Raw genomic sequence first — 55,578 nt, forward strand, 5'->3', positions numbered from 1 at the left:
TGGTGTAGGGCTCCAGACTCTGCGCGCCGCCCTCGCGCCCGATGCCGCTTTCCTTGACGCCGCCGAAGGGTGTGTCGGCGCCGCACATGCCGAAGTGATTGATCGACAGCACGCCGCACTCCAGTTCGCGCGTGAAGCGCTCCGCCTCTTCCAGCGAATTGGTGAAGGCATAGCCGGCGAGTCCTACGGACAGATTGTTGGCGAGCGCTATACCTTCGTCCAGGTCGGCGACCTGCACGCACAGCGCCATCGGGCCGAATGGTTCGGTGGACATCGCCTTGGCGTGCGCCGGCACGTCGGCGAGTACGGTCAGCGCATAGAAGAAACCGCGTTCGCCGATACGCCGGCCACCGGCCGCGACGCGCGCGCCGCAGGCCTTGGCGTCCTGCACCAGCTCGTCGATCGCCGCGAGACGCTTGCCGTTGAGCAGCGGCCCCATCTGCACACCCGGCTCGAAGCCGTCGCCCACGCGTACTTCGCTGGCGGCCTGGGCGAATGCGTCGACGAAGGCGGCGTAGGACTTCCGGTGAACGATGAAGCGCGTCGGCGAGGCGCAGAACTGGCCCGCCAGGCGCATCTTGGCGCTGCCCGCGAGCCTGCCCAGCGCCGCGGCGTCGACATCGGCGCCGATCAGCACCGGCGCATGGCCGCCCAGTTCCATCAGCACCGGCTTCATGGCCGCAGCAGCGAGCTGGGTCAGGTGCTTGCCGACCGCCACCGATCCGGTGAAGGTCACCATGCGGATGACCGGCGAGGCGATCAGCGTCGAGGAAATCAGGGACGGATTGCCGAAAACGAGATTGAGCACGCCAGGCGGCAGGCCGGCATCGATGAAGCATTGCACGAAGGCGCACGCGGTGCCCGGGGTTTCCTCGGCGGCTTTGATGATCACCGAACAGCCCGCGGCGAGCGCGCCGCTGATCTTGCGCGCAGGGGAGCCGACCGGAACGTTCCACGGGGTGAAGGCGGCCACCGGGCCGACCGGCAGCCGCAGGATCATCTGCTGCATCTGTGGCCCGGCCGGAACGATGCTGCCGTAGAGGCGCTGCGCCTCCGCCGCATCCCATTCGAGAAAGGCGGTGGCGCGCGCCACTTCGTTGCGGGCGTCGGCGATCGGCTTGCCTTGTTCTAGCGTGAGGATCTGTGCGATCGACTCTGCACGCTCGCGCACCAGCGCGCAAGTGCGCAGCAGCAACTGCGCCCGTTGCAGCGGCGGTGTGTCGCGCCAGACGCGGAAGCCACGCTCAGCGGCGGAGAGCGCACGCGAAAGATCCTCTGGCGTCGCGCCCGGTACGCTGCCGAGGCGAGCCTCGTTGCTCGGATTGACGACCTCGGTATAGGCAGGGCGGTCGTAGAGCCATTCGCCGTCGATATGCAGTCCGATACGCGGATAGGTTGAGTCCATCGTGGTTTCTTTCGTAGTTATGTTCGAATCGCCGACTTCGGGTGTAGTCGCCGTGTGCGCTAGCTCTCGCGTCTGTCAAGCGACCGCGCTACTCGGCGTTATCCTGTGTCGGCAGGTACTAGTATCGCTACCACCCGCAAGCATTGCGAGGATCTAGTGCGATTGATTGTCCGGTTTGTTACGGTTTAGTGAGACGACTAGCATCGCGCTCTCACAAATCGAGAATCAATTCCGCAGTTTTTGCCCGCGAACAACAAATCATCATCGTCGCTCCGCATTCGCGCTCGCTGTCGCTAAGTACCAGATCATGGTGATCAGGGAGCCCGCCAAGCACGTTTGTTTCACAAGCTCGGCAGATACCGGCCATGCATGAATAAGACACCTCTACGCCTGCATTGAGCACCGCATCCAGAATCGTGGTTGTCGGCCCAACCTTCACCGTCTTGTTGGATTTCGATAAAACGACAATGAATTCCTCTTCGCTGCCCTGCTCCGCCTGCGCCGACGCTGGCGCGGCAAAATATTCCCGATGCACCGTATCAGGATTGCGCCCTTCGCAGGCTGCTTCGAAAGCACGCAACATCGGGATCGGTCCGCAGCAATACAGGTCTGCATCACGCGGACTGGAATCGACAATTTGCTGAAGGTTGAGCATTCTGTCTCGCTGTCCGCCATCGAAATTGAGATGGATCGTGCCGCCTGCGTCAGAGGCGAGTGACGAAAGCTGCTCTACGTACGCCGCCCGCTCTGGAGCCTGCGCAGAATAGTAAATCGTCCAGGGCGCGCCGATCTGCGACAGGCGCTGCGCCATGCTCCATAACGGCGTGATGCCAATGCCGCCGGCAATGAAGATGGAATGCGATGCAGATTCCTTCAGGGCGAAGCTGTTGCGCGGCTCTGAAATGGTGAGGACATCGCCGACCCGCAGTACCTCATGCAGATATCTCGATCCGCCCCGGCTATTGGCATCGCGGCTCACTGAAATGACGTAGCGATGCTTCTCACCCTGCGCATTGACTAATGAGTAGCTGCGTATCATGCCGCCCGGAAGATGCAGATCAATGTGGGATCCGGCAATCGCCACGGGCCACTCTGCATCATCGATCGGTCTCAGGTCAATGCCGAGAATATCCTCTGCCAGAAACTCAATCGCATGTATCCTTGCTTTAATTGTTCGCATCGTCATCTCCAAATTTCATTTTTTATCCGATCACGTTGGGTATCGGCCTGACATGGGTTTCGCACCTCACTCAAATCATCAGGAATCGACATTGATTACGTGAATTAATCTGACTCAGGAGATTTAGTTTGATAACGCAGAGCGATACCAGTCTGCCCTCACCTCGTACGCGCAATTGTCCCGCCATGACCGATGCACGGCGAGCGCCGGCATGCATCCTTTGTCGCGATGATGTCAATTCACACCAGCAGAATTTCCGCGGAACGTCTCACTGGCACATATCGTATTGGGAGACGGCGGGAGGGCAAGGCGGACAAGATTGCGCATGACGCGTTGAACAACGTCCATCAGCGGCGTGGGTGAGATCACAGATCGGCGATACAAAATGAACAGCCGCGAAGCAATCGAGCGCCACAGTCCCGGCATGGCCACACGCTCATGGCGAACGTGTAGACCAGGCCTCGGCAACAAGCCGAGGCCTCATCTCTTATTTCGGAAGCAGCTTTACTTAACCATGTCGCCTTTGACGAACAGCTGGGACGAACGCTCCAGCCGCCGCCAAGCTTTCGTCGGCGTGCCCGCACGCATCGCATCAAGCTCGCGCCAGAGGATCCGGCGCAACGTTGCGATGCCCAAATCCGAGGAGCCTAGCTTCTCATTCACGCGATCTGCGATAGCACCCTGACCGACCAAAACCACATAGTCCTGTGCCGCGGTCAAGCGGATCAACGGATCAACCGGGTACTCGCCAGCGAATAATTCATCATGGTAGTCGGCAGCATTGTAGTCGCCGACATCCTTGAAGTAGGCCATGATGCGCTGGTTCGACTCAGGAGTCGACAGAGGCACCGCGTAGAGCGAGGTTCTCATCACATGTGTATCGTCTATCGGCACCATCCAATTGGAGACCTCGATCCAAGGGTCTTCAGGGCTAATCCCCGGCATCGTTACATGGTTCTCGGACGGGAAGGTCCAGTCGCTCACGCGTACTTGCGCGCTTGCACGGCGGGTCGCCGTCTGGCATATGCCAGCCTCGGTTTCCTGATAAGCCAGATCAGGAACCTCGGTGGTAATGGCATTGCCGAATTCACCGACCCGCCCCATCACATGCGCGAAACTCACATGAGCAGCATCGAGTGAATTCTCGACATTTTGCAGCCAGCTGCAAGGCCATATCTGCTTGCGTTGAAACAGCATGACATCCTGGCGCTCGAACGCTGCATTACGCGGCAGATCAAATTCGGGCGGCTCGCCTTCGCCCATGTACGCGAATATGAGTCCGCTGTACTCATGGACAGGATAAGCGGCAATGCGGATGTTCGTTTCGCGGCAATTCTTTTCCGCCGGACGCTCAACACATTTTCCTTCACCGTCGAATTTCCAACCGTGATACATGCAGCGGATTTCTTCACCCTCGATCCAACCCGTATGCAGCATGGTCAGCCGGTGAGCGCAGCGCCCGGCAACCAGATGAGCATTCCCACTCTCGCTGCGGTAAAGCGTCAGATCTTCGCTCAGCAGGCGCACTTTTTTCGCTTTCCCTGGCGCCACATCTGCAGAAATCGCGATAGGATGCCAGAACCTCCGCAAGAGTTCTCCCATCGGCGTGCCTGCGGACGTTTCCGACAGCTGCATCATTTTTTCGGCCAATTGGCCGTGCATTTTGATTGGTACTGTATTCATGGTTAAGCCACCTTTACACGTAAAATATCAAGTCCGCTTACTTCGACCGACAAGTCGTCGCCACTAATCAAGAAACGATTGCGGGCGATGCCGACACCGGCCGGCGTGCCGGTGGCAATAATGTCGCCCGGTAGCAATGCCATGTATGAGGACAGGGTCGCAATGATTTCCTCTGTCGAAAAAATCATCTCCTTCATACTGCAGTCCTGAACCACCTTTCCGTTCAGCCGCGTCGTGATGGTCAAGCTTCGCTTACGCACCGCGTCTACGACTTGTGCCCCGCAGGTGATTGCTGGCCCCAGCGCCGAGGCTTCGTCCAAGCCCTTTGCGGCAGTCCAGTCTGGCCACCATGACTGACCGGCAGGAACCCTCGTGAGATCTCGAGCGGAACCGTCATTGAGCGCGCAAATGCCAACGACATAGTCCAATGCATCTGCCACCGATACCGATTTGCAGCGCTTACCTATCACCACCCCAATTTCGCCCTCGTAATCAAAGCGAGATGTCAACGTCCGATCCGGATTCAACACACCCTCGTGCCCAACAAAATTTGTCGGCGCCTTGTAAAACGCCAAGGGTCTCTCCGGCGGCTTTGCGCTTGCTTCAGCGCCATGAGCGTGGTAGTTGACAGCAACCGCAAAAATTCTGGCATGCGGATCAACGGGCGGCAGCATGACTGCATCTGACAGCGCGATCCGTCTTGCATTGTGACTCGCAGGTGCGGCCGCTTCCAGGGCCTGATTCAGCTCGTCTCGCTCGCAAACCACCTTGATAAAATCGCCCTCAATTTGGCCGATCAGAATTTGATCGCCTACTTGGTATCGACCAAGCCTGAAACTCTCTTCTTGCATTTCGAGCCTTTTTACTTTGGTTTTGATGCTTTCATTGTGAATGTTCCACATCTACAAGGCGAGTACGTGATCCGGTACTTTGTCCGGTTTGTTGCATTCGACAAAGGGAACGGAGAACGCAAGTAACGGTTTGCGGCTACCGGTCTTCCCCGCTCCTAAATGGCAAGTAGAATCAAGACACAACGAAGGTGGAAGTTGCCGCCAAAAAAATGATGCGGCGGGCGATTCTCATGAACGCTTCGTGGATGAAAGTGAGGCGTTCGAATCGTGAGCGCAAGCGCCTGAAGGGCGCTGTTGCGTTGGGGGAAGTCGGGTAAGGGGACGAGATGAGAAAGACGAAATCTCTCTATCGTGGCTACCGATTTCCGGCAAGAAGCATCGCTGCGCAGTGCGTTGGTACTATCGGCTTAACCTTGGCCTGCGCGATATCGAGGGTGCGGCACGGCGCACATCCACTATTCAGAATGCTCTGCCATCTTTTCAAGCTTACCGATGTCACTGATTACAATTCGTCCATATAGAACTTGAACTGCGCCCTCTGATTCCATCTCCCGTAAAACTCTATTGACAACCTGGCGACGCGTGCCAAGCATCGTTGCAATTTCCTCTTGGGATAGGTTGATCGAAGACACGCGACCGCCACGAGCGCTTCTCGTATAAATAGAGTTGAGAAGAGTTGCCACCCTTGCACGGGTCGATAGGACTGCAGCCCCTTCATATCTATTCAGCGCACCGCGATGTCGAATGACCATGGCGCTCATTAAAGAGTACGCAAGATTTCCGTCATGACTAAGCATTTCACGCAGCAGCTCGCCTGGGATACGGACAAGTACGGTGTTCTCCCTGCATTCCGCCGTATAGATATGGGGCGACCGGGTAATCACCGGTCCGATACCGTGGAACTCCCCCGCGAGGTGGATTCCAGCTGTAAAGTTGCGCCCGGATGGCATTTTCCTGATCAAATGCATCGAGCCTGTCGCAAGAAGATATAGGTAGGTCGGCAGTTCACCTGTCCGATGGATAACGGTGTTTTCTTCGACCGTGATTGCGTCGGCCGCCTGGACCAGCCGCAAGATAGCCGCGTCTGGCCAGTTGGCAAAGAGCTCAGATTGCGAAATCGTCAGCCGGACCAGTGTGTTTTCCATATCAGCAGAACCAGTTAGGCCCCTTAGTTACGATTGCCCTGGTGAATCGGACACCCGACCGAGCGGTGCGAGCATCACGTAGCGACCGGCAGGCTGCCATTTCGAGCCACGACAGAACTGCTATGCCGGATGCACTTAAGGACGTGCTCGATGAGAGTATGTAAGCGCAGTGTAGCATAGCGGCGACTTCATTTTGGCGTCCCCGGGAACCGCAATCTGCGTGGCATTGTGGCCGACGGCGGAGAAGACGCCAACCGCCAGCACGGTCTCGCCAGAAATATCTCCCAGTCAGTGAACTGCTTGAAACGCGGTAAGTATCGAATGGCGCTGCAATTGTCTTGCAGCGCCAAGGTGACTAGAACCGATGGCGTATCCCGAACGTCAGGCCTGCCTGATTGCCACCAGGATTGACGGTCCCGTCTAGCGCCATTGCAGCCTTTGCCTGATTTCGCATCAACGCCAGCTCCGAATAAATATCGGTTCGCTTGGAAAGTGCATAGCTGCCAAGGAGCGTGTACATTCCAGTTCTGTTTGAAGCACCGGCAGGATCGTAGGAATATGCTGCAGCGAGCAACGTCACCGCGGCAGTGGGGTTGTATGACATTGCAACCCAGTAGAGATTCGTCCTCGTGGAGGTTGGTGACATATGCATGTTTCGTCTCTGAAATGCAGCGTATATCTTTACTGGCTTAAAATCGGCGGCTATCCCCAGTGCCATTCGCTCCACCGTATTCTGCTGGGTGGCTACTGAAGTGCCATTTTGGCGATCATACAGCACGCCAGCCAACACATTTCCAAACTGATAGTTGACGTTTGCAGACATTTCCTTTCCCACCTGGAATGCGCCCGGGACTTCGCCTCCGTTGACGATAGTGCTGTCAAAGCCAAAGCTATATTGGGTACTGAGAGTCAAATCTCCAAACTTCCCGCCGTATCTGATCGCATTATCGGCGCGACTAGCGAAGGCGGCATCCAGCGCAAGCGCCGAATAGCGTGCGGGAATCATGGGGTCGTAGATCGCGCCAAAATCAAATATCGGTGTCGTCTCTCGCCCCAGTTGCACCTCGCCAAATTTTCCTGCCAGACCAACGTAAGCTTGACGTCCGAAAAGGCGTCCACCATTGGCAAGAACACCGGTGTCGGCCGAAAAGCCATTTTCAAGTCCGAAGACCGCTGCCAATCCATCCCCTAAGTCTTCTCGACCGCGAAATCCGATGCGCGAAGCAGCTGCGTTTCCCGAGTCTACTTTAGCCAGGCTTCCGGTCGCGGTGCCCGTACTGCTTACTCGCGCCTTATTTACATATTCGATCCCGACGTCGACAATCCCGTAAATTTGAACGTTTGTTTGCGCGTGCAGGGCGGTGGACGCCATCACTGAGCCCAACAGTATTGTTGCGTTAAGCGCCTTCATTTTGTCTCCTGTGTAAGTTGTAATTATTTTTATTTCTTTTTTTTTTGCGATACTGCATTACTAATTGCCGCCTTCGTTGAGCGTTTTTTGCCACCGAAATATCTGGCAAGGACTTATGGCGTCAAACGATTTCGGCGGGCAAATTAATAATATCCGTCGCAAGAATCGAGTTTAAAAAAATCGGCGGCACACTGTCTCTTTTGTTGCAGTTCGAGTCGCCGTCAGCACATTTCCCCATGTAGACTGGCCGCTCCAGCCTGAGCAGTTGGTGCCAGGAGGAGTACACGAAAGGTAGAACATGGAGCAGACAATTAAGAGCGGCGCGGTGGTGGTGACCGGTGCGGCGCAAGGAATAGGCTACGCAATTGCCGAGCGTTTCGCGGCTCTGGGCCGGCGCGTGGTGATTGCCGACTTGCGTGGTTCCGAGGCCGCGGCGAAGAAGCTCGGCCACGATGCGCTGGGCTTCGACGCGGACGTGAGCAACGCCGGGCAGGTCGATGCATTGATGGCGTTCGCGGCCGAACGCACCGGCGGAGTATCGGTGCTGGTCAACAACGCTGGCATCTACACCTCGCTCGCCAAAACAGCGTTCGACGAAATCGACCCTGACGAATGGAAGCGTGTGTTCAACGTCAACGTCGAAGGCGTGTGGTACTGCTGCCGCGCGGCGGCACGCTACATGAAGCCGGCCGGCGACGGCAACATCATCAATATCGCCTCCGCAGCCGCATCCAAGGGCACTGCGGGCCTCCTGCACTACGTGGCCAGCAAGGCCGCGGTTGTCGCGATGACGCGCACACTGGCGCGCGAGCTCGGACCGTACGGCGTACGCGTAAACACGGTGTCGCCGGGCTTTACGCAGAGCGACGGCATCCTGGCTGGCGGCGCGGCACGTGGCCAGCAGAGCGAAGACATAAAGCGCCAACGCGTCGTGCAGCGCGACATTGCTCCTGACGACATCGCTGGCGCGGTGCTGTTCCTGGCTGGCCCCGATGCAGGCATGTTCGCCGGTCAGAACCTGATCGTCGACGGTGGCCTCACCATGAACTGAACGTAAGCGAAAAAGTAATGTGCGAGAATTTCCTGTCGTGAATTTCTTGCCTGGGTAGCGCTCCTCGGCCTCACGCCCTTCGCGGTATATTCGCAGACACCTGCCCAAGTCGTCCGATATGCCTCATCGTCGGCGCATGGGGTCCTCACGCGGCGGTTCACAGGCGACAATTTTTGCGTTGGCGCGAAAGGAAAGCGCAACGTTCGAAGTGCCTTGCTGTCCCACGCTCATTACCGTTGAGGCGGAACACGCGGGCGGCACTGTCACTTGGTCATTCCCGGCGCTGGGACGCTTTCGCTATGGCTGCATCCAGACGTATCGAAACGGTTAATTTTCGACTTTATTTGTCGAAGGAACGCCGAGTCCCAAAGCTTCCGCTAATGTGTTTTCGACTTTGGATAATGTGCAACTGGATTTGCATAGTCTGGAACCTGCATGGATGCTATGACCATGTTTTCGACTTTAATAGGTCGGAATAGTCATCATAAAATGATCAGGTATAGCCATCGTAAACGGAAGAGGTTTACCAAATGTTGAGCATGCTCAGAGGCGGTCCTGGCCCCTATGCGAAATTTGCTTTCTATCCGTTGATTGGCTCAAACAGAGACTTAGGGCCATGGAGTGAGAAAAAGCAGCAGGACGTTGAACAAAAAATTCGATTCCAAAATTGGGGAGGCGAAAATATGCTTTTCCGCGACAAAGAAAAGAGCTATTTTCCGCCGCCTGAAGTTTGGTAAGCGATCAATGACGGACGTGATTTTTGTCGGTCCGAAATCCGCACTATAGAAATATCCTTTGACATTACTGAACTGCAGGAATGCAGATGCTGCAAGACCGTGTTGCTTCGTAATTGTCAGCCGTTTTGACAAGCCGAAAGCAAACAACTGGCATCAGCCAGTTGTGCAGGTGAGCGTGGTCGGATGTGCATTTTGCGGTCAGATGCATAGAAAAATTATGGGAATAATCCTCAAAGATACATATGTCGGCAAGCGCTAAAAGGGAGATGCAGAAGACGGAAACGAGACGAAGGCCTGGCTGCAATCAAGCGGCAACTGGCCGTTTTTCTGCAACTCGGTTACCGTCACGTTATTCGCCGCGGAAGATGCGACCGTGAAGTTGACCGGACCGGGCCCCATGGTGAACTGAGTGTTCGACGGCGGTGTCGGACCACCGTTGTGCGGGGTATTCGATATCTTCGGTGCAGAATCGAATATGACGTTATCCAAAGTAATCTTCAACGGATTGACCGTGCCGTTGAGAGCATAACCGTTGAAGGTGAGCGTGCCGCCGCCATATTTTGCGCTGCCCAAATAATGAAAACCGCTGACCGTAATGTCGTGAAAATTCGGCGCCGACGTGTGATTTCCAGGGCTGTAGTAAGGATCGAATATCATCGGCTCTTTGACGTTACGCATGCAGATCTGCTGATAGCTGATGTTTTTCACCTCGCCGCCGCGGCCGTCGTCCGACTTGATCCGTATCCCCACTCCGTTTGGAGAATCCTGGCCATCGAACGACAGATCTCGCATCGCGATGCCATCGACACCTGAATTCGTCTCGCTGCCGATCGACATGCCATGGCCATAATAGAAATGACTGTGAACAATCCGATGCGAGAGCGCCGCCGCCGATCCGCTCGCCTTGATCGCAATATTGTCATCGCCACCGCTGAAATAAGAATAGGCAATCAACACATTATTCGATTGGCCGGGGTCGAGCCCGTCCGTATTTTTTGTGGTTTCCGGCGTAAAACAAGTGCTTGGCGAAGTAGCTGGCGTGGTCGGATCCGGACTGCTTCCTGCCGGGCAGGCATAACCCGGCTTGGAGTAAGCCAGGGTCGGCGTCAAAATTTTTACCCCCCAAGCTGTAAAGCCGCTTACGGTATTAGGCACTACGTGGAATGCCGGCGCATTCTGAACGGTAATACGATACAGCGTGAAGTTGCTGCCGCCGAAAAGTTGAATCAGGCGAGGATTATTCTGGTTCTTACCCGTCGATTTATTCAGCATGGCAACGTCCCACCAAGTCATTATTCCAGCGTTGGCGCCAGACGTTAATACACTGCCGCCGCGGCCGTCGATGATACCGTCGCCTACCACTCCGCTATTTTGTGTCTTGCTGGCGGTGATCAGGGCATTGCAGGATTTGCCGTCACCGGCAGCGGTGCCGCAATTGCCGGCGCCCGTGTCGAAGTCCGCCGGACTGCGCGACGCGAACAAAGTCACTCCCTGATCAATCCAGAGAGTAACGCCGCTGGACAACGTTATCGGACCTGAAAGAAATGCATTCTGACCACTGCTGCTAGTAGTCAACTTGACCGCTTGTCCTGCAGGACAATTAGAGATCGCGGTTTGAATTCGCGCGGTATCCGGATTTGAATTGGCCAGGCTGGCGTCAATCGAAGCAGGCAACAATCCAGCCGTCTGTTGGAGATTCGCCGTCAAAGTAGCACATACGGTTCCTGGTAGCTGCGGCTCGGCGGGAAGCGTCGCGTCCACATTGGTTGAGGTGATACCTGTACCGGTTGAGCCTGTGCCAGTTGAGCCTGTGCCGGTTGAGCCTGTGCCGGTTGAGCCTGTGCCGGTTGAGCCTGTGCCGGTTGAGCCTGTGCCAGTTGAGCCCGTGCCAGTTGAGCCCGTGCCAGTTGAGCCTGTGCCGGTTGAGACCGTGCCGGTTGAGCCCGTGCCAGTCGAGTTGCTGACTATATTTCCTGTGCTATTAGTACCGCTGATGCCGGAACCTGTTCCGGCATCACTTGCGCCGCCACCGCACGCACTGACGCACGCGCTGAATATCAGGCAGACAAAGATAGTTATAAAAGATTGTTTTTTCAAAAAAGGCGTCATGTTTTCCAAAAGATAAAGGTGTCCACAAGAACAATTTTTCCCATCTTATAAAGAGGAAAAATTATTTCTTCAGCAAGAATTTTGAGCAGTAATGACGTGCAGAGACGATCCTGGCCAGATACGCGTGCAGTCATCTTCGGGCGACACTACAGGCACGATCCATGCCACATCGAAGGTAGAACGTACAGGCGAACCAATCCAGAAGAACACGCCGAAAAAAAATCCGCAGTGGGGTCACCTGGCTATGGACAAAATTTGGCCGGAAAGCAAAGAAACTGACAAAGTTTGGTAGCGCTATCAGAAATTGAGGGCGGCAACCGACTATTCGCTATTGGCACAATATTTGCGAAACGATCTGTGGATTGAATACCGTGCCGAAAATTTGTTTCTACGCCTTCAAGGTCGACACTGAATGTCGGGTTAATCATGCCTGTTCAGCGGCCCGAACCTGGCAGCAAACTGCATGCGAAACATCGGCAGCTCGCACATCGCGGCCAGACGACATTCAATTTCCCAGGTGATTTCCAAAAATATATCGTTGAAAGACAAGAGCTTGAATAATCCGATGATCGATGCCAACCATACATTGTCGCAAGCACTTGTCGATGCAAGCGATGCATCCGGTGACGAACCGCACGCCAACGGCATGTCGCGTCGTAATTTCATTTCCAGCCTTGGCGTCTTGTTGCTGGCGGGCTGTGGCGACGGCGGCAATATACTCGCAACCGGCGGCGGCTCGTCCGCCACGACCATCATGCCGGGGCCAGCAACAACGGCCGTAACGGCGGCGCCTGGTGTCCCTGCCACTTCTAACCAGACGCCGGCTACACCGACACCACCAGAAACGACGCCTGCTCCTGTCAGCAATGCATTTATTCATCCAGGCCTGCTGCACACGCAGGCCGATTTTGACCGGATGAGCCAAAAGGTGAATGCGAAAGCGGCGCCGTGGATCAGCGGCTGGAACGTCCTGATCACTAACGGCCACGCCAGCTTGAGCTACAGGCCTCGTCCGCAAGCGGTGATTTATCGCGGCAACGATCACGTACATGCGCAGAACTACCCTATTCTCTATAACGACATCGCCGCCGCCTATGCCTGTGCACTGCGATGGAAAATTTCGGGTGATACCGCCTATGCCGATAAGGCCGTGACTATCTTGAACGCCTGGTCGTCGACGCTGACAGGAATAGGCGGCGATACGAATGGCGATCTGGTCGCCGGCCTCCAGGGCTATCAGTTCGCCAATGCGGCCGAAATCATGCGCTCTTATAGCGCTTGGTCTGCTGCCGATCTTGCCAGTTTCCAGAATATGATGCGGACAGTCTTTTACCCGATCAATCATGATTTCCTGATCCGTCACAACAATACCGAAGTTACCCACTACTGGGCCAACTGGGATTTGTGCAATATGGCCTCGATCATGGCTATCGGCGTGTTATGCGATGACCGTGCCATGTTTAACGAAGCAGTCGATTACTTCAAGCACGGGGCCGGCAACGGCGCCGTTTCGCAAGCCGTCTACTACATGCATCCAGGCTATCTGGGACAGTGGCAGGAAACCGGCCGCGACCAGGGGCACAACACACTCGGCATTGCATTGATGGGACCGATTTGCGAAATGGCATGGAATCAGGGAGTAGATCTGTATGGCTATGACAATAACCGCTTTCTTGCCGGCGCCGAATACGTCGCCAAAGCCAATCTGATTGAATCAGGCAATACGTTTTATACAGTACCCTATGTCACTTACAACAATATCGACGGAGTCAATCAAACCGCCTTGTCGGCGGTTGGACAAGGCAACGTGCGGCCCGCGTGGGCTTTGGTTTATAACCATTACGTCAACCGCAGAGGATTGGCCGCGCCGTATTCCAAGAAATTCGCGGCGCTGATCCAGCCGGAAGGCGGCGGCGGCAATTATGGGCCGAACAGCGGCGGTTACGATCAATTGGGCTATGGCACGCTGACCTGCACCCGCGACCCGATTGCAAGCGGCGCGGCGCCCAGCGGCCTGACCGCAATCGCGAGTCTGGGGCAAGTGATCCTGTCGTGGTGGGGCAGCGCGTATGCAAGCAGTTACGACGTCAAGCGCGGCACGACTGCCGGCGGCCCCTATACAACCGTCGCGGCTGGCGTCACCGATCTGCTGACCTATACCGACAGTGGCCTGGCTGCCGGCATCTATTACTATGTCGTCACTGCAGTAACGCCATCCGGGGTCACTTCAGCATCGAACGAGGCGACGGCGATTACGGCTGTGCAATTGCAGACCTATCTGGCGTTCGATGACGGCAGCGGCGCTACGGCCGCCGATTCCAGCGGCAAGGGTCACGCCGGAACGCTGACCAACGGAGCGACTTGGGGAGCCGGCAAAAAAGGCAGTGCAGTGTCACTTAACGGCAGCAACAGTTACGTCAGCCTGCCGGCCGACATTGTGGCCGATATCTCAGATATCACGATCGCAGCCTGGGTCTATTGGAATGCATCGCAAAAATGGGCGCGGGTGTTTGATTTCGGCACCGGCACCGGCCACTACATGATGTTAACGACGCGCAATGGCAGCGGATTTCCACGCTTTGCCATGACGCTCAATGGCGGTAGCGGCGAGCAAGGGATCGACAGCAATACCGCAATGCCGATCGGGCAATGGGCGCATGTTGCCATCACCCTGTCGGGCAATGTCGGAACCTTGTACGTGAACGGCAACGCTGTTGGCACCAATACCGCGATGGTGCTCGCACCGTTCCACCTGGGCAGCACCAGCCAGAACTGGATCGGGCGCTCCCAGTTTGCCAATGACCCGTATTTCGATGGCCTGGTGGACGAATTCCGCATTTATCGCGGCGCCCTGAGTGCGGCGGAGATCGCCGCATTGATGTGAAGTTCCGACTGTCGACATGCAGCGCGCCAGCACATGTCGGCACGTCAACCATTTACCGGCAATCTGCCCGTGGAAAGTATCTGCGGCAATGCCACGATAATTGTCAGGCGATATGTTTCAGATATCAATAATTAAACAGATCGCGACACCTTTATTAGCGTTTCTATTGTTTTCGCATGCAACGGCAGTCTTTTGTGATGACCGGTTTTATGTCATTTGGCGAGATATTGGATTGCCTGATGCGGTACGCCTGGTCAGCCAATATTCGGGGAAGAAGATTCGCCTGGCTCAAGAAGTACAGGGAACAATTAGTCTTGCTTCAACCGATCCGCTTTCATCTGATGAAGTTTTCACGCTTTTCCAAAAATCGCTGCAGGAACGCGGTCTGCTTCTGGTGCACGGCGACGGCAATGCATATCAGGTTAGCGCCGCCAGATCAGAGACCGCAAAACGTCGATATGTCGGGGCGATATTTGCTTTCGAACAGCGCGCGCAGGCGATCGTTTCGCGACTCCGCGCCGCAGATGGCGAGGCGGAAGTGCTTGCGTCCGACGATCCGGCGGAGCAAGGTTTTTCTGTTGTACTGCTCTACCGTGACAGCACGGAAGGCTATCAGGCAATGATTTCCGCCGTAGAGCGGGCAGGATTGAATAATCTGATTGCCACGCCGACGCTGCCTGCTGCATTTCCTGTTCAGGAAAAATAATCTTTCGTCGACATCTTTACGCTTTTAGCTGGCATGCTGCCTAACATTTGCAGTTCGGTCGAGCCTATTTGCTCAAAAGACGTTGGCTTCAAGCTCCGATCAGTTCCTTTGGCGGACAATGTCGCGCATGCGTCTGTGCGCGTCCAAAAAAAGCGCATTCATCATGCGGGCCTCGACAGCATTCTTTACGCAAGGCCGCGCGGTTTCCGGCAGGCCTGCGTCGAACGGCGGAGCTGGCGCGTACTCGAGAAGCAGTTGAACGGCCTGTGCTGGCCATCATCAAGCATCGTGCAGCCTTCGATAATTTGATTGTCCCCATGCGCCGGGTATCAATAGACATGCTGCCGCCAGCTTTGATGACTTGGACGCCGTGGCTGCTTGCATCGCCTTCGCGGCAAATCGGACGTTCCATCGCGTATTTTCTCTTGTGCTTGTCGGGACGGTGAGTAGAGATAGAAAACTCAGTGTCATTTCGAATAATTCATCAAAATTAAGATTAATTTGCGAAATATATTCTATTTAAAACCCAATAAGCAATTCACTTTGCAATAACAATTCAGGAATTTCGACATAAAATACCAATCACATTTCGACATATCAACGAGCAAAAACATGCCATCGCCCCTATGGGACATCAGTCCTCTACTCTCGCCCCAGCTGCCGGTCTGGCCGGGAGATGCGGCGTTTAGCGCAGAACCGACCCGGCAAACCGCTGACGGCTGCCCGGCATGGATGCGAGTCCGCTGCGCGCGATCTTAAGACCTTTATCAAACTGAACCCCGGAGTTAGCAATGACCACCCGCAATAACTGCCTGGCGCTCGATGCGGGCGATCCGCTCGCCGCGCTGCGGACACAATTCGACTTGCCCGAAGGGGTGATCTACCTTGACGGCAACTCGCTCGGGGCGCGGCCGAAAGCGGCGCTGCAACGAGCGCAAGAGGTGATCGCGCAAGAATGGGGCAGCGACCTGATCCGTAGCTGGAACAAAGCCGGCTGGTTCGACTTGCCGACCCGCCTGGGCAACAAGCTGGCCCCGCTGATCGGCGCCAAAGACGATGAAGTCGTGATTACCGACTCGACTTCGATCAACCTGTTCAAGGTGCTGGCGGCGGCACTGCAGATCCAGGCCGGCAGGCCGGACGCCGCCGGACGCAAAGTGATCATCACCGAACGCGATAATTTCCCGACCGACATTTACATGGCCGAAGGCTTGACCAAATGGCTCGATCGCGGCTACCGGCTGCATCTGCTTGACTCGCCCGAAGAACTGGCAACGGCGCTGAATGCCGACACCGCCGTGCTAATGCTGACCCACGTCAATTACCGCAGCGGCCATCTGCACGACATGCAGGCCGTCACCGCCCAGGCCCACGCCCGGGGCGCACTGGTGATCTGGGATCTGGCGCACTCCGCAGGTGCGGTGCCGGTCGACCTGCATCGGGGCAACGCCGACTTCGCGGTCGGCTGCACCTATAAATACCTGAACGGCGGCCCCGGTTCGCCGGCTTTTGCCTGGGTCGCGCCGCGCCACCACGCCGACTTCCGCCAACCGTTATCGGGCTGGTGGGGTCATGACACCCCGTTTGCCATGCTGCCGAGCTACCGGCCGGGCGCCGGCATCCGTCGCGCGCTGTGCGGCACGCAACCGATCGTGTCGCTGGCAATGGTCGAGTCCGGTCTGGACGTATTCGCGCAAACCAGCATGCTGGCGCTGCGCACCAAGTCGCTGGCGTTGACCGACCTGTTCATCGCTCTGGTCGAAGCACGCTGCAGCAACCATCCGCTCAGCCTGGCGACGCCGCGCCAGCACCATGAGCGCGGCAGCCATGTCAGCTTTGCGCACCCGCACGGTTACGCCGTGATGCAAGCGTTGATCGAGCGCGGCGTGATCGGCGACTACCGCGAACCGCTGATCATGCGCTTCGGCTTCACGCCGCTATACACACGATTCGTCGACGTCTGGGATGCCGTGGAATGCCTGAAACAGATTCTCGACGATAAAGCCTACGACCTGGACGCCAAGCGCGACGCCGTTACCTAATAAATACGGAGAACACAATCATGGAATGCCCTTACAACCCAACCACGCCGCCGACGCCGCAAACGCCATCCACCGAATGGCACGATGCCAAGATGGACTTTAGCGAATCGATGAGCTACGGCGATTACCTGGCTCTCGGCCAGGTGCTGTCGGCGCAACACCCGCGCTCGCCGAATCACAACGAGATGCTGTTCATCATTCAGCATCAAACCAGCGAACTGTGGATGAAGCTGATGCTGCACGAGTTGCACGCAGTGCGCGAACATTTGCGCAGCGGCGATCTGCCGCCGGCATTCAAGATGCTGTCGCGGGTAGCGCGGATCATGGATCAACTGGTGCATGCCTGGGACGTGCTGGCGACCATGACGCCGCCGGAATACACGGCGATCCGCCCTTATCTGGGCAGTTCGTCGGGCTTCCAGTCATATCAATACCGGGAAATAGAATTCCTGCTTGGCAACAAGAATGCAGCCCTGCTGGAAGTCCACAGCAGCGCCGCCGAAGCCCATGCGCGACTGAGTGCGGCGCTCTCGACGCCATCCATCTACGACGAGGCGATCACGTTGTTGGCACGCGCCGGCATGCCGATCGATGCCGACCGCCTGGCGGCAGACTGGACCCTTCCGACCACGGCGAATGCGTCGGTGCAAAGCGGCTGGCTGGCCGTATATCAAGCGCCCGAGACTCATTGGGCGCTGTATGAGCTGGCGGAAAAACTGGTCGACCTGGAAACTGCATTCCGCTTCTGGCGCTTCCGCCATGTCACCACCGTGGAGCGCATTATCGGCTTCAAAACCGGCACCGGCGGTACTGCGGGCGTCAGCTATCTGAGGAAAATGCTGGATGTGGTGCTGTTTCCGGAACTGTTTGCGTTGCGCACGACGCTTTAATCCGATGACTGGATTTCATTAATAAGATATTTGACAAAGACATTCACAGCGGCCGGCAAAGCACGTCCGGCCATGGTTTGCACTTGCAAACTGCGTTGCCGGAACTCAGGTTCTGCCATGGCAATCAACACCAGTCCGTCCGCACGCGCCCGGCTGTGCACCGCGAGATAGCCGCATAAAGCGACGGCGTCGGGCGACATTTGCGTAAAACGGTATACCGCCCCCAGCGATTGGCTAGTAAAAGCCGGCGCAAAGCTCAGTCCGCGAAAACTGCAGGCGATATCGAACAATTGCCGCTTAGTCATACAGTCCTGATCAATTAACCCGGATTTATCTCCGCACGGTCATCAGCACGTAACAATGCACGGCTACGATGTAAACGTTTACATCAGAAGTTATTGCATTGTGCGTCCATCCATCAAACAGGTTGCCCTGGAAGCCGGCGTATCCATCGCCACGGTGTCACGTCTGCTGAACAAGCCGGACTCGGTCAGCATCGATACCGCCAGCAAGGTGAACCAGGCAATTGAGATGCTCGGTTTTCGGCCGAATTTCACCGGACGCAATTTACGCGCCGGACGTTCGCATACGGTTGGCGTGGTGGTGCCGACGCTGTCCAACACGGTGTTCGCGCAATGCCTGCAAGGGGCGGAAATGGCAGCGCGGCAGCTGGATTATTCGGTCATGTTTACTGCCACCGAATATCGTCAGCAGGATGAATCGGCGGCGGTGGAATTGCTGCTGGCGCACCGTGTCGACGGCGTCATTCTCACCGTCAATGACGCCGACGCCAGCAGCACCCTCGATGTGCTGGACCGCGAACGGATTCCTTACGTATTGGTGTACAACCAGCCGCAACTGAGCGCGCGGCCATCGGTGTCTGTCGATAACCGGGCCGCCGCACGCGACGCCGTAACGCACTTGATCAAGCTCGGCCATACGCGCATTCAGATGCTGGCCGGGCAATTTCATGCTTCTGATCGTGCTCTGCAACGCTATCATGGCTATCGGCAGGCGATGCACGAACACGGACTGCAGGCGCTAACGCCAATCGAGGTGCCTCGCCATACCTACACCGAACTTTGCTACGGATACCTGCAAACCTTCCGCGATCCCTTGCAGCGACCAAGCGCGCTGTTTTGTTCCAACGATTTGCTGGCGCTCAGCGCCATGCGCGATCTGCGTGCACTTGGCTTGCGCGTGCCGGACGATGTGTCGGTGATGGGCTTCGACGGCATCCCGCTGGGTGAGCTGATGGATCCGATGCTGAGCAGCGTCGCCCAGCCATCCGAGCAAATCGGCGAGCTGGCGCTGCGTACGCTGGTGCGCGCGATTGAGGGGCCGCAAGACGGCCAGGCGCCCGCAGCCACGCAGATATTGCCTCACACCGTCCGTTTAGGCGGCTCGGTCAGACCCTTTAAATCCCGCAGTTAAATTCAAGAAAGGAACAAGCATGCGCTTAGCACGTGTTTTCCATGCGATGATCGCCGCTGCCGCCCTGGCCGCTTCGGTCCACGCCTCGGCACAGAATGCGATTTGCTACAACTGTCCGCCCGAATGGGCCGACTGGGCAACGCAAATCAAAACCATCAAGGACAAGACCGGCATCACCGTACCGCCGGATAACAAGAACAGCGGACAATCGCTATCACAGATCATTGCCGAAAAAGCCAGCCCGGTGGCCGACTTTACCTATGTCGGGGTGACCTTTGGCATCGAAGCGAAGAAAAGCGATGTGATCACGCCCTACAAACCGGCCGGCTGGAATGATATCCCGAACGACCTGAAAGACCCCGACGGCTATTGGTTCACGATTCATTCCGGCACCATGGGGCTGATGGTGAATGTCGATGCGCTCAAGGGCAAGCCGGTACCGCGTTCCTGGCAGGATCTGCTGAAGCCGGAGTACAAGGGGCTGATCGGCTATCTCGATCCGGCCAGCGCGTTTGTCGGGTATGTCGGTGCGGTGGCGATCAACCAGGCGCTGGGCGGAACGCTGGATAATTTCACGCCAGGCATCAACTACTTCAAGGCGCTGCAAAAAAATCAGCCGCTGGTGCCAAAGCAGACTTCGTATGCACGTCTGCTATCGGGCGAGATTCCTATCCTGTTCGGCTATGACTTCGATGCCTATCGCGCCAGATACAAAGACAAGGCCAACGTCGCTTTCGTGATTCCCAGCGAAGGAACTGTCACGGTGCCGTACGTTGTCAGCCTGGTGAAAAATGGTCCGAATCCGGCCAATGCCAAGAAGGTGCTGGATTTCCTGCTGTCCAACGAAGGGCAGGCGATCTGGGCCAATGCCTATCTGCGGCCGGTGCGTGCCTCCGCCATTTCCAAGGAAGCGCAAGCGCATTTTTTGCCGGCGACGGAATATGCCCGCGCCAAGTCAGTCGACTACGGCAAGATGGCCGAAGTCCAGCGCAAGTTCAGCGAGCGCTATCAGGCTGAAGTGCGGTGAACATGCATTTATCGAAACGGCGAGCACAACCGGGGCGCGCGATTTATCTATTGTTTGCTGCGCCCGGCTTGACGCTGTTCCTCGCGTTCTGGCTGCTGCCCATGCTGCGGCTGGTCGAGGTGGGGGCAAGCGGGCCTGGCGGCGCAGCCGCCTATCTCGCGGTACTGACCAATCGTCACTATTTCATGAGCCTGGTGTCGACGCTGCTGTTGTCGGCGGCGGTCACCCTGGCGACATTGTCGATTGCCGCGCTGGTCGGGCTGTTCCTGCAGCGCAATCGCTTTCCTGGCAAGGCGATCCTCCTGTCCATGCTGACTTTCCCTCTAGCGTTTCCCGGCGTGGTGGTTGGCTTCATGGTGATCATGCTGGCGGGCAGGCAAGGCTTGATCGGCGTGCTCAGCAACTGGCTGTTCGGCGATTCCTGGGTGTTCGCCTATTCGCTAGGAGGTTTGTTCCTTGGCTATCTCTATTTTTCGATTCCGCGCGTGATTCTGACCGTGATGGCGGCGGCGGAAAAGCTTGATCCTGCCCTGGAAGAAGCCGCACGCTCGTTGGGCGCCAATCCGCTGCGGATTTTCGTCGATGTGGTGTTGCCGGCCTTGTCGCCTGCACTGGTTTCGTCAGGCGCGATCTGTTTCGCCACCAGCGTCGGCGCGTTCGGCACCGCATTCACGCTGGCGACCAATATTGATGTATTGCCGATGGCGATCTATAACGAATTCACCAGCTATGCCAATTTCTCGATGGCGGCGGCGCTGTCGATTGTGCTGGGGGTGGTGACCTGGCTGGTATTGGCCGTAGCGCGCTCATGGTCCGGCAATGCGGCAGGAGCGGCGGCATGAAGCGCTCTCTCCGCTTTTACATTCAACTCGCCTTCACCTTACTGGTGTGCGCGTTCCTGATCGTGCCGATCGCGCTGTCGATGCTGGCGGGTGTCACCGATAATTTTTTCATCGGTTTGTCCAGTGGATTCACGCTGCGTTGGGTGGCGCAAGTCTGGGATACGTATCAGCTGACCATCTGGCGTTCGATTGCGATTGCACTGACCTGCCTGGCCGTCACCACGGTGGCCGGCGTGCCCTTGGCCTATATGCTGGCGCGTTACGAAGGCGGCAACAGCCGCCTGGCGCGGGCGATCGAGGAGTTGCTGATGATGCCCGTAGCGGTGCCGGGACTGGCCACAGCGCTGGCCCTGATCATGGCCTACGGCCAGTATCGCGGATTTCGCGGCAGCGCCCTGTTCATCCTGGTCGGTCATGTGCTGTTTACGCTGCCGTTCATGGTGCGGCCGGTGCTGGCGGTGATGCAGTCGTCGCAGCTGTCGGTGCTGGAGGAAGCTGCCGCCAGCCTCGGCGCCGGACTGGGCCAGCGCTTTTTCGGCGTGGTGATTCCCAACGTATTCTCCGGCATCCTGGCCGGCGCGCTGATGGTGGTGACCCTGTCGATAGGCGAATTCAACATCACCTGGATGCTGCATACGCCGCTGACGATGACCTTGCCGGTCGGCCTGGCCGACAGCTATGCGTCAATGCGCCTGGAAGTCGGCTCCGCCTATACGCTGATTTTTTTCCTGATGATCATTCCGCTGCTGATCGCCATGCAATGGCTGACGCACACCACACAATCAAGAGTCCGTTTATGAAGAATGCCGTTTCCATTCAACTGCTCCAATGCAGCAAGACCTTCGCCAACGGTGCGCAGGCGCTGCAACCGCTGGATCTGGAAATCCAGCCGGGGGAAACCGTCGTGCTGCTGGGGCCTTCGGGTTGCGGCAAGACCACGACCTTGCGCCTGATCGCCGGACTGGAATTCCCCGATGCCGGCGGCCGTGTCCTGTTTGGCGGCGAAGACGTGACGACCTTGCCGATAGAGCGGCGCGGCGTCGGCATGGTGTTTCAGAACTACGCTTTATTTCCGAATATGACGGTCGGCGAAAACATCGCCTACGGCTTGAAAATCCGCAAAATCCCCGCTGCGGAACGCCTCGCGAAAATCGAGGCGCTGCTGGAGATGGTGCATCTGCAGGGACTGGGACAGCGCCGCATTGATCAGCTATCCGGCGGCCAGAAGCAGCGAGTGGCGCTGGCCCGGGCACTGGCGGTCGAACCACGGGTATTGCTGCTGGACGAACCGTTGACTGCATTGGACGCCAAGTTGCGTGAAACCCTGCGCGCGGATCTGAACCAGCTGCTGCGCAAGCTCGGCATCACCGCGATCTATGTGACGCACGATCAGAGCGAAGCCATGGCGCTGGGGGACAGGGTAGTGGTGATGGAACGCGGCAAGATCGCGCAAATCGGCAGCCCGCGGGACATCTACTACCGTCCCGCCAGCCATTTCGTGGCCGAATTCATTGGCACGATGAACCGGGTTACAGGCAGCACGCAAGATGGCCAACTGCGATTTTCCGGAGGCGTTCTGCCATTTAATCCATCCTCATCCGAGCATGCGGCGACGCTGATGTTTCGGCCGGAAGACGTCGAAGTCGTCACCGATGGCGCGCACGCCGCGAACATGCATGGCGCGGTGTTGTCGACTTTCTTCCTGGGCGACCGCACGCGCCTGGTAATCGACATCGGCACTGAACAGCCGGTCATAGTCGATACGGGAAGACGCGCATCCTGGCAGGCAGGCGAGCGCATCGCATTGCACGTCCCGCAACATGCGCTGCTGCATTTTGGAGACGGAGTGCCGGCATGATTCTTTGTCAGATCTCCGATTTGCATATCAAGGCGCATGGCAAGAAGTCGTATCGTATCGTCGATACAGCGGACAGCCTGCGCCGTTGCGTGGATCAGATCAACCAGCTAAGGCAGCGGCCCGACGCAGTGGTGGTGACCGGCGACCTGGTCGATTTCGGCTTGCCGGAAGAGTACGCATTCCTGCGCCGGCTGCTGCAGCCGTTGGCCATGCCTTTTTACCTGTTGCCGGGCAATCACGATGAGCGCAGGGCATTGCGTGCGGCGTTTCCCGATCACGCCTATCTGCAGCAGGGCGGTGAGCGCATCGAATACGTGATCGACGATCATCCGCTGCGCATCGTTGCGCTGGATAGCGTGATCCCACAAGCCAGCAGCGGCGCCCTGGCTGCGGCCAGCCTGCTATGGCTGGACCAGATATTGCAGATGCAGCCGGAGCGGCCGACCGTGATCGTGATGCACCATCCGCCGTTCAATACCGGCATCGGCCATATGGACCGGATCGGCCTGGCCGACGCGCCGGCATTGGCGGCCGTGGTGCGCCGCCATCCGCAAGTGGAGCGCATTCTGTGCGGGCACCTGCATCGCCCCATCCAGGCGCGTTTCGGCGGCACCATTGCATCGACCTGTCCCGGCGTCGCGCATCAGGTGGTGTTGGATCTCAGTCCGCAGGCGGCGTCGCAATTCGTGATGGAGCCGCCGGCGTTCCAGTTGCATCTGTGGGACGCGCAGTCCGGACTGATCAGCCATACCGCGTATATCGGCGAGTTTGACGGGCCATATCCGTTCTATAACGGCGACGACCTGATCGACTGAGGCAGCTCGTTCATTCATATCGGCGAGCAAGATTATTGCCGGTTCTTGAGGACTCTCTTGTCCCGACCAAAGTCGGGCAAGATTCACACTTGCTGGATCATGCGGCATTGCCAAGCGGCAACCGTGAGCCGGCACCGTATCGGACGCCGGCCCCTCCTCCGCTCACTACGCACCCTTCTTTCACGCAATATCCCGCCCTACGTCCTTGGCTTAAAAAATTGCCAATTTGATATACAAATCCTTCCAAAGAGAGCCAAAACAGGCCGCAAAATATCTCGTTGACATCAATAAGAAAGAAAAATACCATTCATTGTCTTGATATTGTGTAGTTTTACTACTTTTATAACTTTACTACATTCTATCAAGCGCGTATCACCGCCACCCCCGTATTGCTCACAGTTTCTTGTGATTTTTTTTGCATAAAAGTGATATTCAAAACCGCCTTGTCTCGAATAGCGGCCTGAGTTAATTGGTTGCCGGAGGTCATGGGGCGGATCCTTTTTTAACTAGAAGAGCAGTATTGCAGGAGACAAACATGAATCGACGTATTACATTGACCGTTATCGCTACCTCTCTGATGGCGGCGTTCCTGACCGCGCCGCAGGCATTTGCCGGCGGCGCCGCACCGGGCGGGCCGGGTCTTGGATCCAGCTGGGCGCCCGCGCAGAAATCATTACTCGGCACCTCGGCCAGCAATACATCCCGGGTCTACTTTACCGGGTACCGCAGCATCATCACGGAGGTCTTCTACCCGACCCTGGATAACCCGAACAACGTCGATCTGCAGTTTCTGGTCGGCGACACGGCAAAAACGTTTGTCGACGAAGAAAAAGTGCAAGCTGCTTATACAGCGACACAAGCGGACAAGCGGTCAATGACCTGGACCACAAGCACAGCCAACAGCGGCCATAACTGGCAGCTTAGCAAGACCATTTTTGTCGACCCGACGCGCAATACCTTGATTCAGCGCACTACATTCACTGCGCTCAACGGCAAGAACGTCGGCAACTTCAATCTCTACCTCCTCCACAATCCCTCCATGAATGACGCGGGCTCGGGCGATACCGCAAAAACCCTTGTGTCGGGTGGACGCACCTTGCTGGTTGCCTCAAAATCGACGCGTGCTTCTGCAATCGGCGTATCCCTTCCCTGGCAGAATGTCGGCGGTACAACCATGGCCTCGGTCGGCTTTGTCGGAGTCAACGACGGCTGGACCGACTTGCTTGGCGGTACGGCCGATAGGAGCATGGATTACACCTATAACACTGCAACGAATGGCAATGTGGCGCAGATGGGTTGGATCAACTTTGGCGGCAGCACGGCAACCAGCATCTCTTTCGACGTTGCCGTCGGTTTCGGCGCTACCGAAACAGAGGCGATGAACACCGCCAACGCAACGCTGGCGGACAACATCTCCACGCTGGGAACGACTTACGATAACGAATGGCATGCTTATAACAACACCCTAAGCACGCAGGGCGGCACTGCAGACGATCAATACTATCTTGCCGCGATGTCGCTCAAGTCTATACAGGACAAATCGAATGGCGCGATGATTGCCGGCATGGGCACGCCATGGGGGGAAACCGCGAACGACACCATCAATACAGGTGGTTATCATCTGGTCTGGGCCCGCGATCTTTTCAAGTTCGCGAACTCGCTCATTACGGCGGGCGACGTGACGTCGGCATCGTCCGCTGTCGGCTTCCTGTTCAACGTGCAGCAACAGGCGAGCGGACGTTTTCCTCAGAATTCGCAAATTAATGGCACGCCATACTGGAACGGGACTCAGATGGATGAGCAGGCAATGCCCATCCTGCTTGCTTATCGTCTTGGCCCGACTGTCTACAATCCGATTTGGCCGAAGATCAAGCTGGCAGCCGATTATATCGTCGCCAACGGTCCCTGGACGCAACAGGAACGATGGGAAGAAACCTCAGGCTATTCGCCATCGACCATCGCCGCGGAAATTGCCGGCCTCGTGGCTGCGGCCAAGATAGCCATCGCGAATAACGACGCCACCAGCGCAGCGACATACATGCGCACCGCCGACTATTGGCAACAGAATGTCGCGGGGTGGACCTTTACCAATACGGGCCCGCTCGGCAACGGCAAGTACTACATGAGGATCAATCCGGCAGGTAAGAGCGGCACCGGCACCGGCCCCCAGGTCTACAATCCGACCAGCGGCCCGGATGCTGCATCGATATATACGATAGGAAACGGCGGCGGTTCGCACGATCAACGCAAGATAATCGACGGCGGCTTTCTCGAACTGGTGCGCATGGGGGTCAAGAGTCCGAACGATAGCAGCATCGTCTCGACCATACCGGTGTATGACGGCGCCATCAAGCAGACCGTGACCGGGAAAGGCGATGCATGGTTCCGCTATAACTTTGACGGCTATGGCGAACAAAACGATGGCACCAATTACAATGGCTCGTCTGGAAGAGGACGGCTGTGGCCGATCTTTACCGCTGAACGCGGGATGTACGAGATTGCCAAGAGCGGCCTGGGCAGCAGCGGCAGTTCTTTTTTGAGCGCGGTCAAGGCATTTTCCACGCCTGAAGGATTTGTCTCGGAACAGGTCTGGAACAACACGGCGTCAGTCACGCCCGGCATCGACGGCGGTTGGCAAGCTACGACGCCCGCCCCTAATGTGGCGGGAAGCCCGACCAAATCGATTGCTCCTCTGAGCTGGGCCATGGGCGAGTACATCAACCTGCTGGCATCGATCAATGCCCAGCATGTCATCGATATTCCGCAACCTGTCTGCTCACGCTACAACAACTGCGCAATCGCTCCCTCAGCCGGTCAGGTACAGGCGGCGGTGAACGTGACGGCCAATACAGCCCCTGGGCAATGGATGTACGTGACCGGCAGCGTGCCCGAACTGGGATCATGGAACACCGATCTGGGCACGCCCGTGGACCCGGCCAGCTACCCGGCCTGGACCAACAAGGTCAACTTGCCCGCAAGTTCTGGAATCTCCTACAAGTACTATCGTAAGAACAGCGATGGTTCGGTCACCTGGGAGAACTTGCCGAATAACGGTAACCGTGCGCTGAATACGCCGGCCTCTGGAACCGTTACCTTGTCTGACACGGTGAGCTGGTAATGCTGCAGGCGACCCGCCGTAAAAGTCGCGCTGCACCGCGGCAGGGTCGCCTCCAGCTCACTCATCAGGAGCCGGCTTACCGCCTAAGTACAAGAAAGGAAATCATGCTTGCCAAAGCCCTATCTCTCAAAGCCTGCATCCTGTTCGCAAGCGCTCTGGTCGTCGCGTATATAGTCGTGATCCAACGCGCGGATAACAGTCACGAAGCTGCGTACCCCGCCGTCGGCGCCAGTTATTCCGAGGCGCAGGCGAGCTCATCCGCATCAGCTTCCCCTGAATGCGCCGCCGATACATTGGCAAACCCGTTTGGCCGGACCCTGGCGCACTGTAACAACGGCAGCGATACGTCAACCCGCTCGGCCAGCCAAGGGGCCAACACGAGCGCCGCTGCCGCCATCGGCAAAACGCTTCACGAACAAGAGCAATGCAATACGCTGCACAGCAAGGGAAGCGCAGCGCCGGCCGATTGTAATAATTCTGCCCCGGCGGAAGCCAGCATGGTAAGCCAGCTTGAAGAGCTGACCAGACGCGGCAATTCGCAAGCGCAATTTGAGTTAAGCAAGCAACTCCAACGCCAAGAGCAACGCTCCGGCCGCCAGATGTTGAATGAGGCCGACGTCGCCCAAGATCCGCAATTGCAACGAGCGGTGGCGCTACTTGCAGAGGCCGTCGCGGGAGGAAACGTCGAGGCGCAAAGCGTTAGAGACGCCATGGGAGATCACGCCAAGCTTCTGCATACCGGGCGCTAACTAGTCGAACAGCCCGCAGGGTCTGAGCTTGCAGAAACCGCCTTTTTTACCTCACATTAGGGCGTGTTGACCTAATTAACAGGCAACATGGGTCGGCGCCTCAAAACAACGGGAAAATGTTTCCACAAGTCATCATTGCGTAATAAATAACTGTTATTTTTATAAGCTGCCAGGGCGCTGTCCTGGCTTGCATGGCTACGCCGCTGCCCGGAGAAAATCTGTGCTGCGACACGGTGAAAGCAACAGTCATCCCCTGTTTTATTAACCGATGGACCTTATAGAAACATGAAGGAGAAAAGGTAAATGAAAAAATTCCTGGTTTCCCTTTGCCTGATGACTCAGGCAATGTACGCCATGGCTGATGGCCAAGCGGATTGCGACGCCGCCGCGGGCAGCTATCTCACGGGCACCGTCAACGCCAAACCGACATTTGCGGATGGCAAGGCGCTCAAGGGCGTCAAGCTCTCGCATACGCATATCCGCGTAAAAGCGGACCAGGATGGCAGGACTTATGACGTTGCCATGGACAACGTCTACGCGGCGGATTATCAAAAGAATTCGACTTCGATACCGAAGTCGCTGGCGGCGTTCCATATCGGCGATCAAGTGGAAATGTGCGGCCAGCTGTATACCAGCGGCTATGGCATTCACTGGGTCCACGACAACTGCAACGTCACGCCGGACCAGGCGCATCCAAATGGATTCATCAAGAAATTGCTGGCCAATGGCGGCGAAGGCGGCAATCTGGAAGCCAGCGAGACTTATTGCTATTTGTGGAACTAAGCGCCGCCGGTTTGACACCTGATGCCGACCGGCATCAGGCCTGTGGTGAGCTGCCTGGCGCGCTGATGTTTTTTTGAGGGCATCAGCCGCTGCCCTTGCTACCCAACTATTCTCTAAGTTTTCCCGATGTCGTGAGCCCGACCATCCCCTATTCGCTACTGCTCGCAGTGGCCGGCGCATGCCTTGGAATCTATCTGTCGACGACAGCGGGTTCCGGGGAAAAGCTGAGCGTAACAGCCGGAAGCCGGGATCCTGTTTCCAATCTATCTCCCCGCAGCAGCGAACTGATATCGCCGTTTGCGCCAGGAACGGCAAACCAGGGAAACGGCCGCGCCACGCTCCCTCTTCCGTCTGCCGCCGTGTATGCGCGCAACGGCCGCCAGGTCGACCTGGGCGGGCTTACGGCGCTGGAGTACATCGCCAAGTGGAATAGCCTGGCAAGGGCCGGCGACAAAGACGCAGCCTACAATGTTTACCAGGCGGCAGCGGTTTGCGCCAGTAACGACGAGCCCGCTCCCGCATACAACAGCGGCGCCGAGCTCGACCGGTTTCTGGATGAACGAAAAAAATTGCTGGCATTGTGCGTAGGCGTCAATTCAGCGCAACTCCAGGAACGTCTCTCCTTTCTGACTTTGGCCGCGCGCGCGGGAAAAGTAGAGGCGCAAATTGATTACTTCATGGAAGGGCCATACGGTCGCGATACAGACTTGGCAAAAAGCGCGGACGATCCCATCGTACAACAGTGGAAAACCGAAGCCGTCACGGAACTGAAATCTGCCGCCGGACAAGGAGAACCATTTGCCCTCGCATTACTGTCGCAAGTGTATGACGCGGGAGAACTGCTGCCGCGCGATGCAAGACTATCCCTCGCCTACAAGGTAGCCGAGGCAGATGCGAGAAACAGTGCTTGGTCGGAAGAACAGCTGAGGCGCAATGCCGGCCAGAAAATGTCTGACTCGGATTTTGCAAGCGCCCTGCAAACAGGCAAGCAAATCGCAGCCGCTTGTTGCAAGAAAAATCGCCCCTCGCCGCAAGAGTAGATGGATTCTTGATTTGGCGCTGCTTCGCGCCAATCCAGCTGAACCGCCACGGCATAGCCTCTCATCACGCCCCAGACCTGTATTCAGGACGGCGTGATGAACGAGCGCAGTACGGCCTTGATTTTGCAATATGCAAAAAACAACAGTGCTAAAAATATACCCTGCGCCGTGTGTATTGCACAGACCTATGATGCAATGTATTTGCGATTGAATGCTCGCTTTCGTACCAAGACGATCGATAGCCCCTCAATCAGGCTGGCGCTGGATAGCTCAATCCCTGTAATGGGACAGATCAGGCATGGTACGGTGCAGTATGCCAATCTTGCCGGCGCGACACTAGGGGCGGTGTTTTCGCGATCAAAGGCGGTAGAGAAATAATGTTTAATTTTTGCGGTTGATGCTTGTCGTGAAACTCAAGTGGGACTGAATTATCTGTTCAAAAAAATCGTCAATAACAAAGGAGATGAAATGAAACAGGACATGCTCTATACACTTCACTATCTGGCGCTGGCAGGACTTGTTTTTCCATTGACCGGCTGCGGCGGTGGCGGCAGTTTAGAAGCCATCAATGCCAAGCCGCCCTACGTGGGCACCATTTCCGCGACGGCTTACGATGGCAACACCGACGACCTGCTCACCGGCGGTCTCGGAAAAACCGGTCTGACTTCTGCCACGGCCCCTAGTCCGGTTGACGCAACGGCCCCCACGGCCGCCGAATTACGAAAAATCGCGATTTACACGAATTACCGCGCAGTCCTCGATGCGACACCCGCTGGCGGATTCGGCGTTCTGTATGGGCCGAATATCGACGTATCAGGAAAAGACACATTAGGCGAGGGGAAGATTGCGGGTACCGAATATATCGCTTACTCGGACGACGGTAGCGGCAAACAAAACGTCACCATGATGGTGCAAATACCGAATTCCTTCAATCCGGCCAGTCCCTGCATTATCACCGGAACCTCGAGCGGTTCACGCGGCGTATACGGCGCGGTCGGCACTTCAGGCGAATGGGGCTTGAAACATGGATGTGCTGTTGCCTACAACGACAAGGGGACAGGGAACGGCATCGACGATTTGCAAAACAATACGGTCAACCTGCAGGATGGCGTACGTAGTTCTGTCGCGGCGGCGGGCGTAAATTCAAATTTCACGGCAGATGTGACAGATGCCCAGCGCACTGCATTCAATGCGGTCACGCCTAAGCGATTTGCAGTCAAGCACGCGCATTCTCAACGGAATCCAGAAAAAGACTGGGGAAAATTTACCTTGCAGTCTATCGAATTCGCCTACTACGTATTGAATCAAAAATATGGGGATGTCGCAAAAGACGGGCAATCGCATTTGATCAAATTATCGCCTGCCAACACTATTGTGATCGCCTCCAGCATCTCGAACGGGGCTGGAGCAGCCTTGGCAGCGGCAGAGCAGGATAGCAAAGGATTGATCAGCGGCGTTGCCGTGAGTGAACCGCACGTGCAATTGGCGCCCGACAGCAGCTTGTCCGTCATCCGCGGCACAACCATTGCAACCGGTACCGGCAAGCCGCTGTATGACTATTTTACTTTGGCGAATTTGTTGCAGCCGTGTGCGGCATTGGCATCCTCAGCCGTCAACGCGCCCTTCCTTTCCAGTATCGTAAAGGCGACAGCGACCAACCGTTGCGCCGCGCTCAAGACACATGGATTAATCAGCGGAAACACCACCGATGAATTGGCGACCAGCGCGATGAACGCCTTGCTCGCCGCCGGCTGGCAACCGGAAAGCCGTGATTTGCATGCGGCGATGTACGCATTTGCCACGCCGTCCATCGCCATGACATATAGCAATGCCTATGGCCGCTTCAGCGTCTTGGATAATTTGTGCGGATTCAGTTTTTCCGGTGCGACGGCGGGATTGGCAAGCTCATTCGCCAAGGGTAACGGGGTGCCACCCACCGTTGGCATCAGCATTTTCAACAATAACAGTGTCGGCGGTGCGGTGGCTGACGCAGTGTCCATTTCTCCCAGCACTGGCGTCTCCGATTACAACATCGATGGCGCGTTATGCCAACGCGAGCTGGCAACGGGCGGCAGCGCCAATGCAATCCGGGTGCAACAGGGAATCCGTGAAGCCATGCGTACCGGTAATTTGCAAGGCAAGCCTGCCGTGATCGTGCACGGCCGTTCGGATACGCTGATCCCGGTCGGATTTTCATCACGCCCGTACTTCGGGGTCAATCATATGGTTGAAGGCGGCAATAGCAAGTTGTCGTATATCGAAGTCACCAACGGCCAGCATTTCGACACCTTTTTGCCTCTCGCTGGATTTGATTCTCGCTTCATCCCCTTGCATGTGTACTACATACAGGCTATGAACATGATGTATGCCAACTTGAAGAACGGTGCCGCACTGCCGCCGAGCCAGGTTGTACGCACTATTCCGCGCGGCGTGGATGCCAGCGGCAAAGCCAATCCGATCAGTATCGCAAATGTTCCCCCCATCCTGACGACGCCAGCTAGTGGCGATCGGATTACATTTTCCAATAACGTAGTGACTATTCCTGACTGAGGTTGAGCGGCTGGTCCGGCTGATAAAAAAATCCCGGAACGTTCCAGATGCAGGAATTGTTCCGGGATGATGTCTTATGCAAATTTGTGCAAGCCAGCCACGTATGTGGCTGCCGAAAATTTTTCATGAGACAGGCGCCGGAACTACCACATCAAGTCGTCCGGTATCTGGAAGGCGGCATACGGATCGTCCGCATCGATCTCGGTGCTGGCCTTGTTCACCCGCACGACGAGCGAGGCATCGCGTTCCGCGATCTTGTCGGCGATGATCCTGGGCACCAATTCCCTGGCGTCGCCCTGGCAGACGATCACCAGGCGCCCTGCCATTAAATGCGCCTGCACAGCGGCCGACACATACAGCCGTTCGACCTTCTTGTCGTGGGTAAAATTGTAGGCGATGTCGCCGGCGCCCTTGCTTTGGCGATTTTTCTGCACCATCTGGGCAATTTGCGCCACGATCGCCTTCTGGGCGGCGGCCGCATCGCGCTGGGCATTGAGTTCGCGGGCCCGCTCGGCATTCTTGCGTTGCGTTTCGAGTGCCGCCAGACGCGTTTCATCGACACTGGCAGTGCCGCTCCGGCGCTCGGCCTTCTTCTGCTTATTCTTGTCCTGGTTGACCAGTTTGACTTTATTTTTGTCGACCAGGCCGGCTTTCAAAAATTGCTCTTGCAAAGAGGCCATGTATGCTGCTCCGTAAATAGGGTCGGCCGGCCTAGGCGGTGGCGCCGACCAGTGGAAAGTCGCTAGGGCGTGTTGACCTAGCATAGCAAAAATATCGACTCCCGCAGACCCATGATCGCCGCCGCGGCAGCAGGCCGCTCAAAAGGGCAGCGCCGGCCATGATGCCTGGGAAGTCAAGCAGCCGGCGTAGTGCACGCAATCCGCAAAACCCTTCGTCTCGTGTTTTTCGATGCACCACCCGGTACAGCTGGTTTAATCGCAGCCTTAGTTTGCGAGTTTGATCAGGTTTACGGCAGGTAATTGGCCGTCCGGAAACTGTTGCAATTTACCGCCTATGGCAAGCGAATCCATTCTCTTTGATCCAGCAGTTCAAATTGCCTGGCTCGTCATTTTCCTTGATGAAGATGCTCGATAGATAACGATCAGTGCTCCTCTGCGGAATGCTAACGGTTCAGCAACATACGCCGCAACGTGTCATCTTTGACGATGAAATGGTGGTACAGCGCGCCTGCAATATGCAACGCGACCATGGCGATTAATACCCACGCAAACAGCTGGTGGACGTCGCCTAGCGCATGGCCGAGTTGCGAACCTTTGGATGACAGCGCCGGCAAGGGAAGCACGCCGAACAATGACACCGGCCAGCCGCGCGAAGAGGCGTTAGCCCAGCCCATCAAGGGGAAAGCGATCAGCAGCAGGTAAAGCAGCCAATGAGTGGCTCGCGCAATCCGATTCAATAGCGGTGACAGCATCTGCTGCGCCGGCGGCGGATGCTGCTTCCAGCGCCACATGAACCTTGCAAGAACCAGCAGCACGATCAGCGCGCCGATCGACAGATGCCAACTGATCAATCCGACTGGCTGCGTATCGCGCCCTATATCCGGCATTAGCCAACCGATGGTGTACTGGATCACAAGTAGCAGTACAGTCACCCAATGGAAAAACTTTGCTGGCGCGGAGTATTTGGGAATATTTGTTGTATGCATTTTTCTTCGCTGAAGATATGGAACATCGTTATCGGGTTGACGCCGCGGCTCATCGGAGGACTCTTCGTTGGAATGCCAGATGCCGGGCCTTATGGTTATGCTGCAAGACACCCCTCATTCTTATGTCGTTGCGTGCGCAGCTCTTTGCGGCCACAAAGATAGCAGGCAGTACTTAGCCTAAACTTAGCACATGGCCGACTGGATGCTGGCAATGAGGTCGGGTTGTCGGAAGAAATTAGCTGAAAATGTTACGGATAAAAACAGGCGGAACACAAATTGTGCGCGACATAAGACGATCCATTTCTTGGCGCCAGCTTTTTACGTCTGAAGGATCCAATGAAAGGGGCCGTGATTCAAGCGCTCGACGCCAAACTTGGGGCGAGAATGCGCTGTCGCAGCAATTCGGACGGGCTCTGCCCGAACAATTTCCGGTAGTCACTTGAAAACTGGCTGAAATGCCAAAATCCCCAATCTACCGCGACATCCCTTACCGTCCGGCTATTTGATAAATCTTCCCGCAGATGTCTGCGTGCGCCATTCAGGCGAATGATCCGCAAATACTGTATCGGACTGATACCCAGTACGTCTTCAAAACAATATTGCAAGGTGCGGCGACTGACATGCAAATGTTCGCACAGTTCCGGCACGGCAATCGCCTGGTCACGGTGTGCCAACACATAGTCACGTGCCTGCCCGACAATGCGTTGCCGCCGCATGAAACTGCTGCTGAGCGCACGGTCCGCCTCGCTGGTATCAAGCATGGACAGGATCGCCATCATCACGGCTTGCTGCGGAAGTTCAAGACTGGCGGCTGGAATCTGTTCGCTGCCCGCATCATGGTCCGATAGTAGCGATGCCAGCGTCTGCAGGCAGGCGGTATTTGCCGCATCTGCCACATGCAAGACTTCGGCATTGGCCAGCTGTGACCAGTCAATCCGGCAGCGCATCTGGTCGGCGGCACACAACAAGGCATTGCGCCGGATAACAATGCCGTAGATGGCGTAATCGACAGGCGTCACCAGCTCAAACTCGCAATTTCCCGGCCGCACCATGATCGCACCCGTGCCGCACAAGCGCCCATTGATGCGGCCGCTGTTCGCATGCATTTGCAGGCCGAACCAGAACGCATCCGGCCAGACACAGCATGACTGGTGCACTGCCTGGCTGGTTTGTTCAAGAAATACCTGCATTTGTGGCATTTGCAGTTCGGCTAGGACGCCATGGAATTTCCCTGGAGTAATCTGATCGTAATTCTGCTTCCATGCGGTCAAATTGCATGCATGGTCATCCGCATCATATGCATCGACTGTTCTAATTTGGTGCGGCCTGTTCAACAAAGGTACAGCCTGGCCCCCGGCCGTGCGCTGCGGATTCAATGTATTCGGCATCTTGTACTTCCTTACAACAGATAACTGGCGACGAATTACATGCTTTATTCCGACCGGCTCAATCCCTGCCTGGCAAAGCCCATTGCGAAACTTTGCCGAAATTCGATAACGCCAGAAAACGGATCTTGCTATAGTTAAAAACAAGCAAAAGCCATACCCACCAATCGACTCTGGTGCACTTGCTGGCGCGTTCGTCATTGCTTTCAGATGAAACAAGTACGGTTTGACGAAAGTTAGTTGAAACGACGCTTCGAAGAACTACCAATGGACTCGATCATCATGACCAATACAAGTACCGCGCGCACGCATCAGTACAGCCACACCGTCGGCACCAGGACTTACGGTTTTCGCGATCTGAAGGATCTGATGGCCAAGGCCACGCCGGCACGTTCCGGCGACATGCTGGCAGCCGTTGCCGCAGCCAGCGCAGAAGAGCGTGCCGTCGCGCAGATGGCCTTGGCCGAACTGCCGTTGAGCACCTTCCTCAATGAGGTCGTAGTGCCGTATGAAGACGATGAAATCACGCGTCTGATCATCGACGGCCACGATGCCGCCGCGTTTGCGCCGGTCAGCCACCTGACGGTCGGCGACTTCCGCAACTGGCTGCTGAGCGACGAGGTGGACTCTGCCGTGCTGGCTGCAGCGGCGCCCGGCATCATGCCGGAAATGGCGGCCGCCGTATCCAAGATCATGCGCAACCAGGATCTGATTCTGGTCGCGCAGAAATGCCGCGTGGTGACTGCCTTCCGCAACACCATCGGGCTGCCGGGCCGCATGTCGACCCGCCTGCAGCCGAACCATCCGACCGACGACGCCAGCGGGATCGCCGCCAGCCTGCTCGACGGCTTGCTGTATGGCAGCGGCGATGCAGTGTTCGGCATCAATCCGGCCACCGACAACGTGCCGCAAGTCATCAAGCTGATGACGATGATGAACGACATCATCGTCCAATACGATATTCCAACCCAGTCCTGCGTATTGACGCATGTCACCAACACCATCGAAGCCATCAATCGCGGTGCGCCGGTTGACCTGGTGTTCCAATCGATCGGTGGCACCGAGGCCACCAACCGCAGCTTTGGCGTCAGCCTGGACCTGCTGGGCGAAGCGCGCAGCGCGGCCCTGTCGCTGCAACGCGGCACTGTCGGCGATAACGTGATGTATTTCGAGACCGGCCAGGGCAGCGCGCTGTCGGCCAATGCCCATCACGGTGTCGATCAGCAAACCTGCGAAGCCCGTTCCTACGCGGTTGCGCGCCGGTTCAAGCCACTGCTGGTGAATACCGTGGTTGGTTTCATCGGCCCGGAATATCTGTACGACGGCAAGCAGATCATCCGCGCCGGCCTGGAAGACCACTTCTGCGCCAAGCTGCTCGGCTTGCCGATGGGCTGCGACGTCTGTTACACCAACCATGCCGAAGCCGACCAGAACGACATGGACGTGCTGCTGACCCTGCTCGGCGTGGCTGGCTGCACCTTCGTGATGGGAATTCCCGGCTCCGACGATATCATGCTGAATTACCAGACCACATCCTTCCATGACGCACTGTATGCGCGCCGCACACTGGGCTTGCGGCCGGCGCCAGAGTTTGAAGCATGGTTGCAGAAAATGCAGATATTCAGCAGCGATCAGCAGTTCCGGCTCAGCGAAGCGTTGCCGCCGCCATTCCGGCAAGCCTTGTTGCGTCTGCCTTGAGGAGATCCGACCCATGAACCGAAAGCCCGTTACCGCCAACCCGTGGCAGGCGCTGCGCCAGTTCACCGATGCCCGCATCGCGCTGGGCCGGGCCGGCGTCAGCCTGCCGACCGCACCGCAACTGGCTTTCCAACTCGCGCACGCGAAGGCGCGCGATGCGGTGCATCTGGCGCTGGACCTGCCATCCCTGTGCGCAGGATTGGCCGCGCTGGGACAATCCTGCATCACGCTGCATAGCGCCGCTGCCGACCGCAACACCTATCTGCAACGCCCTGATCTGGGGCGCCGGCTGGATGCCGCATCGCGCCATTCGCTCGAAGCATTGCAGTGCGCCCAGCGCGAACGGCCTTTTGATATTGCCTTCGTGCTGGCCGATGGCTTGTCGGCACTGGCCATTACACAGAATGCCCTGCCTTTTCTGGAATGCGTGTTACCGCAATTGAAGGCGCAGGATTGGTCTATCGCGCCGATCGCCGTCGTCGAGCAGGGACGGGTCGCGGTCGGCGATGAAGTGGCCGAGCTGCTATGCGCCAGGATGGTGGTGGTGCTCATCGGCGAACGCCCTGGCTTGAGCTCGCCGGACAGCATGGGCCTGTACCTGACCTGGAAGCCGCAGGTCGGCCTGACCGACGCCAGCCGCAATTGCATCTCCAACGTGCGGCCGGCCGGTTTGCGCTACGCGGACGCTGCTCACAAGCTGCATTATTTGCTGACCGAATCGTATCGGCGGCAATTGTCCGGAGTAGATTTGAAGGATGAAACCGGCCCTGCAACGGCGCAATTAAATGCCCCGGAGCGCAACTTCCTGATCGACGAATCTTGAATCAGGCAGCAGAGCCGCCCGCTTCGTGGCTAACCGAGTGAGTGCGCTAGCGTGACTCGCTGCACCTGCTCAGGCGTTGCCGAACAGCGCCCGAGGACGGTCATTGAGCGTCTCCGCAAGTATCCTCAACGCTACAACCAGATCTTCCCGCGACGAAGCGCTGGAAAGATTGATGCGTACGCCGTGTTCGCTTTCCGAGCGGCCGACGGCGAATGCCGACGCCGGCATCACGCTAACGCCGCGCGCCTGCGCATTAGCGGCGAAGTCATCGGCGCGCCAGGGCGCGGGCAAAATCAGCCAGATGAACATGCATGCGGGATCACTGCTGATCTGCGCGCCATCGAGCAAGCCGCGCGCCAGGTCGTGGCGGTACTTCAGTTCTTGGCGTTGCGCCGCGAGCAGCTGGGTGGTGACGCCATTCTCGATCCACTGGGAGGCGATCAGCATTGAAATCGGCGCCGGCATCCAGGCGGTGGTACGCACCGCTTCGGCGGCAATCGCAGCGCGGTGCGGCGGCGTCGCCAGGAAGCCGAGACGCAAGCCAGGGGCCAGCAGTTTTGAAGTCGATGAAATGTGATAAGTGCGCTCAGGGCACAGGCTGGCCAGCGTCGGCAGACGCTGGTCGACCAACGGCCCGTAGACATCGTCCTCAATGATTTGAACGTCGTGGCGGCGCGCAATTTCCACCAGCGCGGCGCGGCGCTCCAGGCTCATGGTGACGACTGTAGGGTTCTGGAAGTTCGGCACGGTAAAGATCGCCTTCACCTTACGCGTTGCGCACTCGCGCTCAAGTGTTTCCGGCAACATGCCCTGCGCGTCGCTATCGACCCCGATGATCTCAAAATGGAACACCGGCGCCAACGCCTTCAGGCCGTAGTACGTCAGGCGATCGGCCAGTATTGCACCGTCTATCCCCATCAAGCTGTTCATCACGGCATACAGCCCGTGTTGCGCGCCGCTGGTCACAACAACATTCTCCGGATCCGGTTCAAAACCGGGTGCCGCCATCCATTTGGCGCCCGCTACCCTGGCCCAAAGCGGGCCTTGAGGCGGTTGATACTCCTGCAATTCGACGAAACGCGGATCTTTCGGCAACTCGGCCATGGTCAGCGCCAGCTGGTTCAGAAAATCGCGCGTTGCCGGCCGGTTCACGGTCAAGTCAATCGCGCCGGAATGGGATGGGCGCGCTGCCGCCACGTGCGGCATCGCGCCGCCGGTCACCATCGAGCCGCGCCGCTTGCTGCCGATCACCAGGCCGCTTAACTGCAACTCGCGATAGCTACGCGATACGGTCGAGACATTGATTCCCAATTCTTCAGCCAGCTGCCGCTGTGCAGGCAAGCAACTACCCGGCGGATAGACGCCGCGGCGTATGTCAGCTTCCAGCTTGGCCGCCAGATCCTGGTAGGTAAACGGTTTTGTCAGTCCGGCGCTACGCAGGGGTGCTTCGAAATCACGGTCTTCGTGTTTGGGCAAGAGAAAAACTCCATACAAAAATAATTTGAATCATACAAACATTCGCATTGTAACTCACTCTTGCGCGGCCGCTTATCTGCCATGTTCCTCGAAGGAAATAGCTTGCAGGCGTCAGAAGCACCGCATAAAAATATCTTGTGTCCACACAAAACTTATGCAAATATGTAAATTGTAAATCTTTGTGTGAGTACTAAAATTATTTGTACCAACTGCAAAGTCAACACAGCGGGACATGGTGCGGATGATCTGCTCCAAAGCAATATTAAGCGCCGGAACGGAGCGGAAATATCCGCTTGCTCCGCCATTCATTGATACACAGGTGAGCACGTCATGGCAAAAGTAGCAGTTCTCGGTGCCGGCTTTGTTGGTCTGTCCGCGGCCTATTGGCTGATGCGGGACGGTCATCAGGTCACCATTTACGATCCGGCCGGCGTCGCCGGCGGCGCCTCATATGGAAACGCTGGAACCTTTGCCAGCTATGCCTGCATCCCGGTGAATAATCCGTCGGTGTTTCGGGATCTGCCGCGCTTCATGCTTTCCCCCGACAGCCCGTTCCGCTTGCGCTGGCGTTATTTGCCGCAGCTAGCGCCATGGCTGGTGCGTTTCCTGCAAAGTTCGACAGAGCGGCGCTATGTTGCATCCGCCGGCGCGCTGTCGGTGCTGTTGAGCCGCGCGCATGACGGCTATCGAGAAATGATCGAGCACGCCGACCTGGAACGGTTCATCCGCCGCAGCGAATGCCTGTATCTGTATTCGGGGGCGGCCGCCTTCCGTGCATCGGAGCCGACCTTATCGTTGCGGCGCTCCCTTGGCGTCGATTTCAGCATCGTCAGCCGCGAGCAAGTCCAGCAGCTGGAACCGCAATTGAGTCCTCTGTTCGATCGCGGCGTGCTGTTTTCGGGCTCCTGGTTTTTATCGGATCCGGAGGCATTTCTGAAAACATTGGCGGCCTGGTTAATGCAGGCGGGATTACGCATGGAGAACTGCGCCGTGAATAACATCAAGCCCCAATCCAATGGCGTACTGCTGGAAACCGCGGCAGGCAGCGCCGCCCACGACTATGTCGCCGTCTGTGCCGGCGCGCATTCAGGCGGCTTCGCCAGGCAGTGCGGCGACCGCATTCCGCTGGATACCGAACGCGGCTATCACATCATGTATCCCGGCAGCTCCAATCTCATCTCGCGCCCGGTCGGCTGGGCCGAACGCGGCTTCTACATGACGCCGATGGCACACGGCATCCGCGTGGCCGGGACAGTCGAACTGGCCGGTTTGAATCCGCACAAGCATCAGGGATTGCTCGACCTGCTGCAATTCTCGTCGAAACGTGCACTGCCGGCATTGACCACGCCGACTGAGTCTTGGCTGGGTTTTCGGCCGAGCTTGCCGGACGGTCTTCCGGTGATGGGGCGTTCGCGCGCATCGGCACGCGTGATTTATGCGTTTGGCCACCAGCATATCGGCCTGACGCTGGGTGGCCTGAGTGGCGCCGTGGTTGCAGACCTGGTCGCCGGGCGATCCTCGCCGTTTGACCTGGCGCCGTATGCGCCAGATCGTTTTAACTGAAAGTGGTAGTTGCAAGACCTTCCAAAATACAGATCTGAATTTAAGAAAATGCAGTGGCTTGAATAGGATTTGTTTAGGATTTGTTATCTGAAAAACTCATTAGGAGATGGTGATGAACAGGAAATTTTTTCGACACGCCCTTGCAAGCGTCGGCGTCACAGCAGTGTTCATGCCGGCGCTATGTTTCGGCGCCGGCGAGCAAATCGTCAAACTCGGATTAAGCAGTCCGCTATCGGGAGCGCAGGCCGCAATCGGGAAAGACAATGAAAACGGTGCGCAGATGGCGATCGATCAGCTTAACCAGCAAAACCTGGTAATTGGCGGCTCAAAAATCAAATTCGAACTGCTCAGCGAAGATGATGCGGCCGATCCGAAAATCGGCGTGCAGGTCGCGCAGAAATTGGTTGATGCAGGTGTCAAAGCGGTGATCGGACCGTACAACTCAGGGGTCGCGATGCCAGCGTCGAGAGTGTATAACGATGCGCAAGTCGTTCTCGCAGTGATCGCCTCCAATCCAAAAATAACCGTGCAAGGCTATCCCTTTGTGTTCCGGGTTACGCCTACGGACAATGCCTTGGGTGGCACCATGGGTACTTACGCGGCAAAGGAAATAGCCCTGAAAAGAGTGGCGGTCGTCGATGATCGCAGCGCCTATGGCGTCGGCGTTGCAGACGAATTTATAAAGAAGGCCAAGGCCAACGGCATTGAAATCGTCGGACGCGATTACACCAACGACAAGGCCACCGATTTCAATGCCATCATTACTTCCATCAAGAGCAAGAAACCCGACGGCATATTCTATGGCGGCATGTACAGTCAAGGCTCGGGAATGAAGCGCCAAATGAAGCAATTGGGATTGAATGTCTACTTGATGGGGGGCGACGGCATCTGCAACGCCGAGATGGGAAAACTCGGCGGCGATGCGGTGGATGACAAAGTCTTGTGTACGGTTGGCGGCATTATTCTTGACCAGAATCCGCTTGGGAAAGACTTTTCCGCGCGCTATGAAAAGCGCTTCAACCTGAAACCGCTGATGTATTCGATCTCGTTCTATGACGGGGTGATGGTCATTGCCGAAGCAATGAAAAAAGCCAATTCGGTCGACCCGAAAAAATTTGCTCCGGCGATGGCTGCCGTCAATTACAAAGGCATCGCAGGAACCTATGAATTCGATAGCAACAGGGATTTGAAAAATTCACCGGTAACCGTCTATGACTTCAAAAATGGCAACCCGGTTCCTGTGAAGACTTATTGATGCGTTTATGTAAATCGATGGTGAGCACGCACAGCGCAGTAAAGATGAACATCATTCAAAAAGAGGACTCGGCTTTGTTTGAGCCGCATCTCTTATGCTTACAGAGTGTGCACCACCGATTTAACGATGCGTTGGCCATCTGCGCTTTTATTGTCAGGAATTGGCCGGAACCAATTAGCGGCAAGTTTATCTTGAAACAATTCGAAGATGAATTCTCAATTGCCGGTTTAATTGATTGCCTGATAAAAGCCAAGATATTAAAGAGGAATGAATATCTGGAAAGTTTGCTGGAATTTGACGATCGCGTGGAGGAATTGACTGCGTTCGATATCTTCCGCGCAGTCACCATTGAGGTCGATCAAATTTTATTAAAGCCGACTCAATGCCGCACCGAGTCGAAATATGCGGCTAGAAATCTGATGGCGCAGCAGATCACCATGCGGATTAATGACTTCATTCAAGAGGAATTATCGCAATACCATCTTTTTTCCCTGGTAAACATGCATAAATAAGATAGGTGTCCCGGGGAACATCACAGGAACATACGATGAACAACATAACTCGCATTCTTAGCACAGGGCGTATGAGCCAGGCCGTCATCCATCATGACCGCGTGTACCTGGCCGGGCAGGTGGCTGATGACACTAACGCCGACATTACAGGCCAAACCCATCAAGTACTGGACAAGGTCGAAGGCTTGTTGGCCGAGGCAGGTTCCGACAAGACAAAGATGTTGTCGGCGATGATCTGGCTGCCGGATATTTCCACTTACGACGAATTCAATGCCGTGTGGGATAGCTGGTTGCCAGTCGGACACGCGCCGGCCAGAGCATGTGTCGAGTCTAGACTGGCGGGAGTGCAATATTTGCTTGAGATTTCCATCGTCGCGGCACGCGGCTCAAATCCGGAAAGGCCTCTGTTGCGTTGAATAGCCAGTCGATGCGGTCGAGATTAAGCACTGAAATTTTATCCGCAAGATGGCCGTCAGTCGCCGAATGGCCAGTATAACAGGCGGCCTACACGAGAACTGCAAAGAGTGTTTTTCCACCTATCGCATCACGCATCACGCATCACTCGTCACTCATTCATGAACTATGGCATCGCCTCCGCCCGCGAGCTCTAATTACAAATGGGTAGAAAATTTATGCCGACTTGGCGTCAGCACAAGCCAGCATGGCATCGCCAATCATACAATCACCTTGGGCCTTGAGCGTCTCGCCGGCGCCGCGGATGTCACGAACTTCCTTGTTCTGGCTCAGTTTTGACTTGCCGACAAGGCGCGTGATTTCAATCTCCAGGCCGACGATGGCCTTGAGCATCGTGTCAATGTCCTCCTTGGCGCTGTCCGTCATCTTCCATGGCGCCGGCTGTGACGCTTCATGGGTTCGGGTCAGGCGGGCAACCACGCTGCGCACGAAGCGCTCGTCGTCGCGGATGACGATGCGTCCGTAGGCATGGGCCACCATGTAATTCCAGGTGGGTACCTGCTTGTGGAATTCATGCTTGGACGGATACCAATTGGGTGAAACATACGCATCGGCGACCCGAAACACCACCAGTACCTCGTCGCCGTCGGATACGTCCTTCCACACCGGATTGGCGCGCGCCACATGGGCATTCAATACGCCCATCCCGCCCCGCTGGGGATCGAGTTCAAAAGGAATATGGTTGGCATCCAGTCCACTTGCGCCATGCGTGAACAGTATTCCAAAAGGATGTTGCCTGATGAGCTCATGCAGCACTTCTATGCGAGACTCATCGAAATGGGTGGGTACATACATATCAGTTCTCCCGGTCTTGACCCTGATTGCAACGCTTATGCCTTTGCAGGCAGTACTGGCCTGGCTCGTTATCCGAGGTGGATTATCGCTATTTTCTGGATTACTATATAGATCCACAATTGATCAATTTCAGTAGGCCAGAATCGTATGCCACGACGTCCCCAGGCTGTTGAGTTGCCGCCCATTAGCGGCTTGGACCGTAGCAGCGGGCATCTTGGCCGTCAATTGACGCACGCTCTGCGCGAGGCGATACATGCCGGCAACTTGAAACCTGGCGATCTTCTGCCTTCGACTCGTCAGCTGGCCGGCGCGCTCGATATCGCGCGCGGCACGGTCATGGAGGCGTACGAACAACTGATCGCCGAGGGATTTCTCGATGCACAACCAAGGGCGGGCACGCGAGTCGCTTCCGCGCTGGCCCAACCGGGGCCAGCTGCCAGCGGTTTGCAAAAGCCGGCGGCAAGCACGACGCCCACTTCACTGCCGGCGCCTGCAGCCGCCTTCGCCAAAGTCGCGGAGCAATTCAAGCCGCTCCCACCGGTACCCTTTGCCGTTTCCGTTCCCACAGGCCCGGCAGCACCCGACGCAGCGTGGCGACGGCTCGGCAACCGCATCCGCGCCCGAGGACCAGGCGCGCCCTCGGGCTATGACGATCCGCAGGGTGTCAAGGCCCTGCGGGAAGCCGTGGCAGAGTATGTGCGGAGGTCGCGCTCGGTACAGTGCAGTGCTGAACAAGTCATCGTCACGGCGGGAACCCAGCAAGGGTTGTACCTTGCCTGCCAGGTGCTGCTGGGCGCCACCGACATCGCGTGGGTGGAAGACCCCGCCTATCGAGGCATTACGGGAATTCTCGAAAGCACAGGGCGGCAGGATCGCATGGTGCGCGTTCCAGTTGACGATGCCGGCATCGACGTCGACGCCGGCATGGCAATGGCAAAGGATGCGCGTGCTGCATTCGTCACGCCTTCGCATCAATATCCGCTGGGAATGCCGATGAGCATGGGGCGCAGGAATGCACTGCTGGCTTGGGCACGGAAGAGCGGCGCCTGGATCGTAGAGGATGACTACGACAGCGAACTGCGCTACGCCGGCCATCCGTTTCCTTCACTGCAGGGTCTGGCACCGGATCGCGTCGTCTACCTCGGCACCTTCAGCAAGATCCTGTTTCCGTCGCTGCGCCTCGGCTATGCCATCGTTCCCGAAGCTTTGGTGCCCGCCTTCTGCGGTGCGCGTGTACTGATGGACCGGCATACGCCAAGCGCCGACCAGCACGTCCTCGCCGCTTTCATCACTGAAGGTCATCTGGATCGGCATATCCGACGCATTCGCGCTGTGTACGCTGACCGGCGAAGCCAGCTGGTAGCCATGCTCGAGCGATGGATTCCCAAGGATCTCGGATGGCTGCAGCCAAGCGATCAGGGCATGCATCTGGTACTCTGGCTAGCGCGCGGTATCGATGACGTCCTGCTGGCGTCGCGCGCCGTGGAGGCGGGAGTCGCCGTGCGTGCAGTGTCCCCAATGTATTCGGAGGGCAACGGTCGCTCAGGACTCGTCCTCGGTTTAGGCGGATTCAGCGACGAACAGATGGAGGCTGCAGTTCGGATCCTTGCTGCAATCAGCATGTCGATGAAAAAGACCAAGCCGCGCATGCAGGCGACTTCGTGAAGAGATCTCATCACGCATGAATACAGCAAGGACGTGCCGGCAAATAGCGCCATGCAGGATTCCTGGCTGCTAGAATCCGGAAATGGCGCGAAATCGCGCGGCCTACAGGAAGCCATCTTTCCCGTTATCGCGCCGACCGTACATCCGGCATTCTGCAGCCAGCGCCAACAGGTTGGGATCCCTTTCCCTGTTTTTCGGCAACAGCAGAGTAATCTGCTGTCGGGACGCGTACCTTTCTTCAAGTGGAATCAGCTCAATGCGGGAGCTGAATTCGCCAACGCGTCCGGGTAGCAGACTGTATCCGATTCCTCCGCTAATCAAGTTAATCAACGAAAAAATGTCCTGTACCCGCATGGCGATATTGGGAATGAAACCCGCGAGTTCAAAGCAATGGTGAAAATCCTCAGTGGTCGCAAATCCGTCGCTCAAGGTGACAAATTTTTCTGCGCGAAAATCCTGGAGATCAATATGATTGTTACCGGCATACGGTGAGCCGACCGGCGCCGCCAAAAAGATATCGTCATAAAATAATGGTACCGAAACCAGCCCGTTATTTTCATTCTCCCCATGCAGTCCGACAACAATAGCGTCAAGCTGCCCATCTACCAGACTTTGCAGCAACTCCCGATTTGAGCCCATGGTGAGATCGATATCGAGTTCTGGCTTGCGCAACTTGAGCCCTATCACCAGTTGCGGGATGCACCTTAACGTCAAGGAATAAAGAGCGCCCATCTTGAGGCGGGGGGCGTTAAATCCGCCTGCATCACGCACCTTGCGCACACCCTCCTCGCATTCATCGACTATCCGCTTCGCGTATTCGGCGAACGTATAAGCGGTCTGGAGTGGAATCAGGTTGCGTCCTTCGTGCTTGAAAAGCGGACAGCGCAATGCCTCTTCAAGCGAATGCAAGGCACGGTGCACGCTCACCGTACTTTGCCCAAGGCTTTCCGAAACCCGCGCCATATTGTTAAGCGTCATGAAGGCTAGAAAGACTTCCATTTTTTTCAGCGTAATCGCCTCATCAATTGCCATTTCCCCTCCGGAAAATTATTTGAACACACAATTGCCGTTCAAGTAATAGTCTGCCACAAACGCATGAGCCAAGACGGGCAAGATATACCTCCTGGCGCAGGTCAACCCGTTCTCAACCGGTAATGCGAGCTCTTAAAAAAAATGGCTCCTTTTGGGGGAGCCACAAAATCGCAGCAACAGGAGAGCGGATTGATCAGAAAAAATAGCGGGCGCCGAGGCCGGCCTGGAAAATCTTCCGGTTGCCGTTAAAGTAGCTGGTGTTGTAGCCACCGCCGACATAGGAATAATCGAAAGCCAGATACAGATCAGTCTGCTTGTCGAGGCGATAAAACGCCGCACCGTATAGCGTGTCCCAGGTCCCGCTCGCTGCCGAAGTGATGCCGCTGGTCAGGTCAAACGGCTGCAGCGTGTTGCCGCCGGACGTGCCGGCATTTTTGGCCTTGATACGATAGTAAGCCAACGCATAGTCAAACTTCCCTGCAGGATAAATTCACCTCAACGCTCAGACTTTGCAGTTGCTGTTGAAGCTGCAGTATCTGCTGCTGGAGCAGCTCGACCACCTGTTGGGTGGAATGGGTACTTTGAGCGCTTGCCGGTCCCGCCGCTGCCAGGATCGTACCCATGGCCGCAGCCATGAGGGTATTTTTTTTGATACTCACAATTGTCTTCTCCAAGGTTGATTTTTATCTTTTTCATCAATGCTCGCTCCGGAATGTTGAGCCGGAGCGTCCGTAGATTAGATTGATGATTTCCCCGGTTCAATCAACCAAGCCGTTGTGTCATTACCTTGAGGTTAATGAATCTCGGTCATATTCATTAACTTCACAGTAATGAACTGCGCATAAGGTTGATTGAAGAGGCTTTTTTAAAATTCTATTGTGTCTCCGTGATGATCGATTTCCGGAGCAACGATGCAAGCCAGACCTCAACTTAACCCGCAATGGAGCAAACGCCGGACGGAAAAAAATCGCCGGCTGGATCTGGTCCGCCACCTGGCTGACGGCCCGGTCCTGGCAACTGGCGACATCATCGCCGTGCTGGAAGCTCTGATCGCGCCTGGCGACCGCGTCGTGCTTGAAGGTAATAACCAGAAACAGGCTGATTTCCTGTCCCGTTCGCTGGCGCAAGTCAATCCGGCCAAAGTGAAGCAGCTGCACCTGATCATGCCCAGCGTCAGCCGGCCGGAGCATCTCGACCTGTTTGAACGCGGCATTGCCCGCAAGCTCGATTTTGCTTATGCCGGCGCGCAAAGCCTGCGCATTTCGCAGTTTCTGAAAGACGGCCTGCTGGAAGTCGGCGCGATTCACACCTACATCGAACTGTATGCGCGGCTCTACGTCGACCTGACGCCGAACGTGGTGCTGGTGGCCGGCTTCAAGGCGGATCGTCAAGGCAATCTGTATACCGGCTCAAGCACCGAAGATACGCCGGCGCTGGTGGAAGCAGCGGCCTTCCGCGATGGCATCGTGATAGCTCAAGTCAACGAGATCGTTGACGACCCGGCCGATCTGCCGCGGGTGGACATTCCCGGCTCGTGGATCGACTTTGTGGTGCAGGCCGACAAGCCGTTTTTCCTTGAACCGCTGTTTACCCGCGATCCACGGCTGATCAAGCCGGTCCATGTGCTGATGGCAATGATGGCGATCCGCGGCGTGTATGAACGCCATCAGGTGCAGTCGCTCAATCACGGCATCGGTTTCAATACTGCTGCGATTGAGCTTATTCTGCCGACTTATGGCGAAAAGCTGGGACTCAAGGGCAAGATCTGCAAGAACTGGACGCTCAATCCGCATCCGACATTGATTCCGGCGATCGAAACCGGCTGGGTCGAAAGCGTCCATTGTTTCGGCGGCGAACTGGGCATGGAGAATTACGTTGCCGCACGCCCCGATGTGTTTTTCACCGGCAAAGACGGCTCCATGCGTTCCAATCGTGCTTTTTGCCAATTGGCGGGCCAGTACGCGGTTGACCTGTTCATCGGATCCACCTTGCAAATGGACGGGCTGGGCAATTCATCCACGGTGACGCGCGGCCGCCTGACAGGTTTCGGCGGCGCCCCCAACATGGGGCACGATCCGCGTGGACGCCGTCACGCCAGTCCGGCCTGGCTGGACCTGATCGAGACCGACGATCCGCTTGCGCGCGGCAAAAAACTGGTAGTGCAGATGGTGGAAACCTTTCAGGGCGGCGGCCAGCCGACCATCGTCGAAACCCTCGACGCAGTAGCGGTCGGGCGCGAATCCGGCATGCCTATCGCCCCGGTGATGATCTATGGCGATGACGTGACGCACGTGCTCACCGAGGAGGGCATCGCCTATCTCTATAAAGCGCGCTCGCTGGAGGAGCGCAAAGCCATGCTGGCTGCAGTCGCCGGCGTAACGCCCATTGGCATGACCCATGATCCCGCAACCACCGCACGCTTGCGGCAAGAAGGCCTGATTGCGCTGCCGGAGGATATGGGCGTCAATCGCAGCGAGGCCACCCGTTCCCTGCTGGCGGCCAAGAGCGTTGCCGACCTGGTGAGCTGGTCCGACGGCTTGTATGAGCCGCCTGCCAAATTCCGGAGCTGGTGATGGCAGCCGTTCTTCAGCAAAACCAGCCGCTGGCAGCCGCCGCATTGGCCGACTACCTGGCCGACGCAGTCGTGACAGCGCTGATCGATGAGGTCACGCTGACGCCCAAGCCGGGCCTGGTCGACATGCGCGGCCGCGGCGCTCATCGCGATCTGAACTGGGATTTGATGTGCCATTCGGCCTGGGCCTTGCATCCGACTTTCCATGCCATGGCGAGCGCCGGACAAAACATCGCCGATCCGCAACGATTGCGCGAACAGATCGGTCTCATCGGGCGCCAGGGCGAAGCGGCCATGATGGCCGCTACCGGCGGCGTCAACACCCATCGCGGCGCGATCTGGGCGCTCGGTCTGCTGGTCACGGCAGCGGCGCAAGACCATACCGCGCTGGCTCCGGCAACGGTGGCCGCGCGCGCTGCCGCACTGGCGTGGCGACACGACAGGTTTGCGCCAGCCGCGACCGGCAACAAGGGCGAACTCGCTTGCCGGCAATACAGCGTCGGCGGCGCACGGGGGCAGGCGCGAGCCAGATTCCCGCATGTAATCTGGGTCGCGCTGCCTTGGCTGGAACATTGCCGCGCCCGCGGCGACGATGAAAACACCGCGCGACTCAACGCGTTGCTGGCGGTGGTCGCCAATCTCGACGACACCTGCGTCCTGTCGCGCGGCGGCCAGGCGGCATTGACGGCAGTGCAATCCGGGGCGCTGCGAGTGCTGGCCGCTGGCGGCGCCGCCAGCAGCGATGGCAGGAGCGCGCTGCAACAATTCGAACAGGAGCTGCTGGCACTACACGTCTCACCGGGCGGCGCGGCGGATTTGCTGGCGGCGGCACTGTTCCTGGACGGCATCAGGACTTAAATCGAAAGAGGGAAACCATGGAAAAGATTTTCTATGAATATCCGGCAGGCTCGCCTGCCAAAGCACGCGCGTTGACTGGCGTGGTCGGCTCCGGCGATCTGGAAGTGCTGCTGGAACCCCACACTGCCGGCCTCACCACCATCGCCATCAGCACCTCGGTCGACGGCATGGGCCAGGTGTGGGAGGCGCTGTTGACGCGCATTTTTTCCATGTCGTCGCTGCCCGCCGCCAAAATCGAGATCAATGACTTCGGCGCAACGCCGGGCGTGGTGCGCATGCGGATCGAGCAGGCGTTCGAAGAATTGCAGTATGCAAGCCCAAAGTAAGGAAGCCATGAACACCGAACAATTGCTGCAACGCGACAGCTTTATCGAACTCGATGCACGCAGCCGGGCCAGCGCCTTGCTCGACGCCGGTTCCATGCGCGAACTGATCGGCCCCTTCGATCGCGTGACATCGCCCTGGCTGGAGCGGCAAGGCGTGATCACGCAATCGGATGACGGCGTGGTAGTCGCCAAAGGTACATGCGACGGCCAGCCAACCGTGATCCTTGCGATCGAAGGCGCATTTCAAGGCGGCAGCCTGGGAGAAGTCGGCGGCGCCAAGATTGCCGGGGCCCTGGAGCTGGCGGCGCAAGACAATCGCGACGGCATTCCCACCCGGGCGATCATCTTGTTTGAAACCGGCGGCGTGCGCCTGCAAGAAGCCAATCTCGGGCTGGCGGCGATTGCCGAAATCCATTCTGCCATCGTCGATCTGCGCCGCTACCAGCCCGTGATCGGCATTAGCGCCGGCACCGTGGGCTGTTTTGGCGGGATGTCGATCGCGGCGGCCCTGTGCAGCTATCTGATCGTCACCCGCGAAGCGCGGCTTGGGCTGAATGGTCCGGCGGTGATTGAACAGGAAGCCGGCATCGCCGAATATGATTCGCGCGACAAGCCGTTTATCTGGAGCTTTACCGGCGGCGAGCAACGCTACCTCTGCGGGCTGGCGGACGCTTACGTCGAGGACGACGCCATGCAGATCAGAAGCGTGGTGCGCGACCTGTTGCAGCGCGGCTTGCCCGCGCAAAACCGTAGCGACATGGTGCAGGGTTTTCTGGCCCGCCTGGCCGAAGTGGACGCCAGCGTACAGGCGACGCCTGAACTGATTCGCGCGATTTACCAGAAAGGATTCGCATCATGAGTGCAGCTATGAGTGCAGCAAATAAGCAAGGCCGCGGCGCAGCCTGGTTCTCCAGGCTGACCGGCGAGGCACAGCTGGTTGCCGGATATCCCGCTTCGGTGCGGGTGGCCGACGCCGATCTCGCCGGTAAAAGAGCGCGCTACATTGCGGTGGTGCCGGACCCGGACAACCGCTTCCCGCGCGTCCGTAACGGCGAGGTCGGCCTGGTGGAAGGCTGGCAACTCGCGCGCGCGGTACAAGAACTGGTGGCAGCCGACCGCGGCAGAAAAATCAAGACGCCGATCGTCGCGGTGATCGACGTCGCCAGCCAGGCCTATGGCCGGCGCGAGGAAGGCTTCGGCATCCACCAGGCGCTGGCTGGCGCCGCCGGCGCCTACGTCGAGGCGCGACTGGCGGGTCATCCCGTGATCGGGCTGATCGTCGGCAAGGCCATGTCCGGCGCTTTTCTGGCCCACGGCTATCAGGCCAACCGCCTGATCGCAATCAGCGATCCGGAAGTGATGGTGCATGCCATGGGAAAGGCATCGGCGGCGCGTATCACGATGCGTTCGGTCGACGCGCTGGAATCCTTGGCCTCGACCATACCGCCGATGGCCTACGACATCGAAAGTTATGCGTCGCTGGGCTTGCTGTGGCGATGCCTGCAAGTGGCGCACCCGGATGCGCCGTCCGCGGCCGACATCGATACCGTGGAAAGCAGCCTGCACGCCGCGCTCGAAGACATCCTGGCGGACAGCAGCCGCGACCTGGCTAGTCGGCTGGGGGCGGAACACCGTCAGGCGTCGAGCAAGGTGCGCGAGATGTTGCGCATCCAGTGGAGGGCCAGCCAACCTTAACTTAAGAAGGAGCAACCATTATTTTTCTGTAACGCTAAAAAAACAAGATTTGACAAGCCGCTGATGTCATCAATTAGGAGACAAAATCATGATTATTTACGGAACCGCCTTACTCGCCTGCTGCCACCTGCTGGGGATTTTCCTTGGCGACCTTCTCGGCCAGTTGATCGGCGTCAAGACCAACGTTGGCGGTGTCGGCATCGCCATGCTGCTATTAATTTTCGCCCGCCTGTACATGCAGCCGCGAGGGCTTTTGCCCAAGCCGACCGAAGCAGGTGTCGGTTTTTGGGCTGCGATGTATATCCCGGTAGTGGTTGCCATGGCCGCCCAGCAGGATGTGGTTGCGGCATTGCGCGGTGGACCTGTGGCGTTGCTGTCGGCATTGGGCGCGGTTGCCGTCTGCGCCTGCTGCATCGCGTTGATCAATCGCACGGAAAGTCAGGCCGGGATCGACGCGGCCGTGGCTGACCTGGCGCCGTTGGCCGAATAGGAGACATCATGTTAGAAATATTTCAAAAAGCGGTACACCAAAACGGACTCGTGACCGCCTTTGCGGTGATCGGTATCATTATCTTGCTGTCAGGAGCCATCTCGCGCAAGCTCACCTACGGCCGCATCCATGGTTCGGCGATCGCCATCATGATCGGCCTGGCGCTGGCATACTGGGGCGGCATAGTGAGCGGCGGCACCAAGGGGCTGGCCGACGTTTCGCTGTTCAGCGGCATTGGCCTGATGGGCGGCGCCATGCTGCGCGATTTCGCCATCGTCGCCACCGCTTTCGAGGTGCAAGCCACCGAGGCGCGCAAGGCCGGGCTGGTCGGCGTCGTGTCATTACTGCTGGGGACGGTATTGCCGTTCATCGTCGGCGCCAGCATCGCCCGCGCCTTTGGCTACTCCGATGCGGTCAGCATGACCACCATCGGCTGCGGTGCGATCACCTATATCGTCGGCCCGGTCACCGGTGCGGCGATTGGCGCAAGTTCCGATGTGATGGCGCTGAGCATCGCCACCGGCCTGGTGAAGGCTATTATCGTCATGGTCGGCACCCCCATCGCAGCGCGCTTTCTCGGTCTGAAAACGCCGCGCTCCGCAATGGTGTTCGGTGGCCTTGCAGGTACCGTCAGCGGTGTTTCAGCCGGCCTCGCCGCGACCGACCGCAAGCTGGTGCCGTACGGCGCGCTGGTGGCGACATTCCATACCGGCATCGGCTGCCTGCTAGGGCCATCCGTACTGTTCTTTGCCACGAAGGCAATTGTGGGTTGATCATGGAAGCCGTATCGCTCAAGCAAGCGGAGGACGAAACCTTGGGCACATCAGCATCTGAGGAGGTCGGTGCGGACATTCTTTGCCCGCACGACTTGCTCTGGATCGAAGACGCCAAAGCGCTGACGACGGTTAGCCCGCTTCCGCCTTGGGCGAGCGCTGACCGGCTCTTGCGGGCGCCGGTCGTAGTACGGCGCGAGAAGGTCGACGATCCCCGCCTGGTCCCGGTTGGCTTGCGCGGCAAGACCCGAAGCGAGCGCTTTGCTGCCTATCTCGACCGCAATGCGGTGGCACGCCGCATCAGGCCGGAGATGATGGTTGACCATGCTCTGGCTTATATCGAAGAGCAGCGTGGTCTGCTGCGGGCCTTCGAGGCACTTGCGGTTCTGGCGCCTTTGCTTGATGCAACCGGCCTGGCCTGGGGCCCAACGGGCGGCGTCGGATTTCAGCTTGCATCGCGGCTGCCGGTCGTCCGCGCAGACAGCGATCTCGACATTCTGCTGCGTTCACGAGCGCCTCTGAGTACTGCGCAGATGCTGGAGCTGCGGATGATATGCTCATCTCCAATATGCCGTATCGATATTCAGGTCGATACCGGCAATGGCGCTTTTTCTTTTGCCGAATGGGCCAACGTCAATGCGCAATGGGCCAGCGGAAATGGGCGAGTTCTGCTTAAGACTGACACCGGCCCGGTTTTGACTACCGATCCATGGCACACGAACAACTGGCAAGATGCAGAAAGCGTGAAGCCAGCATGATCCTGTTCACCTTTCCCGGCCAAGGCGCGCAGCGGCCTGGAATGCTGCATTCGCTTCCTGATCATCCGGCAGTCGCGCGCACGCTCGACGAGACCTTTGACGCACTCCGCGACGACCCCTTAACTCTGGATACTGCCAAAGCACTCGAATCCACAGTTGCCGTGCAACTGTGTCTGCTGGTGGCTGGCGTCGCAATGGCCAGATTCTTCGTTGCACACAAAGTTGGCCCGCATATGGTCGCGGGCCTGTCCATAGGCTCCTACCCGGCTGCGGTGATCGCCGGCGCCCTTGAATATGCCGACGCAGTGCGGCTGGTAGCGCGGCGCGGGCAACTGATGGAGAGCGCCTATCCGCACGGCTACGGCATGGCGGCGATAGTCGGTCTCGATCGCTATCAGCTGGAACCGCTGATAGCACGCGTTCATACCCCTGCTGCACCGGTCTACCTGGCCAACCTGAACGCAAACAGGCAACTGGTGATTGCAGGAGCTGACGGACCGATGCGTCTGGTCATGCGTCTCGCGCTCGGACAAGGCGCGACCAGGGTGGAACGTCTGGCAGTCAGTGTGCCGTCCCATTGCGAACTGTTCGATTCGGCGGCAGTAGAAATGAGAGCGGCCTTTGCAGGAGTCACCGTACACCGTCCGCAGTCGACTTATCTGAGCAGCGGCATTGCACGCGCTCTTTTCGAACCGGGGATTATCGCCGATGACCTCGCCAATAATATGGCGCGACAGGTACATTGGTTTGAAACCGCCCGTCTTGCCTGGGAACGCGGTGCACGACTGGCGCTGGAAATGCCGAGCGGTTCCGTACTGACCAATCTGACAGCGCCGGTATTCGCTGATGGCCAGGCGTTCTGCTGCGACAACAACCGGATTGATACGCTGCTCGCTTTGCTATCGCGCGAGCAGGCTCAAGCAACTCATTAATCACATCATATTGGAATAGGAAACCATGGCAGACATAGAGACCTTCAAACAAGAAACCCGGATTTTCGAACCGGCGCCCAGCTTCGTGCAGAGTGCCGCGATTTCCGGCATGGACGCGTATCGCGCTCTGGTGGCCGAAGCCGAACAGGATGAGCAGGGCTTCTGGGGTCGCCTGGCCCGTGAACACCTGCAATGGCAAACCCCTTTCACCAAGGTGCTGGACGAATCCGATGCGCCGTTCTACAAATGGTTTGGCGACGGCAAGCTGAACGTTTCCTACAACTGTCTCGACGTCCATTTGCACAATGGCAATGCGGACAAAGTCGCGGTGATCTTTGAAACCGACAGCGGCGATGTCACCAAGGTCACTTATCAGGAACTACATAAAAAAGTCTGCCAGTTCGCCAATGGCCTGAAATCGCTCGGCATCAAGAAGGGCGACCGGGTCGTCATCTACATGCCGATGTCGATCGAAGGCGTGGTCGCGATGCAAGCCTGCGCCCGTATCGGCGCCACCCAT

At 57.4% G+C, this 55,578-nt stretch carries 52 protein-coding genes and 2 pseudogenes (1 of these 54 cut by a window edge); 35 read left to right on the forward strand and 19 right to left on the reverse strand.

Going from position 1 to position 55,578, the window contains the following annotated elements:
• The 7 genes and pseudogenes from BLV81_RS18940 to BLV81_RS18965 all read right to left on the reverse strand — a co-directional run.
• Positions 1-1,405: the 5' portion of an NAD-dependent succinate-semialdehyde dehydrogenase gene (locus BLV81_RS18940; protein ID WP_092359141.1), read on the reverse strand. It extends 38 nt beyond the left edge of the window; only the first 1,405 of its 1,443 coding nucleotides appear in the window; it begins with the start codon at positions 1,403-1,405; the stop codon falls past the left edge of the window.
• 211 nt (positions 1,406-1,616) lie between these two features.
• Positions 1,617-2,585: a PDR/VanB family oxidoreductase gene (locus BLV81_RS18945; protein WP_176992901.1), complete on the reverse strand. Its 969-nt coding sequence runs from the start codon at positions 2,583-2,585 to the stop codon at positions 1,617-1,619.
• A 504-nt stretch (positions 2,586-3,089) separates the two neighbouring features.
• Positions 3,090-4,268, reverse strand: a complete 1,179-nt coding sequence (locus BLV81_RS18950) for a Rieske 2Fe-2S domain-containing protein (RefSeq protein WP_255365351.1) — start codon at positions 4,266-4,268, stop codon at positions 3,090-3,092.
• A 2-nt stretch (positions 4,269-4,270) separates the two neighbouring features.
• Positions 4,271-5,170, reverse strand: a complete 900-nt coding sequence (locus tag BLV81_RS18955) for a fumarylacetoacetate hydrolase family protein (RefSeq protein ID WP_092359145.1) — start codon at positions 5,168-5,170, stop codon at positions 4,271-4,273.
• Positions 5,171-5,296: 126 nt separating this feature from the next.
• Positions 5,297-5,405, reverse strand: a pseudogene (locus tag BLV81_RS24470) (IS5/IS1182 family transposase); the annotation flags it as partial.
• A gap of 169 nt (positions 5,406-5,574) precedes the next feature.
• A complete protein-coding gene (locus BLV81_RS18960) occupies positions 5,575-6,264 on the reverse strand; it encodes a Crp/Fnr family transcriptional regulator (RefSeq protein WP_092359147.1) in 690 nt (229 codons plus the stop codon).
• A 355-nt stretch (positions 6,265-6,619) separates the two neighbouring features.
• Positions 6,620-7,675: a porin gene (locus BLV81_RS18965; protein ID WP_092359149.1), complete on the reverse strand. Its 1,056-nt coding sequence runs from the start codon at positions 7,673-7,675 to the stop codon at positions 6,620-6,622.
• A gap of 298 nt (positions 7,676-7,973) precedes the next feature.
• On the opposite strand from BLV81_RS18965, the gene BLV81_RS18970 reads away from it, so the two are divergent.
• Both BLV81_RS18970 and BLV81_RS18975 read left to right on the forward strand, forming a co-directional pair.
• Positions 7,974-8,726, forward strand: a complete 753-nt coding sequence (locus tag BLV81_RS18970; protein ID WP_092359151.1) for an SDR family NAD(P)-dependent oxidoreductase — start codon at positions 7,974-7,976, stop codon at positions 8,724-8,726.
• Positions 8,727-9,256: 530 nt separating this feature from the next.
• Entirely contained in the window at positions 9,257-9,463 is a 207-nt protein-coding gene (locus BLV81_RS18975) for a hypothetical protein (RefSeq protein ID WP_092359152.1), read from the forward strand.
• A gap of 255 nt (positions 9,464-9,718) precedes the next feature.
• On the opposite strand, the gene BLV81_RS18980 is transcribed toward BLV81_RS18975, so the two are convergent.
• A complete protein-coding gene (locus tag BLV81_RS18980; protein ID WP_255365353.1) occupies positions 9,719-11,572 on the reverse strand; it encodes a glycoside hydrolase family 28 protein in 1,854 nt (617 codons plus the stop codon).
• Between the two features lie 646 nt (positions 11,573-12,218).
• Between BLV81_RS18980 and BLV81_RS18995 the strand changes: the two genes are divergently transcribed.
• The gene (locus BLV81_RS18995) at positions 12,219-14,456 is read left to right on the forward strand and encodes a LamG-like jellyroll fold domain-containing protein (protein ID WP_176992904.1); all 2,238 of its coding nucleotides are present in this window, start codon (positions 12,219-12,221) and stop codon (positions 14,454-14,456) included.
• 112 nt (positions 14,457-14,568) lie between these two features.
• Positions 14,569-15,162, forward strand: coding sequence for a hypothetical protein (locus BLV81_RS19000; protein ID WP_143036379.1), 594 nt, complete (start codon positions 14,569-14,571; stop codon positions 15,160-15,162).
• 99 nt (positions 15,163-15,261) lie between these two features.
• Here the strand turns inward: BLV81_RS19000 and BLV81_RS24290 are convergent.
• Positions 15,262-15,432: pseudogene (locus tag BLV81_RS24290) on the reverse strand (DJ-1/PfpI family protein); the annotation flags it as partial.
• 521 nt (positions 15,433-15,953) lie between these two features.
• Here BLV81_RS24290 and kynU point away from each other — a divergent pair.
• The gene (gene kynU, locus BLV81_RS19010; RefSeq protein ID WP_092359161.1) at positions 15,954-17,204 is read left to right on the forward strand and encodes a kynureninase; all 1,251 of its coding nucleotides are present in this window, start codon (positions 15,954-15,956) and stop codon (positions 17,202-17,204) included.
• 20 nt (positions 17,205-17,224) lie between these two features.
• Positions 17,225-18,094 (forward strand): tryptophan 2,3-dioxygenase, encoded by an 870-nt coding sequence (gene kynA, locus BLV81_RS19015; RefSeq protein ID WP_092359163.1) that lies wholly within the window; start codon positions 17,225-17,227, stop codon positions 18,092-18,094.
• Here the strand turns inward: kynA and BLV81_RS19020 are convergent.
• On the reverse strand, positions 18,091-18,399 hold the full coding sequence (locus BLV81_RS19020; protein ID WP_092359165.1) for a type 2 periplasmic-binding domain-containing protein: 309 nt from the start codon (positions 18,397-18,399) through the stop codon (positions 18,091-18,093). The two genes, kynA and BLV81_RS19020, sit on opposite strands and share 4 nt — an antisense overlap.
• 100 nt (positions 18,400-18,499) lie before the next feature.
• Here BLV81_RS19020 and BLV81_RS19025 point away from each other — a divergent pair, with 100 nt between their 5' ends.
• The 6 genes from BLV81_RS19025 to BLV81_RS19050 are packed head-to-tail and all read left to right on the forward strand — an operon-like array spanning position 18,500 to position 24,070.
• A complete protein-coding gene (locus BLV81_RS19025; RefSeq protein ID WP_092359240.1) occupies positions 18,500-19,528 on the forward strand; it encodes a LacI family DNA-binding transcriptional regulator in 1,029 nt (342 codons plus the stop codon).
• A gap of 19 nt (positions 19,529-19,547) precedes the next feature.
• On the forward strand, positions 19,548-20,555 hold the full coding sequence (locus BLV81_RS19030) for an ABC transporter substrate-binding protein (protein ID WP_092359167.1): 1,008 nt from the start codon (positions 19,548-19,550) through the stop codon (positions 20,553-20,555).
• Between the two features lie 2 nt (positions 20,556-20,557).
• The gene (locus BLV81_RS19035; RefSeq protein WP_092359169.1) at positions 20,558-21,397 is read left to right on the forward strand and encodes an ABC transporter permease; all 840 of its coding nucleotides are present in this window, start codon (positions 20,558-20,560) and stop codon (positions 21,395-21,397) included.
• Positions 21,394-22,197, forward strand: coding sequence for an ABC transporter permease (locus BLV81_RS19040; protein WP_092359171.1), 804 nt, complete (start codon positions 21,394-21,396; stop codon positions 22,195-22,197). The genes BLV81_RS19035 and BLV81_RS19040 overlap by 4 nt, the downstream gene beginning before the upstream one ends.
• On the forward strand, positions 22,194-23,255 hold the full coding sequence (locus BLV81_RS19045; protein ID WP_176992902.1) for an ABC transporter ATP-binding protein: 1,062 nt from the start codon (positions 22,194-22,196) through the stop codon (positions 23,253-23,255). Before BLV81_RS19040 ends, BLV81_RS19045 begins: the two co-directional genes overlap by 4 nt.
• Positions 23,252-24,070, forward strand: coding sequence for a phosphodiesterase (locus BLV81_RS19050; protein WP_092359174.1), 819 nt, complete (start codon positions 23,252-23,254; stop codon positions 24,068-24,070). The genes BLV81_RS19045 and BLV81_RS19050 overlap by 4 nt, the downstream gene beginning before the upstream one ends.
• A 361-nt stretch (positions 24,071-24,431) precedes the next feature.
• On the opposite strand, the gene BLV81_RS24295 is transcribed toward BLV81_RS19050, so the two are convergent.
• Positions 24,432-24,557, reverse strand: coding sequence for a hypothetical protein (locus BLV81_RS24295; protein ID WP_255365355.1), 126 nt, complete (start codon positions 24,555-24,557; stop codon positions 24,432-24,434).
• Positions 24,558-24,647: 90 nt separating this feature from the next.
• On the opposite strand from BLV81_RS24295, the gene BLV81_RS19055 reads away from it, so the two are divergent.
• The 6 genes from BLV81_RS19055 to BLV81_RS19080 all read left to right on the forward strand — a co-directional run bounded on the left by BLV81_RS19055 (position 24,648) and on the right by BLV81_RS19080 (position 32,310).
• A complete protein-coding gene (locus BLV81_RS19055) occupies positions 24,648-27,188 on the forward strand; it encodes a glycoside hydrolase family 15 protein (RefSeq protein ID WP_092359242.1) in 2,541 nt (846 codons plus the stop codon).
• A gap of 104 nt (positions 27,189-27,292) precedes the next feature.
• A complete protein-coding gene (locus tag BLV81_RS19060; protein WP_092359176.1) occupies positions 27,293-27,937 on the forward strand; it encodes a hypothetical protein in 645 nt (214 codons plus the stop codon).
• 303 nt (positions 27,938-28,240) lie between these two features.
• Positions 28,241-28,720: a hypothetical protein gene (locus tag BLV81_RS19065; protein ID WP_255365356.1), complete on the forward strand. Its 480-nt coding sequence runs from the start codon at positions 28,241-28,243 to the stop codon at positions 28,718-28,720.
• Between the two features lie 131 nt (positions 28,721-28,851).
• Positions 28,852-29,760, forward strand: a complete 909-nt coding sequence (locus tag BLV81_RS19070) for a hypothetical protein (protein ID WP_143036380.1) — start codon at positions 28,852-28,854, stop codon at positions 29,758-29,760.
• 96 nt (positions 29,761-29,856) lie between these two features.
• Positions 29,857-30,138, forward strand: a complete 282-nt coding sequence (locus BLV81_RS19075; protein WP_092359180.1) for a hypothetical protein — start codon at positions 29,857-29,859, stop codon at positions 30,136-30,138.
• Positions 30,139-30,228: 90 nt separating this feature from the next.
• The gene (locus BLV81_RS19080; RefSeq protein ID WP_255365357.1) at positions 30,229-32,310 is read left to right on the forward strand and encodes a D-(-)-3-hydroxybutyrate oligomer hydrolase; all 2,082 of its coding nucleotides are present in this window, start codon (positions 30,229-30,231) and stop codon (positions 32,308-32,310) included.
• Positions 32,311-32,453: 143 nt separating this feature from the next.
• Here the strand turns inward: BLV81_RS19080 and BLV81_RS19085 are convergent, their stop codons facing one another.
• The 3 genes from BLV81_RS19085 to BLV81_RS19095 all read right to left on the reverse strand — a co-directional run bounded on the left by BLV81_RS19085 (position 32,454) and on the right by BLV81_RS19095 (position 35,580).
• Positions 32,454-32,990: a DUF2058 domain-containing protein gene (locus tag BLV81_RS19085; protein ID WP_092359182.1), complete on the reverse strand. Its 537-nt coding sequence runs from the start codon at positions 32,988-32,990 to the stop codon at positions 32,454-32,456.
• 443 nt (positions 32,991-33,433) lie between these two features.
• The gene (locus BLV81_RS19090) at positions 33,434-33,976 is read right to left on the reverse strand and encodes a cytochrome b (RefSeq protein WP_092359184.1); all 543 of its coding nucleotides are present in this window, start codon (positions 33,974-33,976) and stop codon (positions 33,434-33,436) included.
• A 353-nt stretch (positions 33,977-34,329) separates the two neighbouring features.
• The gene (locus BLV81_RS19095) at positions 34,330-35,580 is read right to left on the reverse strand and encodes a helix-turn-helix domain-containing protein (protein ID WP_369823905.1); all 1,251 of its coding nucleotides are present in this window, start codon (positions 35,578-35,580) and stop codon (positions 34,330-34,332) included.
• Between the two features lie 63 nt (positions 35,581-35,643).
• Between BLV81_RS19095 and BLV81_RS19100 the strand changes: the two genes are divergently transcribed.
• Together BLV81_RS19100 and eutC are read left to right on the forward strand one after the other, a co-directional pair.
• Positions 35,644-37,059: an ethanolamine ammonia-lyase subunit EutB gene (locus BLV81_RS19100; RefSeq protein ID WP_092359248.1), complete on the forward strand. Its 1,416-nt coding sequence runs from the start codon at positions 35,644-35,646 to the stop codon at positions 37,057-37,059.
• A 13-nt stretch (positions 37,060-37,072) separates the two neighbouring features.
• Positions 37,073-37,882, forward strand: coding sequence for an ethanolamine ammonia-lyase subunit EutC (gene eutC, locus BLV81_RS19105; RefSeq protein WP_092359188.1), 810 nt, complete (start codon positions 37,073-37,075; stop codon positions 37,880-37,882).
• A gap of 69 nt (positions 37,883-37,951) precedes the next feature.
• Here eutC and BLV81_RS19110 read toward each other — a convergent pair whose 3' ends face one another.
• A complete protein-coding gene (locus tag BLV81_RS19110) occupies positions 37,952-39,358 on the reverse strand; it encodes an aminotransferase-like domain-containing protein (protein WP_092359190.1) in 1,407 nt (468 codons plus the stop codon).
• Positions 39,359-39,688: 330 nt separating this feature from the next.
• Between BLV81_RS19110 and BLV81_RS19115 the strand changes: the two genes are divergently transcribed.
• The 4 genes from BLV81_RS19115 (at position 39,689) to BLV81_RS19130 (ending at position 43,104) form a co-directional block, all read left to right on the forward strand.
• On the forward strand, positions 39,689-40,921 hold the full coding sequence (locus BLV81_RS19115) for an NAD(P)/FAD-dependent oxidoreductase (RefSeq protein WP_092359192.1): 1,233 nt from the start codon (positions 39,689-39,691) through the stop codon (positions 40,919-40,921).
• Positions 40,922-41,033: 112 nt separating this feature from the next.
• Complete coding sequence (locus tag BLV81_RS19120; RefSeq protein ID WP_092359194.1) at positions 41,034-42,176, forward strand: branched-chain amino acid ABC transporter substrate-binding protein; 1,143 nt, start codon at positions 41,034-41,036, stop codon at positions 42,174-42,176.
• A 44-nt stretch (positions 42,177-42,220) separates the two neighbouring features.
• Positions 42,221-42,688, forward strand: coding sequence for a hypothetical protein (locus BLV81_RS19125; RefSeq protein WP_143036381.1), 468 nt, complete (start codon positions 42,221-42,223; stop codon positions 42,686-42,688).
• Positions 42,689-42,723: 35 nt separating this feature from the next.
• The gene (locus BLV81_RS19130) at positions 42,724-43,104 is read left to right on the forward strand and encodes a RidA family protein (RefSeq protein ID WP_092359197.1); all 381 of its coding nucleotides are present in this window, start codon (positions 42,724-42,726) and stop codon (positions 43,102-43,104) included.
• A 214-nt stretch (positions 43,105-43,318) separates the two neighbouring features.
• Here the strand turns inward: BLV81_RS19130 and BLV81_RS19135 are convergent, their stop codons facing one another.
• Positions 43,319-43,957: an FMN-binding negative transcriptional regulator gene (locus tag BLV81_RS19135; RefSeq protein ID WP_092359199.1), complete on the reverse strand. Its 639-nt coding sequence runs from the start codon at positions 43,955-43,957 to the stop codon at positions 43,319-43,321.
• Positions 43,958-44,104: 147 nt separating this feature from the next.
• Between BLV81_RS19135 and BLV81_RS19140 the strand changes: the two genes are divergently transcribed.
• Complete coding sequence (locus BLV81_RS19140; protein WP_092359201.1) at positions 44,105-45,622, forward strand: MocR-like pyridoxine biosynthesis transcription factor PdxR; 1,518 nt, start codon at positions 44,105-44,107, stop codon at positions 45,620-45,622.
• A 102-nt stretch (positions 45,623-45,724) separates the two neighbouring features.
• Here BLV81_RS19140 and BLV81_RS19145 read toward each other — a convergent pair whose 3' ends face one another.
• The 3 genes from BLV81_RS19145 to BLV81_RS19155 form a co-directional block, all read right to left on the reverse strand.
• Positions 45,725-46,654 carry a LysR family transcriptional regulator gene (locus tag BLV81_RS19145; protein ID WP_092359203.1) on the reverse strand — a complete coding sequence of 310 codons (930 nt, stop codon included), beginning with the start codon at positions 46,652-46,654 and terminating at the stop codon, positions 45,725-45,727.
• 193 nt (positions 46,655-46,847) lie between these two features.
• Positions 46,848-47,114 carry a hypothetical protein gene (locus BLV81_RS19150; RefSeq protein WP_092359205.1) on the reverse strand — a complete coding sequence of 89 codons (267 nt, stop codon included), beginning with the start codon at positions 47,112-47,114 and terminating at the stop codon, positions 46,848-46,850.
• 35 nt (positions 47,115-47,149) lie between these two features.
• Positions 47,150-47,350 (reverse strand): hypothetical protein, encoded by a 201-nt coding sequence (locus BLV81_RS19155; protein ID WP_143036382.1) that lies wholly within the window; start codon positions 47,348-47,350, stop codon positions 47,150-47,152.
• A gap of 215 nt (positions 47,351-47,565) precedes the next feature.
• On the opposite strand from BLV81_RS19155, the gene mdcA reads away from it, so the two are divergent.
• From mdcA to BLV81_RS19205, 10 genes are all read left to right on the forward strand, one after another.
• Positions 47,566-49,227 carry a malonate decarboxylase subunit alpha gene (mdcA, locus tag BLV81_RS19160; RefSeq protein WP_092359209.1) on the forward strand — a complete coding sequence of 554 codons (1,662 nt, stop codon included), beginning with the start codon at positions 47,566-47,568 and terminating at the stop codon, positions 49,225-49,227.
• Positions 49,227-50,084 (forward strand): triphosphoribosyl-dephospho-CoA synthase, encoded by an 858-nt coding sequence (locus BLV81_RS19165; RefSeq protein WP_092359211.1) that lies wholly within the window; start codon positions 49,227-49,229, stop codon positions 50,082-50,084. The genes mdcA and BLV81_RS19165 overlap by 1 nt, the downstream gene beginning before the upstream one ends.
• 17 nt (positions 50,085-50,101) lie before the next feature.
• Complete coding sequence (locus BLV81_RS19170; protein ID WP_092359213.1) at positions 50,102-50,410, forward strand: malonate decarboxylase subunit delta; 309 nt, start codon at positions 50,102-50,104, stop codon at positions 50,408-50,410.
• Between the two features lie 7 nt (positions 50,411-50,417).
• Positions 50,418-51,269 carry a biotin-independent malonate decarboxylase subunit beta gene (locus BLV81_RS19175; RefSeq protein WP_092359250.1) on the forward strand — a complete coding sequence of 284 codons (852 nt, stop codon included), beginning with the start codon at positions 50,418-50,420 and terminating at the stop codon, positions 51,267-51,269.
• A gap of 8 nt (positions 51,270-51,277) precedes the next feature.
• Entirely contained in the window at positions 51,278-52,105 is an 828-nt protein-coding gene (gene mdcE / locus BLV81_RS19180) for a biotin-independent malonate decarboxylase subunit gamma (RefSeq protein ID WP_092359215.1), read from the forward strand.
• A gap of 88 nt (positions 52,106-52,193) precedes the next feature.
• Positions 52,194-52,595: a malonate transporter subunit MadL gene (gene madL / locus BLV81_RS19185; RefSeq protein ID WP_092359217.1), complete on the forward strand. Its 402-nt coding sequence runs from the start codon at positions 52,194-52,196 to the stop codon at positions 52,593-52,595.
• An 8-nt stretch (positions 52,596-52,603) separates the two neighbouring features.
• Positions 52,604-53,368: a malonate transporter subunit MadM gene (gene madM, locus BLV81_RS19190; RefSeq protein WP_092359219.1), complete on the forward strand. Its 765-nt coding sequence runs from the start codon at positions 52,604-52,606 to the stop codon at positions 53,366-53,368.
• Between the two features lie 2 nt (positions 53,369-53,370).
• Positions 53,371-54,126 (forward strand): malonate decarboxylase holo-ACP synthase, encoded by a 756-nt coding sequence (locus BLV81_RS19195; protein ID WP_092359221.1) that lies wholly within the window; start codon positions 53,371-53,373, stop codon positions 54,124-54,126.
• Positions 54,123-55,058 (forward strand): malonate decarboxylase subunit epsilon, encoded by a 936-nt coding sequence (gene mdcH, locus BLV81_RS19200; protein WP_092359223.1) that lies wholly within the window; start codon positions 54,123-54,125, stop codon positions 55,056-55,058. Before BLV81_RS19195 ends, mdcH begins: the two co-directional genes overlap by 4 nt.
• Positions 55,059-55,083: 25 nt before the next feature.
• On the forward strand, positions 55,084-55,578 hold a 495-nt coding region (locus BLV81_RS19205), incomplete at its 3' end, for an acetyl-coenzyme A synthetase N-terminal domain-containing protein (protein ID WP_143036383.1).

Origin of the sequence: Collimonas sp. OK242 (assembly GCF_900107095.1) — a bacterium.
Lineage (GTDB): Bacteria > Pseudomonadota > Gammaproteobacteria > Burkholderiales > Burkholderiaceae_D > Collimonas.

Coding starts and splice junctions, on each gene's coding strand:
- BLV81_RS18945 (WP_176992901.1), bottom strand. CDS start 2,585: ATGCGAACAATTAAAGCAAGGATACATGCGATTGAGTTTCTGGCAGAG.
- BLV81_RS18950 (WP_255365351.1), bottom strand. CDS start 4,268: ATGAATACAGTACCAATCAAAATGCACGGCCAATTGGCCGAAAAAATG.
- BLV81_RS18955 (WP_092359145.1), bottom strand. CDS start 5,170: ATGTGGAACATTCACAATGAAAGCATCAAAACCAAAGTAAAAAGGCTC.
- BLV81_RS18960 (WP_092359147.1), bottom strand. CDS start 6,264: ATGGAAAACACACTGGTCCGGCTGACGATTTCGCAATCTGAGCTCTTT.
- BLV81_RS18965 (WP_092359149.1), bottom strand. CDS start 7,675: ATGAAGGCGCTTAACGCAACAATACTGTTGGGCTCAGTGATGGCGTCC.
- BLV81_RS18970 (WP_092359151.1), top strand. CDS start 7,974: ATGGAGCAGACAATTAAGAGCGGCGCGGTGGTGGTGACCGGTGCGGCG.
- BLV81_RS18975 (WP_092359152.1), top strand. CDS start 9,257: ATGTTGAGCATGCTCAGAGGCGGTCCTGGCCCCTATGCGAAATTTGCT.
- BLV81_RS18980 (WP_255365353.1), bottom strand. CDS start 11,572: ATGACGCCTTTTTTGAAAAAACAATCTTTTATAACTATCTTTGTCTGC.
- BLV81_RS18995 (WP_176992904.1), top strand. CDS start 12,219: ATGTCGCGTCGTAATTTCATTTCCAGCCTTGGCGTCTTGTTGCTGGCG.
- BLV81_RS19000 (WP_143036379.1), top strand. CDS start 14,569: ATGTTTCAGATATCAATAATTAAACAGATCGCGACACCTTTATTAGCG.
- kynU (WP_092359161.1), top strand. CDS start 15,954: ATGACCACCCGCAATAACTGCCTGGCGCTCGATGCGGGCGATCCGCTC.
- kynA (WP_092359163.1), top strand. CDS start 17,225: ATGGAATGCCCTTACAACCCAACCACGCCGCCGACGCCGCAAACGCCA.
- BLV81_RS19020 (WP_092359165.1), bottom strand. CDS start 18,399: ATGACTAAGCGGCAATTGTTCGATATCGCCTGCAGTTTTCGCGGACTG.
- BLV81_RS19030 (WP_092359167.1), top strand. CDS start 19,548: ATGCGCTTAGCACGTGTTTTCCATGCGATGATCGCCGCTGCCGCCCTG.
- BLV81_RS19035 (WP_092359169.1), top strand. CDS start 20,558: ATGCATTTATCGAAACGGCGAGCACAACCGGGGCGCGCGATTTATCTA.
- BLV81_RS19040 (WP_092359171.1), top strand. CDS start 21,394: ATGAAGCGCTCTCTCCGCTTTTACATTCAACTCGCCTTCACCTTACTG.
- BLV81_RS19045 (WP_176992902.1), top strand. CDS start 22,194: ATGAAGAATGCCGTTTCCATTCAACTGCTCCAATGCAGCAAGACCTTC.
- BLV81_RS19050 (WP_092359174.1), top strand. CDS start 23,252: ATGATTCTTTGTCAGATCTCCGATTTGCATATCAAGGCGCATGGCAAG.
- BLV81_RS24295 (WP_255365355.1), bottom strand. CDS start 24,557: ATGACCTCCGGCAACCAATTAACTCAGGCCGCTATTCGAGACAAGGCG.
- BLV81_RS19055 (WP_092359242.1), top strand. CDS start 24,648: ATGGCGGCGTTCCTGACCGCGCCGCAGGCATTTGCCGGCGGCGCCGCA.
- BLV81_RS19060 (WP_092359176.1), top strand. CDS start 27,293: ATGCTTGCCAAAGCCCTATCTCTCAAAGCCTGCATCCTGTTCGCAAGC.
- BLV81_RS19065 (WP_255365356.1), top strand. CDS start 28,241: ATGAAAAAATTCCTGGTTTCCCTTTGCCTGATGACTCAGGCAATGTAC.
- BLV81_RS19075 (WP_092359180.1), top strand. CDS start 29,857: ATGAACGAGCGCAGTACGGCCTTGATTTTGCAATATGCAAAAAACAAC.
- BLV81_RS19080 (WP_255365357.1), top strand. CDS start 30,229: ATGAAACAGGACATGCTCTATACACTTCACTATCTGGCGCTGGCAGGA.
- BLV81_RS19085 (WP_092359182.1), bottom strand. CDS start 32,990: ATGGCCTCTTTGCAAGAGCAATTTTTGAAAGCCGGCCTGGTCGACAAA.
- BLV81_RS19090 (WP_092359184.1), bottom strand. CDS start 33,976: ATGCATACAACAAATATTCCCAAATACTCCGCGCCAGCAAAGTTTTTC.
- BLV81_RS19100 (WP_092359248.1), top strand. CDS start 35,644: ATGACCAATACAAGTACCGCGCGCACGCATCAGTACAGCCACACCGTC.
- eutC (WP_092359188.1), top strand. CDS start 37,073: ATGAACCGAAAGCCCGTTACCGCCAACCCGTGGCAGGCGCTGCGCCAG.
- BLV81_RS19115 (WP_092359192.1), top strand. CDS start 39,689: ATGGCAAAAGTAGCAGTTCTCGGTGCCGGCTTTGTTGGTCTGTCCGCG.
- BLV81_RS19120 (WP_092359194.1), top strand. CDS start 41,034: ATGAACAGGAAATTTTTTCGACACGCCCTTGCAAGCGTCGGCGTCACA.
- BLV81_RS19125 (WP_143036381.1), top strand. CDS start 42,221: ATGAACATCATTCAAAAAGAGGACTCGGCTTTGTTTGAGCCGCATCTC.
- BLV81_RS19130 (WP_092359197.1), top strand. CDS start 42,724: ATGAACAACATAACTCGCATTCTTAGCACAGGGCGTATGAGCCAGGCC.
- BLV81_RS19135 (WP_092359199.1), bottom strand. CDS start 43,957: ATGTATGTACCCACCCATTTCGATGAGTCTCGCATAGAAGTGCTGCAT.
- BLV81_RS19140 (WP_092359201.1), top strand. CDS start 44,105: ATGCCACGACGTCCCCAGGCTGTTGAGTTGCCGCCCATTAGCGGCTTG.
- BLV81_RS19145 (WP_092359203.1), bottom strand. CDS start 46,654: ATGGCAATTGATGAGGCGATTACGCTGAAAAAAATGGAAGTCTTTCTA.
- BLV81_RS19155 (WP_143036382.1), bottom strand. CDS start 47,350: ATGAAAAAGATAAAAATCAACCTTGGAGAAGACAATTGTGAGTATCAA.
- mdcA (WP_092359209.1), top strand. CDS start 47,566: ATGCAAGCCAGACCTCAACTTAACCCGCAATGGAGCAAACGCCGGACG.
- BLV81_RS19165 (WP_092359211.1), top strand. CDS start 49,227: ATGGCAGCCGTTCTTCAGCAAAACCAGCCGCTGGCAGCCGCCGCATTG.
- BLV81_RS19170 (WP_092359213.1), top strand. CDS start 50,102: ATGGAAAAGATTTTCTATGAATATCCGGCAGGCTCGCCTGCCAAAGCA.
- BLV81_RS19175 (WP_092359250.1), top strand. CDS start 50,418: ATGAACACCGAACAATTGCTGCAACGCGACAGCTTTATCGAACTCGAT.
- mdcE (WP_092359215.1), top strand. CDS start 51,278: ATGAGTGCAGCAAATAAGCAAGGCCGCGGCGCAGCCTGGTTCTCCAGG.
- madL (WP_092359217.1), top strand. CDS start 52,194: ATGATTATTTACGGAACCGCCTTACTCGCCTGCTGCCACCTGCTGGGG.
- madM (WP_092359219.1), top strand. CDS start 52,604: ATGTTAGAAATATTTCAAAAAGCGGTACACCAAAACGGACTCGTGACC.
- BLV81_RS19195 (WP_092359221.1), top strand. CDS start 53,371: ATGGAAGCCGTATCGCTCAAGCAAGCGGAGGACGAAACCTTGGGCACA.
- mdcH (WP_092359223.1), top strand. CDS start 54,123: ATGATCCTGTTCACCTTTCCCGGCCAAGGCGCGCAGCGGCCTGGAATG.